We start from the raw sequence: 57,220 nt of genomic DNA, 5'->3' as shown, positions 1-57,220 counted from the left end.
GCGCCGGTGCTCCACGGGAGCAGGGTGCCGAGGGCCCGTTCCCGGTCCGCCGCGATGGTGGACTCGAGCACGCCGACCGCCACGACGCCGACGACCTCGCCGTCCGCGTCGACGACGGGCACCTTCGCACGCAGGGTCGTCCCGGTCGGGCCGGTCTCGGTGCCGACGAACTCCGCACCGCGGAGCACGGGCGCGATCGTCGTCTCGACGGGCTCACCGCGTTCCGCCGGGTCCGGGTGGGTGATCCGCACGCCGTCGTCGTCGGTGACCACGACGTACGAGACGCCGGCGGCACCCTCGACGAGCGTCGCGATCGGTTGCAGTGCCGCGGTGGCGGAGGCGAGGTCGTCGGCGTCGGCGAGCGCGCCGGGTGCGCCCCGGTCGGCGACCGACGCCACCGCGTCCCGCACCTCGGGCAGGTCGGCCAGGCTCGACGCGACGCCGGACACCTGGTCGACCACGGACGTGCGGATGGCGCGCTCCTGCACCACGGCCGCGACCCCGGTCGTGACACCCGTCGCCGCGAGCACGATGACGCTCGGCAGCGCGAGCACCGCGGTCCGCCGCAACCGCCCGAGACGAGCCCTGGTCACCGTGGCGTCCCCCTTCGGCCGCGACGCCGTGAGCGTCAATGAGCACATCTCCGCCGCCGGGTGCTCGCCCGGTCGGCGGCTGCCATCGTACTTCTCGACCTGCGGCACGACGACGTGCGCAGGAGGGAGCCAGCAATGCCAGAGCAACCAGTGCAGCCGGAGCAACCAGTGCCCGCGGAGCAACCAGTGCCGGAGCAGCCGACGACGGGGACGCCGGGTCCGCCGCGTGCCCGTCGCCCCGTCGCACGCGTGGTCGGGACAGCCGTCGCCGCGGTGTCCATCGCGGTCGCGGCCTTCGGCTCGGTGACGTCGGCAGCGGCCGGAGGTGACCCGACCCGGTCGGTGACCCTCGTGGCACCGGCGGCGGCCGGCGGCGGTTGGGACGGCGTCGCACGGTCCATGCAGCAGGCGCAGCGCGCGAACGGCATCGTCAACTCGGTCCAGGTGGTCAACATGCCGGGCGCCGGTGGCACCATCGCGCTCGGGAACGTCGCTCGGCTCGCCGGACAGACGGACACGCTGCTCGTCGGCGGGACGGGGCTCCTCGCGGCCGAGATCCAGTTCGGTTCCGCGGTCACCCACGACGACATCACGCCGCTCGCGGTCACCGTCGAGGAGTACGACGTCATCGTCGTCCCCGCCGACTCGCCGTACGAGACGCTCGACGACCTCGTCAGCGCCTGGCGCGAGCGCCCCGGCTCGGTGCCGTGGACGGGCGGCGGCTCGTTCGACCAGCTCGTCGTCACCGACCTCGCCGTCTCGGCCGGGATCGACCCGAAGGACACGAACTACATCCCGTCGGACGGCGGTGGCGAGGCCATCCAGGCGCTCCTCAACGGCACGGCGGCGGCGGCCTCGGGCGGGTACCCGGACAACATCGACCAGATCGAGTCCGGTCGTCTGCGCGCACTCGCGCTCGTCGCGGCGGAGCCGGTCGAGGGCATCGACATCCCCACCGCGGTCGAGCAGGGGCACGACGTCACGCTGACGAACTGGCGCGAGATCGCTGCACCGGGCGGACTCGACGACGAGCAGCGGGCGCAGCTGACCGACATCGTGCTGGACACGCTCGACACCCCCGAGTGGGCGGACGCCGTGGAGCGGTACCACTGGACCGAGCGGATCATCACGGGTGACGAGCTCGACGCGTTCATCGACGAGGAGCGCGAGCGCATCACCGGGCTGTACGAGGAGCTGGGCCGATGACCCGTCCGAGCAACCCCACGTCGTCCTCCGCGGTCGTCGGACAGCGGCTCACGCTGCGGGCCGACCCCGGCCGCGTCGCCGCGGTGGCGAAGGAGCTGACCACTCCGGCGCTCTTCACCGCCTTCGCGGTCTACCTCGTCGTCGGCATCGTCGCGATGGAGGTCCCCGACGGAACCGCGTTCCCCGGGCCCGCGGTGTTCCCCGGCATCGTCGCCGCCGCACTCCTGCTGCTGGCCGCCCTGCTGGTCGTCCGGTCCGTCCGGGCTGCGCGCGGCCGACGGGTCGGGTCCGACGGCACACCGTCGGAGGCCCGCACCGACACCGCCGTCCGCGCCGACGCGCACACCGCCGCCGACACCGACACGACCGGCACCTCGGTCGAGCAGCGCTCGGTCCGCGTCGACTGGCGCTCCCTGGCCTGGGTGGTCCTGTCCTTCGCCGCCTTCGCCCTGCTGCTCGGCGTGCTCGGGTGGATCGTCGGTGCCGGACTGCTCTTCCTCGGTGTCGCGAAGGGGCTCGGCGCCCCGGGGTGGCTGCGTCCGCTCGTCGTCGGTCTGACGGTGAGCGCGATCAGCTACATCGCCTTCGACATGCTGCTCGACCTGTCGCTGCCCTCGGGCATCGTCGGATGGGAGTTCTGACGTGGACGTGCTCGGTCTCCTCGGTGACGGCTTCGCCGGCGCCCTGACCCCCGCCAACCTGCTCTGGGTCGTCGTCGGGTGCCTCCTCGGCACCGCGGTCGGCGTCCTCCCCGGCCTCGGCTCGTCGATGGCGGTGGCGCTGCTGCTGCCCGTGACGTTCTCGCTCGACCCGACCGCGGCGTTCATCATGTTCGCCGGCGTCTACTTCGGCGGGCTCTTCGGTGACTCCACCATGGGCATCCTGATGAACACGCCGGGCCAGGCCTCGGCCATCGCCTCGACGTTCGAGGGCCACAAGATGGCGCTGAACGGACGAGCGGCCCAGGCGCTCGCGACGGCCGCGATCGGCGCGTTCGTCGGCGGCATGATCGCCTCGGTCCTGGTCGTGTTCCTCGCACCGGCGCTCGCGTCGTTCTCGTCGAGCTTCGGACCGGCGGAGTTCTTCGCCCTGGCACTGTTCGCGTTCGTCACGACGTCGTCGGTCGTCACCGACGACGCGCTGAAGGGCCTCGGCTCGCTGTGCCTCGGCCTCGGCATCGCGGTGATCGGCGTCGACGGCATCTCGGGTGCGCCGCGCTTCACGATGGGCGTGCCCGAGCTCTTCGACGGCATCTCGCTCGTCACGGTGACGGTCGCGGTCCTCGCGCTCGGCGAGGTCATCTACGTCGCGTGCCTGGCCCGACACCTGAAGGACGGCCGGATGGTGCAGGCGACCGGACGCCCGTGGCTCTCGAAGCGGGAACTGCGCGAGGCGGCGCCCGCCTGGCTGCGGGGCACCGCGATCGGGCTGCCCTTCGGCGTCGTGCCCGCCGGCGGGTCGGAGATCCCGACCTTCCTGGCGTTCGGGCTCGAGAAGCGTCTCGACGCCCGCCGGAAGGACCCGCAGTTCGGCACGGGTGCGATCCGCGGGCTGGCGGCACCCGAGGCAGCCGGCAACTCCACGACCGGCATGGCGATGGGTGCGCTGCTGTCCCTCGGTCTGCCGGTGTCGGCGACCGCCGCGATCATGCTCGCCGCGTTCCGCCAGTACGGCCTGCAGCCGGGTCCGCTGCTCTTCGACCGGTCCCCCGACCTGGTCTGGGCGCTGCTGGCGTCGTTCTTCATCGCGATGGTGGTGCTGCTCGTCATCAACCTCCCGTTCGCGATGCTGTGGGCGAAGCTGCTGCGGATCCCGCGCGCGTACCTCTACGCGGGCATCGCCGTCTTCTGCGGGCTCGGCATCTACGCGACGAGCGGTTCGGTCTTCGACCTGCTCATGCTGCTCGGCATCGGTCTCGTCGGGTTCCTCATGCGGGCCCTCGACATCCCGCTCGCACCGCTCATCATCGGGATGGTGCTCGGTCCGCTCGCCGAGACGAGCCTGCGGGACGCGGCGCTGAGCGCCGACGGGGACTTCTCGGTGCTGGTGGCCGGCCCCATCCCGATCGTGCTCTACGCGGTGCTGGCGGTCGTGGTCGCGGTCACGGTGACCGGCCGCGTCCGCGCCCGCCGAGCGGCACGGCGCGAGCTGGTCGACGCGTAGCCACGACCCAGCGTCGCCGGCGCGCGGTCCGGGTCGGACCCGCCCCGTGTCGGACGGGAGGCACGGGGCGGTCCTGCACCGCACCTCCCGTCCGACACCGCGACGGACGGGAGGCACGTGGCGGCACCGCACCGCGCCTCCCGTCCGCCGGGTGGCGCGCTACGCTCGTCCCGATGCGCGCGACCGTGCGGGACGTGGCGGCCCTCGCCGGGGTCTCCCCGAAGACCGTCTCCAACGTGGTGAACGGCGGCGTGCCCGTGCGGCCGGCGACACGGGAGCGGGTCGAGCGCGCGGTCGCCGAGCTCGGCTACGTGCCGAACCTGTCCGCGCGCGGCCTGCGCAACGGACGCTCCGGCGCGATCGCCCTGACGCTGCCCGAGCTCGGCAGCGCCTACTCGGCCGAACTCGCCCAGTGGTTCGTCGAACTCGCCCGCGAGCGCGGCTGGACGGTGCAGCTCGACCAGACCGGACACGACCCCGGACGTGAACGGGACCTCGTCTCCCGGGCCCGGGCCCACCTGGTGGACGGCCTCGTGCTCAACCCGGTGTCGCTCAGCGCGAGCGTCCTGGCCGAGACCGAGGGGCTCCCGCCGACCGTCGTCATCGGCGAGGTCGAACCGGAGCACGTCGACCAGGTGCACGTGGACAGCCGCCGCGCCGCACGCGAGGTCACGACCCACCTGCTCGACCGCGGGCACCGTCGGATCGCGGTCGTCGGGGCCGCCCGCCCGACGGACGCCACCGCCACGAGCGAGCTGCGCGACCAGGGCCACGCGGATGCGCTCGGCGCGGTCGGCCTCGACGTCGACCCCGCCCTGCGCGTGCCGCTGCCGACTTGGTCGACGAGTGCGGCGGCGGCGGGGTTCGCGACCTGGCTGGACGCGCACCCGCTGCCGGACGCGGTGTTCGCGTACACGGACTCGATCGCCTTCGGCGTGCTGCACGTCCTGGCGGCACGGGGTGTCCACGTGCCGGAGCAGGTCAGCGTCGTGGGGTTCGACGACGTCGACGCCGCAGCCTTCGCGATCCCGGCGCTGACGACGGTGTCGTTCGACCGGCGGGCCTTCGCCACGGCGGCGCTCGACCTGCTCACCCGACGCATCGCCGACCCGACGGCCGCTCCGGAGACCGTCGTCGTGCCGCACCGGATCGTCGAGCGCGCGAGCGTCGCCGCCCGCTGACCAGCCGGCAGCCGTCGCGCGCCCGTCGCGCGGCCGTCGCGGTGCTGGACCGTCCTGTCGACAGGCCCGGGTACCGTGCGCCGCATGAGTGCCGACGACCCCGCGATGCCCGTGCTGACCGCGACCGTCCTGCAGTCCCCCGACCCGGTGCGCCTCGCGCGGTTCTGGGGTGCGCTGACCGGGTGGACCGTGCACGAGGACGGTCCGACCTGGCTGCGGGTGCGCCCGGCCGACGGCGGGGTCGGGCTCTCGGTGCAGTACGACGACGCCTACGAGGCACCGACCTGGCCCCCGGTCACGGGGACGCAGGGCATGCAGCTGCACCTCGACCTGCAGGTGGAGGACCTCCACGCCGCGACCGCCCGCGCGCTCGAGCTCGGTGCGACCGAGGCGGACTTCCAGCCCCAGGACGACGTGCGGGTGCTCCTCGACCCCGACGGGCACCCCTTCTGCCTGTTCCTGCCCGGCGCCTGACCGCGGCGGCAGCGGCGCGGCACAGCACGGCCCCGAGACTCGGCCAGGCGGACGAGACTCGCGGGCCCCGGGGACGAAAGTGTCCGTCAGCGCGAGTCTCGCGCACGGCCGCCGCACGGCCTCTCGCGGCTCAGCCCGCTGAGCCCGGGCCCGCGGCCGCGTCGAGCACGACCTCGCGGGTCTGCTGCGCGCCGAGGATCCGGAAGTGCCCGCCGACGGGCACGCGCACGTTCGTGGCCCCGGCGAGCTCGCTGCCTCCCGGGATGAGCGTGTCGAAGACCCCGTAGACGGACGTGATCCGGGCGTTCACGGCGAGGTCGCGTCCGAGCGCTGCGAGCACCGGGTCCGCCGCACGGAAGGCCCGCAGGTGCGGCACGGGCGCCAGCCGGGCGTACACGGACCCGCCGAACGGCGTCGACACCGCCACCATCCGGTCGATGCGCTCCCCCTCGGGCAGGGTCATCGCGTACTTGCCGATCAGACCGCCCTTGCTGTGCGCGACGACCAGCACCCCGCGGAGGTCGTGCTCGTCGAGGTACGCCAGGACCTCGCGCGCCGACTCCGGCACGGGACGCAGGTTGTGCCGCAGGACGGGCAGCACGTGCACCGGGTGCCCGGCGTCGTGCAGGGCGTCCATCAGCGGGCGCATGAAGTGCCAGGTCTCGTAGACGCCGGGCACGACGACGACCGGCTGGCCGTCACCGGTCCGGTAGTCATCGGCGGTCGTCGGTCCGGTGCTCCGCAGCTGCCACCGCGCGGCGTACCACCAGTCGAGGGCGGCCCACCAGGCGCGACGCAGCAGCGGCACACGGCCGGGAGGCACGGCCGCCGTCCCCGACGCCGCTCCCGTCCCCGGGGTGGTCCGGTCCGTCACCGTGCCGGCCCCGTCGTGGTGTCACCGGTCGACGGGCCACCGGCCGCGAGGTCCTCGACGGTCTGCACCCGCCGGAGCTCGTCGACCAGCCGCGCGAACGCGACGGGCTGCCGGTCCTGCACGTGGTGACCGCCGGGGAGCTCGACCAGGACACCCCGACGCGCTGCGACCGCGAGCGCAGCAGCCCAGTCCCGTCGCCCGATCGGGTCGCGGTCGCCGCGCACGACGAGCACCGGCTGCGGGAGCTCCGGGACGGTGTCCTCGAGCCGGTAACGGAGCATCGGTCGGAGCTGCCGGACGTACTGTCGCAGGCTCCGCAGGTAGTCGGTGAGCACGACGAGGTTCATCCGCGGGTCCTCGACGAGGCAGTCGCGTCCGAGGTCCGTCGCCTGCTGCAGCAGCGTCCGCCGCGCCGGGTCCACGACGGGGCCGACCAGGACGACCGCGGTCACCGTCTCGGCGTGCCGACGGGCTGCCTCGACGACGACCTGGGTGCCCATCGACTGGCCGACGAGCACGAGGTCCCCGACGCCGCGGGACCGGACGGCTCCGACCACCAGGTCGCCGAGCTCCTGCAGGTCGAGCGGGCGGCCTGCCGGGGGGAGCCCGCCGAAACCCGGCAGGTCGACCGCGACCGTGCGGTGGGTGCGGGCGAGGTGGCGCTGCGTCCGGTCGAAGGAGCGGTGCGACATGCCGATGCCGTGCACGAGGACGACCGTCGGCGCGAGCGTGTCGTGCAACCGCCCGGCCGGCGCGAGGGTCCGGAGCCGCACGGACAGCCCACCGACCTCGAAGGACTCCACCCGTGCGCGCACGGTGCGAACCTACCCGGCGCTCCCCGGCGCGGGATCAGCCTGATCGGCACGCACCTCTCGACGCGGGGTCGCGGCGGCCCTGTGCTCCGCAGCATGCGCAAGGTGACCTCGGGGCTGTTCGCATCGATCGACGGTGTGGTGCAGGACCCGTACGAGTTCCAGTACGACTCGTTCGACGCCGAGCTCGGGACCGCCATGACGGCGTGGATGGAGCGGACCGAGACTGTGCTGCTCGGCAAGCAGAGCTACCTGGAGTGGTCCGAGTGGTGGCCCCGGCACGAGGACGACCCGTTCGGCCGGTGGATCAACCCGATCGAGAAGCACGTCGCGTCGACCACCCTCGGTGACGACCTGACGTGGCAGAACGCGCACCGGATCCAGGGCGACGTCGACGCCTTCGTCCGCGACCTCAAGGCCGGCGAGGGCGGCGACATCGCGGTCACCGGCAGCGTCACGCTGGTGCGCCACCTGCTGTTCGCCGGACTCCTCGACGAGCTGCAGCTCATGGTGCACCCGGCGATCGCCGGAGCCGGGCGGCGGCTCTTCGAACCGACGGACCCGCCCACCCGCCTGCGCCTGGTGCAGAGCGTGGTGACCAGCAAGGGGAACGTGCTGAGCACCTACGCGCCGTTCGACGCCTGACGGCGGCGGGGCGTGCCTCCAGGCCGGACCGCGGGACCGCTCCATCGGCAGCCGGACGGGCAGGTGGACGGACGGGTGCCGAGACCGGCGTACCCTTCTGGGTGGCCGTCGACCGCACCACCCTGGAGAACACCATGTCCGAGGACACCCGCCCGCACGTCGTCATCGTCGGGGGTGGCTTCGCGGGGATCGCGGCCATGCGTGAACTCGCCGACGCGGACGTCCGGGTGACGCTCGTCGACCGCCACGTCTACAACATGTTCCAGCCGCTCATGTACCAGGTCGCCACCGGCGGCCTGAACGCGGGCGACGTGACGTACTTCCTGCGGAGCCTGCGGGCGAAGCAGTCGAACGCCGACTTCCGGCACGGACTGCTCACCGGCATCGACACCGAGCACCGCATCGCGGAGATGTCGGACGGCGAGCACCTGCACTACGACTGGCTGATCCTGGCGAACGGCGTCAACACGAGCTACTTCGGCACCCCCGGTGCGTACGAGTACGCCTACTCGATGTACTCCCGCTCGCAGGCACTCCGCATCCGCGACGAGCTGTTCACCCGCCTCGAGCAGGCCGCGGCCCAGCAGGGCCCCGACGAGATCCGCGTGGTGATCGTCGGCGGCGGCGCGACCGGCGTGGAGATGGCCGGCGCCCTCGCGGAACTCCGCGACCAGGCGCTCGTCGGCGCCTACCCGGAGATCGAGCGCGGCAACATCTCCATCACGCTGGTGCACCGCAGCGGCGAGCTGCTCAAGCCGTTCGCCCCGCGCCTCCGTCGGTACGCGGCCAAGGTCCTCCGGAAGCGAGGGGTCGTGCTCCGCCTGGACACAGGCGTCGCCGAGGTCAAGGAGGACGGGGTCGTCACCGCCTCGGGCGAGTTCATCCCCGCGTCGCAGGTCATCTGGGCCACCGGGGTCGCGGCGCACAAGGAGGTCTCCGGCTGGGGCCTGCCGCAGACCCACGGCGGTCGCATCCAGGTGAACGACGACCTGAGCGTGAAGGGCGTGGAGCGGATCTTCTCGGCCGGCGACATCGCGGCGCAGGACGACGCGCTCGCGCAGCTCGCCCAGCCCGCACTGCAGGGCGGCAAGCACGTCGCGCGCCAGGTGGTGCGGCTGCTCGACGGGAAGCCGACCGAGCACTTCAAGTACTTCGACAAGGGCACGATGGCGACCATCGGGACGAACGCCGCGGTGGCGCAGCTGCGCGGCGGCATCACGATGGTCGGCCCCGTGGCGTGGCTGGCGTGGGTCGCGGTGCACATCGCCTCGCTGCTCGGCAACGGCAACCGGCTGTCGACGCTCTCGCACTTCTTCGTCCGCTACCTGTGGTTCATGCGGAAGCGCTCGATCCCGATCGTCGGGGACGTCCGGCCGGTGCGCCCGAACGGCGACCGCGAGCCCGAGCCCTGGCAGATGCAGAAGGCCGAGTAGGCCGGCCGGCCGGGCCGGCCGGCGGCCCGGCGCCGGGCCGGCCCGGCCCGGCCGCCGGCCGCCGGCCCGGCGCCGGCCCGAGCCGAGACTCGACCATGCGGACAGATTCGCGGCGGTTGCGTCGCGAAACTGTCCGCTGTGCCGAGTCTCGCCACCGTGGTGACGAGCGCGGCGGGCGCGGCCGTCAGCGCGCGGCGGCGTGTGCGTACGCCCCCGCGGCGATGTCCTCGAGCAGGGACGGCCCGACGGGCTCCCACCCGAGCAGCTCCTGCGTCGCGGTCGACGACGCCGACATCTCCGCGCCGAAGAACCCGCCGATGAACCCGAAGTGCGCCGACGCGTCCGACGGGTCGATGCTCGTGACCGGCAGCCCGAGCGCGTCGCCGATCGCTGCGGCGATGTCCCGCGTGGGGATCCCCTCCTCGGCGACGGCGTGCAACCGTGCGCCCGCGGGGGCCTGCTCGAGACCGAGTCGCACCATGCGGGCGGCGTCGTCCACGTGCACGGCCGCCCAGCGGTTGCTGCCGTCACCGACGTGGCCGGACATCCCGCGCTCGAGCGCGACCCCGGCCAGGTACGCGACGAAGCCGTGGTCGCCGACGCCGTGCGTGGTCGGGCTGAACCGCGCAGCGATCGCGCGGACCCCCTGTTCCACGAAGTCGAGCGCCCGGTTCTCGCTGCCACCGCGGGGGCTGTCCACGCCCGTGAAGGGAGACGGGTCCCGCTCCTCGGCGGGACGACCCGGAGCCAGGGCGGCGACCCCGGATGCCACCACGAACGGGCGGTCCGTGCCGACGAGGGCGTTCGCGAGGGTCTCGACGGCGGCGCGCTCGGTGGCGTTCGTCGCAGCCTGGTCGGACCAGTCGTGCTTGTTCGCGAGGTGCAGGACCCCCTCGGCACCGGCCGCACCCCGGGCGAGCGCCCCGAGGTCGTCGAGGTCGCCGCGCAGGACCGTGACGCCCTTCGTCTCGAGCGCCGCCGCCGCCGCGTCGGAGCGCGCGAGGCCGGTGACGTCGTGCCCGGCGGCGAGCAGGTCGTCGACGGTGTGGGAGCCGATCCATCCGGAGGCTCCGGTGACGAACACGTGCATGAGTGGTCCCTTCGTGGGGTGTCCGCGGCTTGATGTCACGGACTGACATCACCGTAGCACTCGATGTCAGCGACTGTCATCAGTAGGATCGTCCCATGGCACGATGGCGATCGGGCACCCGGGAACGACTGCAGGCGACCGCACTGCAGCGCTTCGCCGAGCACGGCTACGACGAGACGACCGTCGCCGAGATCGCCGCGGCAGCCGAGGTCACCGAGCGCACCTTCTACCGGCACTTCGCCGACAAGCGCGAGGTGCTGTTCGCCGGGCAGGACGACTTCACCGGCATGTTCACCGACCCGATCGCCCAGGCCCCCGGGGGGACACCCGCCCTGGCCCTGGTCGGTCGCGCGCTCGACTCCGCGGCCGCGTTCTTCCCCGACGACCGTCGCGCGTGGTCCAGGGCCCGACAGCAGGTCATCGACGCCGTGCCCGCACTGGGCGAGCGGGAGCTCGGCAAGCTCGCGACCCTGAAGGTCCACCTGGGCAGCGCACTGCGCGCACACGGGATCGACGAGCCGGCGGCCACGATCGCCGCAGAGACGGCGGTCACGGTGTTCCACCTGTCCTTCACGCAGTGGATCGCGGACGGCGAGGACCGCGACTTCGCGGCGATCGTGCGCGAGCGGCTGGACGCACTGACCCGGATCCTGCACCCCGGATCTTGAGCGTCCTCTTACCCGGACAGGGCAAGCTCGTCGTCATCCGTTCGAACGATCCTCACAGGGAGGAACCGTGGCGACGAACACCCTCGCCCCCGAGCACGCTCACGCGGTCGACCGCAGCACACCGGTCGGCCGTGGGATCCGTGCTGCCCGGCCGACGCCGCCACCGCCGCTGACCCGCCGCGCTCCGGCCCTCGACGGGCTCCGGACGATCGCCATCGCCATGGTGATCCTGTACCACCTGCACGTGCCGCAGTTCGAGGGCGGCTTCATCGGCGTCACCGTGTTCTTCGCCCTGTCCGGGTTCCTCATCACGACGCTGCTGCTCGGCGAGCACCGGAAGACCGGACGCATCCGTCTCGGGACCTTCTGGCTGAAGCGTCTGCTCCGGCTCTACCCGGCCCTCGTCGCTCTCGTCGTGGTCGGGCTGCTCCTGTGGAACTGGGTCGGTGACTACAAGGGCGCCTCGTTCAGCCCCGGCGAGGCCGCGTTCATCGCACTGACCTACACCGGCAACCTCTTCCGCTCCTTCTGGGACACCACGCAGGGCGTCTTCGCGCACACGTGGTCGCTGTCGATGGAGGAGCAGTTCTACCTGGTGTGGCCGCCCGTCCTGGTGCTCCTCTTCCTGGTCCGCTCCCGTCGACGCTGGCTCGTCGTCGGGCTCGGCGCGGTGATCGTGGCGTGCTCGGTCGTCGCCGGCCTGGTCTACGCGAAGCCGAACAGCGGCGCGACGCCCGACGTCTACTTCTCCCCCGTGCTCGGGGTCGTCCCGCTGGCGACCGGCTGCCTGCTCGCGCTGCTGCTCGACGACGAGCGCATCCGCACGTGGGCCGCCGGGATCGCCGGGCACGTCGCGACCTGGGCCGGGATCGTCCTGCTCGCCGGGACCATGCTGTGGATCGGCGACGACTGGGCGCAGCACGCCTGGACCTTCAGCGTCGTGCTGCCGCTCACGGGCGTCGTCTCCGCGGTGCTCATCGGCGGGCTCGTGTCGGTGCGGTCGCCGCTGTCGGCCGCACTCGCCTGGTCGCCGGTCTCGTGGTTCGGTCGGCGCGTGTCGTACGCCGCGTACCTCTGGCACCCGCTCGTCATCGCGCTCCTCGACCCCTTCGCCGTCGGGCCGTGGGGCAAGGTGCTCATGATCGCGGTCGCCGTCGTCGTGGCGGTCGGCGCCGCGTACGCCGTCGAGGTCCCCGTCGAGAAGGCACAGAAGCGCTTCCGCGAGGCCCGTCGACTCGCCGCCGAGGACCGCGCCGAACGCGCACGCGTCACCACCTGACGACGTCGGCGAGCGTCCGCCGACGTGACGCACCGTCGGACGGGAGGCCCGTGGCGCGCCCGCCACGCGCCTCCCGTCCGACGCCGCCTGGGTGGGTCGCCGCGACGGGTCCGTAGGCTCGCCTCCGTGACCACGGAACGCGTCGACGTGCTCGTCGTCGGGGGCGGGCCCGTCGGCCTGTTCACCGCTGCGCTCCTCGAGCGGGCGGGCGTCACGGTCGCCGTCTGGGAGCGGCGCGACACCGAGCCGACGGGCTCGCGCGCGATCGGGATCCACCCGCCGTCGCTCGACGCCTTCGCCGCGATCGGCCTGGACACCGCGGTGCTCGCCGAGGCGGTGCTCGTCCGCACGGGCGTGGCCCGGAGTCGCGGACGGGAACTCGGGACGCTGTCGTTCGACCGTGCCTCCGCGACGCACCCGTACGTCGCGACGCTCGACCAGCACCGCACCGAGGCGCTGCTGCGCGACCGGCTCGCGTCCGGGACGCTGCGGACGGGCACGACGGTGACCGCCCTGTCCCGCCGCGTCGGGGACGTCGTGGCGCACGGTGTCGGACCCGACGGTGCCCCGGTCGTCGTCGAGGCGGCCTTCATCGTCGGCGCGGACGGCGCCCGGAGCGCGGTGCGGGACCTGGTCGGCATCGCGACCTCGGGCCGCGACTACCGCGACCGGTACGTGATGGGCGACTTCGCCGACCCCGAACCCGAGCAGGCCCGGTCGTCAGCACTGGTCGACGTCGGACCGGAGGGGGTCGTCGAGTCGTTCCCGCTGCCGGGTGGCAGGCGGCGGTACGTCGCCCTCGTGCCGGACGACCGCACTGCACCGGCCGGTGGCGAACCGGACCCGGACGCTGCCGCCCGCCTCGCCGCGATCGTCGCGGGACGCACCGGCGCCCGGCCCGACCCGGCGACGTGCACGATGACGAGCGGCTTCCGGGTGCGGCGGCGGGAGGCGTCGCACGTCGGTGTCGGACGGGTGGTGCTCGTCGGGGACGCCGCGCACGAGATCAGTCCGATCGGCGGCCAGGGCATGAACCTCGGCTGGCTCGACGCCGCCGCGCTCGCGCCACTGCTCGCCGAGGCCGTCCGTTCAGGCACGGACGGACCGTGGCAGGAGTCCGCGAACGGGTACGCCGTCGGGCGGCAGGCCGCGGCGCGGCGGGCTGCTCGGCAGGCGGAACTGAACATGGCGCTCGGGCGTCCCACGGGCGTGCTCGGGTCGGTGGGGCGGGAGGCGCTGCTCCGCACCGTGCTCGCGCTGCCGAGCGCCGACGGGCTCGCCGGGGTCTACGCGATGCGGTGGGCCTGAGTCAGCCGGTGCCGATGCCGTTTCCGGTGCCAGTGCCGGTGCCTGTGCCTGTGCCTGTGCCTGTGCCTGTGCCGGTCCCGGTGCCGCTTCCGGTGCCGTCAGGCGATCAGTCGGGCGCCGGCGACGCTGAGCTCGACGACGAGGACGAGCGAGGACGCGATGACCAGGCGGAACAGTGCCCGCGTCGGACGACCGGCGAACACGAGGCGGATCCCGACCACCGCGAGCACGACGACCACGAGGGCTCCGACGACCGCCAGGACCGTCCCGGCCGTGCCGACGCCTCCGCCGGCGACCTGGCCGCCGAGCACCAGCGCCGCCGCGACGACGAGCGACCCGAACGCCAGCGTCCCCGCGCCCCGGAGCCCCAGCCGGTGGGGGAACCCACGGACGCCGGTCGCCTCGTCGTCGAGCAGGTCCGGCAGCACGTTGGTGCAGTGGATCGCGACACCGAAGACCGCTCCGGTGGCGATCGCCCACCACGCCGGCCACGAACCGTCGCCCCCGGCAGCGACGGACACGACCGGCAGCAGACCGAACGCCACCACGAACGGCACGACGGACCAGACCGTCCGCTTCAGTCCGGCGTCGTAGGCCCAGCCGGCCGCGACGAGGACGACGTGGGCCACCGCGGCGACCGAGCCCAGGGCGAGCGACAGGAGCACGGCGACACCCGCGGTCGTCACGGCCGCGGTCCGGACGGTCCCGACGGGGATCAGTCCGCGGGCGACGGGCTTGTCACTGCGGCCGACGGCCCGGTCGCGGTCGGCGTCGATCCAGTCGTTGGCGAGGCCGATCGACAGCTGCCCGGCCACGACGGCGAGCGCCACGAGCACGACGAGCCACCACGGGTGCCCGACGGCCGCGGCGATCACCGCGGCGAGGACCGTCACCGTGACCGTCGGTCCGGGGTGTGACGACGCGAACAGCAGGCGGACGGTCGAGGGCCGGCGGGTGTCGCTCACACCGGCGAGCGTACGGACCGGTGGCTGCGCGAGTGCGACGACGGCCACGGCCCGCGCCGCACCGGGTGTCGATGCGACGCGGACCGTGCGGCGGTCAGGCCGCCGGGATCAGGCCGTTCGGGTTCAGCACGTACTTCGTCGCGGCACCCTTGTCGAACTCCTCGTACCCGCGAGGGGCCTCGTCGAGTCCGATCGGCTTCGCGTTGACGTTCTTCGCGATGCTCGTGCGGTCGTGCAGGATCGCCATCATCAGCTGCCGGTTGTACTTCATCACCGGGCACTGCCCCGTGGTGAAGGACAGCGACTTGGCCCACCCGGTGCCGAGGCTGAGCGACAGGGCGCCCTTCTTCGCGGCCTCGTCGACGCCGCCCGGGTCACCCGTGACGTAGAGCCCGGGGATGCCGAGTGCGCCGCCGGCGGCCGTGACGTCCATCAGGGAGTTGAGCACGGTGGCCGGGGCCTCGTGTCCGGCACCGGAGCCGTGCCCCTTCGCCTCGAAGCCCACGGCGTCGATGCCGCAGTCCACGAGGGGTTCACCGAGGATCTGGTCGATCTGGTCGGCCGGGTCGCCCTTCGTCAGGTCGACCGTCTCGCACCCGAAGCTGCGCGCCTGCGCCAGCCGGTCGGCGTTCATGTCCCCGACGATCACCACGCTCGCTCCGAGCAGGAACGCGCCCGTCGCGGCGGCGAGACCCACGGGCCCGGCGCCGGCGACGTAGACCGTCGAGCCGACCTCGACCCCGGCGGTCACCGCACCGTGGAAGCCGGTCGGGAAGATGTCGGAGAGCATCGCGAGGTCGAGGACCTTCTCGAGGGCCTGGTCGCGGTCCGGGAACTTCAGCAGGTTCCAGTCGGCGTAGGGCACGAGCACGTACTCGGCCTGGCCGCCGACCCAGCCGCCCATGTCGACGTAGCCGTAGGCGCTGCCCGGGCGGTCCGGGTTCACGTTGAGGCAGATGCCGGTCTTCCGCTCCTTGCAGTTCCGGCACCGCCCGCAGGCGATGTTGAACGGCACGGAGACGATGTCCCCCACCTTGATGAACTCGACGTCCGGACCGACCTCGACGACCTCGCCGGTGATCTCGTGCCCGAGCACGAGGTCCGTCGGAGCGGTCGTGCGGCCGCGGACCATGTGCTGGTCGCTGCCGCAGATGTTCGTCGCCACGGTGCGCAGGATCGCGCCGTGGTTCACCTTGCGTCCGACGTTCGCCGGGTTCACCCCGGGTCCGTCCTTGAGCTCGAACGTCGGGTAGTCGGTGTCGATGACCTCGACCTTCCCGGGTCCCTTGTACGCGACTGCGTGGTTGCTCGCCATGTGATCCTCCTCGATCGGTCGGCGGCGGCACGTGCGGGGAGCGCGCAGCACTGCGGTGCGCTCCTCGTCCCGTCGAGGGGCCGTCTCCGTCGACGGGTGATCCGGACTGTACCGCCCGTGTCCGAGGGCGACAAGGACGGTGCGCGACTACCGGATGACCACTCGTCGCGCACGTGCCAGGATGGCGCCGTGGGGTGGGACGACAGCGGGCTGAGCCCGGCGCAGGCGGCGTTCGTCGCGCAGGTGCTCCCCGGGGCGTCGATGGTGGCGGACGAGTCGTGGGGCCTCCTCGACACCCGGGTGCTCCACGTCCGGAACGGTGCCGGGGAGCACACCGTGAAGGCGTCCGGACCGGAGAACACGCACTTCCCACGTGAGCTGACGGCGCACCGGCAGTGGACCGGGGCGCTCCTCCGTGGTGACGACACGGGCCGTCTGGTCGCCGCGGACGCCGAGAGCCGTGTGCTCGTGCTGGAGCGGGTCCCCGGGCACCTCGCGCTCGGCACCCCCGACGAGACCGCTGCGACCGTGCACCGACAGGCGGGCACGATCCTCCGACGGCTCCACGACCAGGCGGCCCGCACCGATGCGGAGTACCTGACGGCCGAGACCGCGAAGGCACTCCGCTCCCTCGACGCCCCGCACCGCATCGATCCGCAGCTCGAGGACCGCGCGCGGACGCTGCTCCGGTCGTCGACCCCGCACGCCGCGACCCTGGTGCCGACGCACGGCGACTGGCACCCCCGGAACTGGATCGTGCAGGACGGCCGACTGCGTGCGATCGACTTCGGTCGCTTCGGGTTCCGCCCGGCCGCAGCGGACCTCACCCGCCTGGCGGTCCTGCACTGGGAGGACTCCCCCGAGCTCGAGCACGCGTTCTTCGCGGGCTACGGGTCCGACCCTCGTGACACCGACGACTGGCGCTGGCTCCAGCTGCGTGAGGCGGTCGGGACGGCCGTGTGGGCCTTCGCGGTGCACGACGAGCGCTTCGAACGACAGGGGCACCGGATGCTCGAGAACGCCCTCGCCGCCTTCTGACCTGCCCGAGGTCAGGCGGACGTTCCGGTGAGGGACCTCCGGTACCAGCGGTCGGAGTACGGCTCGTCGTTGAACGGCTCGACCCGCCGGTAGCCGAGCCGCTCGTACAAGGCGCAGGCCTCGGCGAGCTCCCCGCGGGTGTCGAGCTGGACCGTGCCGACACCCCGCTCCGCGCACGCCCGCTCGACGGCGCGCACCATGCGTCTCCCGATGCCCCGTCCGCGGGCCTCGCCCAGCGTGAACACCTTGGTCAGTTCGGCGACGTCCCCGCGGAAGCGCGCGCCGGCACACGCGACCGGTACCCCGTCGTCGAGGCCGACGAGGAGCACGCCGGTCGTGCCCGTGAGGTCGTCGGAGGGCTCGTCGTGGAGTGCCTGGTCGACCTCGTCCTCCGTCGCGGGGCGGCCGTACCACCGCGAGGCGACCTCGGAGGTGTACCGGCGGAGGATGCGCGCGGCGGCGGGCGCACCGGGGAGCACGGTCTCGATCGTCAGCACCGGGCGAGCGTACTGCCGCGGGTGAGCGCGCCGAGTCCTCCCGGGCGTACCCGGCCGTTCCGGGCGTACCTGGTCGATCCGGGCGTACCTGGTCGATCCGGGCGTACCTGGTCGTCCGTTCCCACCAGGTACGCCCGGTTCCACCTTCCATCGCAGCCGCTGTGGGAAAGAACGGGCAGCGCCCCGCAGCCAGCCCCGCCCCGCCCCGCCCGAGCGACGTCAGGCGGCGGCTGCAGCCCGCGGGGCGCTCCGCCGCCTGCCGCCCAGGACCCCGGACGCCAGCGCGATCCCGAGCAGCACGACGAGCCCACCCACGGGCTCGTTCCACCGCAGCGGCTCGCCGAGCACGAGGACCCCGAGTCCCACCCCGACGACCGGCGTCAGGTACGTCACCGTCGAGGCCCGCCCGGCGCCCCACGCCCCGACCAACCGCGTGTTCCACGCGTACGCCAGCCCCGTGCCCACCGCACCGAGCGCCACCATCGCGGCCACGATCCTCCAGTCCAGGTCCACCGGCCCGGTCGCGATGACCGGCGCGACGAGCAGCATGAGCAGCGCCGCCAGGGTGAGCTGCACCGTCGCGACCGTCGTCGGGTCCTGCCCGCTGCCGACGCCGAAGCGCCGGAGCCACGCCAGTCCGATGCCGTAGGACGCGGTCATGCCGAGCAGTGCGACCTGGCCGGGGACGGTGGCGAGCACGGCGGGGTCGCCGACCAGGTCCCACGGACCGACGAGCACGAGGACACCCACGATCCCCAGCACGACGCCGCCGAGCTGGCGACGGCTGAGCCGTTCCGACGGCACCAGCACCGCGAGTGCGAGGAGCGTCATGATCGGCGTCGTGGCGTTGTAGATGCTCGCCAGACCCGACGGCACCGTCTGCTCGGCCCACGCCATGAGCGACGAGGGCACCGCGTTCAGGAACACCGCGACGACGAGCAGGTGCCCCCAGACGCGCGGCTCGCGCGGCCACCGCCGTCGGGTGACGAGCAGCACGACGACGAGCGTGACCGCCCCGAGCACGGTGCGGACGGTGGCGACCTGCTGCGGGGCGAGCCCCTCGAGCCCGATCTTCGCGAAGAAGAAGCTCGAACCCCAGGTGAGGGCGACCAGGACGTAGAGGAGGGCGTTCACGAGCGCTAGCATCGGCCACGTCCGGCACATGTGTCGAACGACTGACCTGCATGACGGCATGAAGGACACGCATGACCCTCTCGATCCCGCAGCTCCGCGCCTTCGTCGCCACCGTGGACGCCGGCTCCTTCACGGGCGCGGCCACCACCCTCGGCGTCGGTCAGTCCGCCGTCTCGCACGCCGTCGCAGGGCTCGAGCGCGAGGTCGGCGGGCCCGTCGTCCGGCGCGGCGGCGCCGCGGTCGCCACCCCGCTCGGCGACCGCATGCTGGCCCACGCCCGCAGCGTGCTCGCCTCGGTCGACGCCCTGGAGGCCGTGGTGCGGCCCGCCACGATCCGCGGCACCGTGCGCCTCGCCGCCGTCCCGACGGTCTGCCAGGGCCTGCTGCCGCGGCTCCGCGAGCTGTGGGCGGTGACGCTGCCGGACGTCGACGTGCAGGTCTACGAGGGTGACGACGACGAGATGGCCGAGTGGCTCGAGGGCGGCACCGTGGACGCCGCCGTGCTCGTCGACCCGGTGCCGGCACCCGACGGGAGCGTGGTCGTCGCGCGGGACGAGATGGGCGCGGTCGTCCGGCGCGACCACCCGCTCGCGTCGAGTGCCGCGCTGACGCTCGACGACCTGCACGAGGACGGGCTGGTCGCCGGTGGCGGAGGCTGCGAGCACCAGATCCAGCGGATGCACGAGCTCGCCGGGCAACCGTTCCGCTGGGCACACCGCGTGCGGGAGATGAGCACGATGTTCGGGATGATCCAGCGGGGCGAGGGGGTGTCGATCGTCCCGACGCTCGGGCGGGTGATGCTGCCGGACGACCTGGTGATGCTGCCCGTGGAACCGCGGTACGTGCGGACACTCGTGCTCAGCGGACCGGACTCGCGGCCGTGGCACCCGCTGGCCCGGGCCCTCGTCGACGCAGTGTGACCCCGGCCGCCGCCGTTTCTCCGACCTTCGGCCGATCCGGCGCGGGTGCCGGGGTTCCTAGGCTCGGAGCCGTGACCTCGACCGTGCTCCGTCCCGTGCCCCTCGGCCGACGCGTGTGGGCGCAGTCGTGGCGACTCGTGCTCGCGGCACTCGTCGGGCTCACCGCGTTCAGCGCGATCTGGTCGACCCTCGACACCACACGGTGGAGCGAGGCCCGGCTCGGTGCGGCGTTGCTCGTCGACCTCGCGGTCGGGCTCACCGCGCTCGTCCTGGTCCCCTTCCGGCACCGGGCACCACTGCTCGTCGGCGTGCTCGTCATCGCCGGCAGCACCGTGTCCACCTTCGCGGTCGGCGCGGCCGTCCTCGCGCTGGTCTCGCTCGTCACCCGGCGGCGCCCGGCCGAGATCGCGATCGGGAGTGCGGCGTTCGTGGCCGCCTCGATGTTCGGTGAGGGGCTGTACCCGGTCGAGGACGCCACGCCCCTGTGGCAGGTGCTCGTCGCGGCCGTCGTGCTCACCGCCCTGCTCGTCGCGATCGGCATCGCGATCGGGCAGCGGCGGGCCCTGCTCGACGGGTTGCGCGAACGGGCCGCCCTGCTCGAACGCGACCAGCAGCTCCGCGAGGACCGCGCCCGGGAGCAGGAGCGGGCGCACCTGGCCCGCGAGATGCACGACGTGCTGGGACACCGGCTGTCGCTCGTCGCCCTGCACGCCGGGGCGCTCGAGTACCGCGGCCGGTCGCTGTCACCCGACGAGACGGTCGAGGCCGCCGGGGTCGTCCGGGCCGAGGCGCACGCCGCACTCACCGAGCTCCGCGACGTGCTCGGCGTGCTGCGGGACCCCGGGGACACCGCCACGCTCGCCGGAACCGCTCCCCCGCAGCCGACCCTGCGCGACCTCCCCGCGCTGCTCGACGAGGCGCGGTCCTCGGGCGCCGTGGTGTCGGCGACCGTCGACGAGGCCGTCACCGCCGCGCCGGACACCGTCGGGCGGCACGCCTACCGGGTGGTGCAGGAAGCGCTGACGAACGCCCGCCGACATGCTCCGGGGCAGCCCGTCACCGTCACGGTCGACGTGCTCCACGGTCCGGCGCTGCGCGTGCGGGTGGGCAACCCGACGGTGGGACCCGCGAGCACCGGCGACGGCGCTCCCGGCGGTCACGGCCTGCGGGGCCTGGCGGAACGGGCCCGGCTCGTCGGTGGGACCTTCACGGCCGGTCGCGACGACGACGGGACCCACGTGGTCGAGGCGGTGCTCCCGTGGACGGCGTGAGCGCACCGATCCGGGTCGTCCTCGTCGACGACGACCACCTCGTCCGGGCCGGGCTCCGACTGCTCCTGAGCGGCGACGACGGCATCGAGGTCGTCGGCGAGGCCGGCGACGGACTCGAGGCCGAGGGCGTGATCGCCTCCGCAGCACCCGACGTCGTGCTCATGGACATCCGGATGCCCCGCTGCGACGGCCTCGTCGCCACCGAACGGGAGCTCCGGAAGCAGCCGGAGCTGGCCGTGCTCGTCCTGACCACCTTCCAGGACGACGACCTCGTGCTCGGGGCGCTGCAGCGGGGCGCCCGGGGCTTCCTGCTCAAGGACACCCCGCCGCACGACCTCGTCCACGCGGTCCGGACGGTCGCCGCCGGGCGGTCGATCCTGTCGCCGTCGGTGCTCGACCGCGTCATCGCCGTCGCGGCGAGCGCCCCGACCGGGACGGGACGTGGGACGGCCGCCGTCGCGACCGCCGCGGCCGACGGGGCCGCCGAGCGCGCGCTCCTGGCGAGCCTGACCGACCGCGAGACCGAGGTCGCCCTCGCCGTGGCCGCCGGGGCCTCGAACGCACAGGTCGCCGCGGACCTGTTCGTGAGCCTGGCCACCGTGAAGACCCACGTGGGGCACGTGTACGAGAAGTTCGGCGTCGACAACCGGGTGCAGCTCGCCCTGGTCGTGCACGCCGCCCGTCGCGGAGCCTGAACACCCGTCGAGCACCGTCGGCAGGATGGACCGGTGCCCGAGATCCACGTGAAGACGTTCCGCGACCCCGACGAGGCGACCGCCGAGGCCGCCGGACTGGCCTGGCTCGCCGAGGCCGAGGAGACGGGCGGCACCCGGATCGCGCGCGTGCTCGACCACCCGGAGCCGACCGTGCTCCACCTCGAACAGATCCGCGACGGCAGCCCGACGCGTGCACAGGCCGAGCGCTTCGGTCGCTCGCTCGCACGCACCCACGCCGCCGGTGCCGACCACTGGGGTGCACCCTCGCCCGGGTTCCCGACCCGCGGCGGCCTGCGGATGGGTCGGTCGCGGACGCCGTTCACGAGCGCCGCCGACGCGCCGGCCACCTGGGCCGCGTTCTTCGCCGAGTACCGCATCCGGGACTTCGTGCAGCGCATCGTCGACCGCGGTGGCTTCGACGCTGCCGAGGCCGCGGTGTTCGACCGCGTGGCCGACCGGCTCGAGGACGGCACGCTCGGCTCCCCGCAGCCCCGGCTCGTCGGCGACGCTCCGGCGCGCATCCACGGCGACCTCTGGGCGGGGAACGTCCTGTGGCCCACGGACTCCTCGGAACCGACCGGTGCGGTCCTCATCGACGCAACGCCGCACGGCGGGCACGCGGAGACCGACCTGGCACTGCTGGCGCTGTTCGGACTCCCCCGACTCGAGACGGTGCTCGCCGGGTACGACGCCGAGTCCCGCTTGGCGGACGGCTGGCAGGAGCGCGTCGAGCTCCACCAGCTCGCGCCGCTGCTCCTGCACGTGTACCTGTTCGGCGGCTCGTACACCGACCACGCCCTGCGCGCCGCCCGCCGCTACGCCTGACGCCGCGGGGCGTCCACAGCGGCGGGGACGCAGGTGTGTCACCTACGCTGGCGCGATGGCGGTGGAGCAGACGGGTGGCCCGGTCCTCGCGTTGTTCGACGTGGACAACACGCTCGTGCACGGCGCGAGCGCCTTCCACCTGGTCCGTGGCCTCCGGGCCGCCGGACTGATCACCCTGCGCGACATCGTCAGCGCCGGGTGGAAGCACGCGCGGTTCAAGGTGCGCGGGGAGGACGACCGGCACCTCGCCGCGGCGCAGACCCGCGGGCTCGAGGTCATCACCGGCATCACCGTCACCGACATGGCCCGGTTGGCCGACGACGTGTGGGAGCGCCACACGGAACCGAGCGTCTGGCCGGAGACCGCCGCGCTCGCGCGGGAGCACCTCGCGAAGGGCCACCAGGTCTGGCTCGTCACCGCGACGCCGACGTTCCTCGCCGACGTGATCGCGCGGAGCCTCGGCCTGACCGGTGCCCTGGGCAGCGTGTTCGAGGTGCAGGACGGCGTGTACACGGGCCGCCTCGACGGCGCGTTCCTGCACGGCGAGCAGAAGGCCGTCGCCGCCCGGGCGCTCCTGGCGAGGACCGGTGCCGACCCCGCGATCTGCTGGGCCTACTCGGACTCGCGGCACGACATCCCGCTCCTCTCGCTCGTCGGGAACCCCGTCGTGGTGAACCCGGACCAACAGCTCGCGACACACGCGCGCACCGCTGGGTGGCCGTCGATGCGGCTGCAGCGCGCGAGCATCCGCCAGGCCCGCCGACGGGTCCGCCGCGAGGCCGCCTCCGGCACCGGTACCGCTACCGGCACCGGCACCGGCACCGGCACCGGCACCGGCACCGGCACCGTGCAGCGCTCTTAGGGAGCACCGAGGGAACACATCGGATCGGCCGACCCGGACCGGCGATCGTCGTCGACATGACCACCTACCCGACCCCCGCGACCGACCGTCCGGGCCGCGCCCACCCCGGTGGGAGCACCGCCGCCCGGGTCCGTCGACGCCAGCCCCTCGTCCGCCTGTTCGCCGGCGAGCGCGAGGACGCCCGCTGGCTCCGCCCGGCGTTCTGGGCGCTCCTCGTCCTGACCGCCGTCGTGTACCTGTGGGACCTCAGCATCTCCGGGTACGCGAACAGCTTCTACGCTGCCGCCGTGCAGGCCGGCACGAAGTCCTGGGAGGCGTTCTTCTTCGGCTCCCTCGACTCGTCGAACTTCATCACCGTCGACAAGCCCCCGGCCTCGCTGTGGGTGATGGTGCTGTCCGCCCGGGTGTTCGGCTTCTCGTCGACCAGCCTGCTGCTCCCCCAGGCGCTCATGGCCGTCGGCTCCGTCGCCCTGGTGTGGGGCACGGTCCGGCGGACCCTCGCCCGCCTCGGTGCGACGACCGCGAACGTCGGTGCGCTGCTCGCCGGCTTCGTCGTCGCCGCGACCCCGGCCGCCGCGCTGATGTTCCGCTTCGACAACCCGGACGCGCTCCTCGTCCTGCTCATGACCGCGGGCGCGTACTGCACCGTCCGGGCGCTCCCGAGGGGCAGCTGGCGGTGGATCGCCCTCGCCGGTGTCGCCCTCGGCTTCGCGTTCCTGACGAAGATGCTGCAGGGCCTGCTCGTCCTGCCGGCGTTCGGCCTCGTGTACCTGTTCGCCGCACGCACGAGCTGGGGCCGGCGCGCGATCGGCCTCGGCATCGCCGCGGTCTCGCTCGTCGTGTCCGCGGGCTGGTGGGTGGTCGCCGTGGCGCTCTGGCCCGCGGAGTCGCGCCCGTACATCGGTGGGTCGACGGACAACACGGTCCTCGACCTGGTGTTCGGCTACAACGGCCTCGGCCGCATCTTCGGCGGCTCGGGCAACGGCGGCGGCGGGGGCGGCACGGGCGGAGGCGGCACCGCGGGCTCGTCGTTCGGCGGTGCGACCGGGTTGAACCGCCTGTTCTCGTCCGAGATGGGCCTCGAGATCTCCTGGCTCCTGCCCGCCGCGCTCGTCGCGCTCGTCCTCGGCCTGGTGGTCGTCGGTCGTCGGCACCTCGCCGATCCGGCACGCGCCGGTCTGGTGCTGTGGGGCGGCTGGCTGATCGTCACCGGTCTGGTCTTCTCGTTCATGTCCGGCACGATCCACCCGTACTACACGGTCGCGCTCGCCCCGGCGATCGCCGGCCTGGTCGGCACCGGTGGTGCGCTCCTCTGGCACGCCCGCGAGCGTGTCACCGGTCGCCTCGGCCTCGCCGCGATGGTCGGCGGGACGGCGTTCTGGAGCTGGTGCCTGCTGAACGAGGACCCGACCTGGCTGCCCTGGCTCCGATGGGTGGTGCTCGCCGGTGGGCTCCTGTCCGCCGCGGCGATCGTCGTCGGCAGCGTGCCCACCCTCCGGAAGGCCGTCACCGTCGGCGTCCTCGCGGGCACCCTGTTCGGGCTGACCGGCACGACCGCGTACGCGCTCGCCACGACGACCGTCGCGCACTCCGGGTCCATCCCGAACGTCGGCCCGGCGGGCAGCGGCTCCGGTGGGACGGGCGGCGCAGCAGGATTCCCCGGCGGCGGTGGCGGTGGACAGCCGGGAGGCGCGGGAGGCCCCGGCGGGTCGACTGACGGCACGCAGACGGACGGCTCCCAGGACGGTGGCGGCCCGGGCGGGCAGGGCACGCAGCAGGACGGGACGGACGGCTCCCGGCAGGGCCCGGACAGCGGCGGGCAAGCGGCGACCGGCTCGGCTCATGCGGGGACGGGCGACGGCGTCCCGACGATGCCGGGCAGTTCCGGCTCCGGCTCCGGCTCCGCGACCTCGGAGGACGGTGCCCCGACCGGCGGCGGCGGGATGGGTGGTGGCGGTGTGACGACGTCGTCGGCACTGACGAAGCTGCTCGCCGCCTCGGACGCGAAGTGGTCGGCGGCGGTGAACGGCTCGCAGTCGGCCGCGCAGCTCGAGCTCGACACCGACACCGCCGTGATGGCCATCGGCGGCTGGTCGAGCGACCCCGCGCCGACCCTGGCCGAGTTCCAGGCCTGGGTCGCGGCCGGTGACGTCGGCTACTACGTGTCCTCGGGCTCCGGCGGCGGGATGGGTGGCGGCTCGTCGACCGCGAGCGCGATCCAGGAGTGGGTCGCCGCGCACTACGAGGCGACCACGGTCGGCGGCCAGACCGTCTACGACCTGAGCGCGTCGAAGTGACGGCATCGACGTGACCGACGACGAGGACACGGCGGTGGCTAGGCTCCGGTGCATGGCGGACCGACCACTCCGACGCACCGACGGCAGCCCCGTCCGGGTCCTCGTCGTCGACGACGAGCACGCCTTGGCCGATGCCGTCGCCCTCGCGTTCGAGGGCGACGGCTGGGCCGTACGGGCGGTGCACCGCGGACGGGACGTGCTCTTCGCGGCGCGGGAGTTCCTGCCCGACGTGGTCGTGCTCGACGTGATGCTGCCGGACATCGACGGCTTCGAGGTGCTCGAGCGGCTCCGGGACGCCCGGGACCCCGTGCGGGTGCTGTTCCTCACCGCCCGGGACGCCCCCGAGGACCGGCTCGCCGGACTCACCGGCGGCGGCGACGACTACCTGACGAAGCCCTTCGGCATCGACGAGCTGCTCGTCCGTGCCCGCATCCTGGCCCGGACCGCACCGCAGGTGGTCGCGGCACCGGGGTCGTCCGCGGTCGTGGTCGGCGACCTCCGGCTCGACGAGGAGGACCGCTCGGTGCTGCGCGACGGCGAGCCGATCGAGCTCACGCCGACCGAGTACGAGCTCCTCCGCCACCTCGCCCGGAACGCGAACCGGGTGCTGTCCCGCGAGCAGATCCTGGCGAGCGTGTGGGGCATGGACTTCGGCACGTCGTCGAACCTCGTCGACATGTACGTCTCGTACCTGCGGCGGAAGCTCGACGCCGGACGCGAGCCGATGCTGCAGACGGTCCGGGGTGCCGGTTACGTGCTGCGGCCGACGACGTGAGCCGTCCGGACGGGGCGGGGCGTGCCTCCCGGCCGGTGCGCACTCCGTCGCTGCGCTGGCGGATCGTCGGAGCCGTGGCGCTGCTGCTCGTCGCGACGAACGTCGTCGTCGGCGCGGTGACCGTGATCGCGTACCGCGAGTACCTGGTCGGGCGGCTCGACGCGGAGCTGGCGACGGCGGCGGGACGGACCCCGGGCGGGCAGCCGCCGTCCGGACCGCCCCCGGAGTCCTCCGGCGGTCAGCAGGACCCGGACAACCGGTTCATCGGGGCGCCGGGGCAGGCGGCCGACACCGTCGTGGCGGTCCTGCGCGACGGTGCAGCCGTGCTCGCCGGGTACACGGACGGTGCCGGCGAGCAGCACGGTCTCAGCCGAGCGCAGGAGACCGTGCTCGCGGACGTCGCACCGGATGCGACCCCCACGACGGTCTCGCTGGGGTCGCTCGGGGCGTACCGGGCGCAGGCGGTCACCCGCGGCGGCGACGTCTTCGTGACGGCGCTGCCCCTCGGGGACCTGCGCGCGTCGGTCGTCCGACTCGTCGTCGTCATCGGGAGCACCACGCTGCTCGCACTCCTCGTCGCGGCGTGGGCGCTGACCCTGGCCGTCCGACGATCGCTGCGTCCGCTCGAGCGGGTCGCCTCCGTCGCGTCGAGCGTCACCGCGCTGGACCTCGAACGCGGAGACGCCGACATCGCCGCCCGGGTGCCCTCCGCGGACCTCGTGGTCAGCCGCGAGGTCGGACAGGTGGGCACCGCGCTCAACCGGCTGCTCGGCCACGTCGGCCGCGCGCTGACCGTCCGACGGGACGCCGAGCGGGGCATGCGCACCTTCGTCGCCGACGCCTCGCACGAGCTGCGCACGCCGATCGCGACCGTCCGCGCCTACGCCGAGCTGTCGGCCGGTTCGCAGGACGTCGCAGCGCTGCAGCGGAACGCCGAACGGATCGGCCGCGAGGCGGTGCGGATGGGCGACCTGGTCGAGGAGCTCCTGCTGCTCGCCCGGCTCGACGCCGCGACACACGACGGCGCGGCGCCCGACGCCGCGGCCCTCACCGCCCGGCCCGGGACGGTGCACGAGGAGGTCGACCTCACCGCCACGGTGGTCGAGGCCGTGATGGACGCACGAGCCACCGCACCCGACCACCGGTGGATGCTGCAGCTCGCCGACGACCGCCCGCTGACGGTGTCCGGCGACCCGGGGCAGCTGCGGCGCGCCGTCACGAACCTGCTCGCGAACGCGCGGACGCACACCCCGGCGGGGACGACCGTCGTGGTGTCGCTGCAACGGGTCCCGCGCACCGGGGGCGACGAGGCCGCGACGGGTGGGCTCGCACGGCTGGTCGTGGCGAACGACGGACCCCCGATCGACGCCGAGGTCCTGCCGGTGCTGTTCGACCGCTTCACCCGGGGCTCGTCGTCCCGCTCGCGGGAGCACGGGACGAGCGGCCTCGGACTGGCGATCGTCCGCGCGGTCGTGACCGCACACGGTGGGAGCGTCCGGGTCGTGTCGGAGCCGGGACGGACCGCGTTCACGGTCGACCTGCCGGAGGTCGGCGACCGATCCGACGCATGACGATCCCGGTGCACGATCCCCGCGGACCGCGAACCAGGATCGTCACGCCTACCCGCTCCCGCTTCCTCGTCTGCCACGGGTACGCTGCGGGCACCGGCGGAAGGGGAACGCGATGGACCAGCGACACGGCGACCTGCGGGACGGCGACCTGCGCAGCGGCGACCTGCGGGACGGCGACCTGCGCAGCGGCGACCTGCGGGACGGTGACCCGCGCGGGACGGACCAGCGGTTCACCCGCCTGCCGGAGCGTGCCCGACCCGAGGACCTGGTCGTCGAGGTCCCGGCGTTCGAGGACGACCGACCCCAGCCCGAACCCGAGCCGCCGGCCGCCGCCCCCGAGCTCGTCGCCGCGACCCGCTTCGCGCAGACCTCGCACGCGATGCCGACGATCCGGCGGACGCAGACGCGCGCGGGGCTCTGGATCGCGGGCGTGCCGATCGCGGCGCTCGCCGTCGTCGCGATCGTGCAGATCGTGCTCGGCGTCACCGGCTGAGCCCTCCGACCGCTTCTTAGGGGCACCACAGGGTGCTGCTGCGGTCCGCATCGACGCGCTGCCGAGCCTGGGCGGCATGACGGAAGCAGCCACCCCCCACGACCGCAGCACCCCGCTCGACAGCAGCACCGCGCTCGACATCGACATCGTCGTGCCCTGCCACGACGAGCAGGGCACGCTCGCCGCCCACGTCCGACGTCTGCACCACTTCTGCCGGACGTCGTTGCCGCACACCTGGCGCATCACGATCGCCGACAACGCCTCGACCGACGACACCGGGCGCATCGCCGACGACCTCGCCGCGATGCTGCCCGAGGTGCACGCCGTCCACCTGCCGCTCAAGGGTCGCGGCCGCGCCCTCAAGGCGGTCTGGGCAGCGTCCCCGGCCGCCGTGCTCGTCTACGTGGACGAGGACCTGTCGACCGACCTCGCGGCGCTCGAACCGCTCGTCGCACCGCTGCTCTCCGGCCACTCCGACGTGGCGATCGGCACGCGGCTCGCGGGGTCCTCCCGGGTCGTGCGCGGCGGCAAGCGCGAGTTCATCTCCCGCTCGTACAACCTGCTCCTCCGCAGCACGATGGGCGTGTCGTTCTCCGACGCCCAGTGCGGGTTCAAGGCGATCACCCGCCAGGCCGCCGACCACCTGCTGCCCCTCTGCGAGGACGACGCGTGGTTCTTCGACACCGAGCTCCTGGTGCTCGCCGAGCACGCGGGGCTGCGCGTCCACGAGGTCCCGGTCGACTGGGTCGACGACGTGGACTCCTCGGTGCACATCGCGTCGACCGCAGCCGAGGACCTCAAGGGCATGTGGCGGGTCTCCCGGGGGCTCGCGACCGGGCGCATCCCGATCGACCCGGTGTACGACGCCATCGGCCGGCAGCCCTTCACGACACCGCACGTGGGGATCATCGGTCAGCTCCTGCGCTTCGGGACCATCGGCGTGCTGTCCACGGTCGCCTTCGCGCTGCTCTACGCACTGTTCCGTCCCGCGATCGGAGCGCAGACGGCGGACTTCCTCGCGCTGCTCATCACGGCGATCGGCAACACCGCACTGAACCGCCGCTTCACCTTCGGAGTCCGAGGGCGGGCGGGGGCCGGTGTCCACCACGTGCAGGGACTCGTCGTGTTCGGCATCGCCTGGGCGATCACCGCCGGGTCGCTCGTCCTGCTGCACACGACCGTGCCCGGGGCGTCGCACGGCGCCGAGGTCCTGGTGCTCACCGGCGCGAACCTCGTCGCGACCCTGGTGCGCTTCGTCCTCTTCAAGGCGTGGGTGTTCCGCACGCGTCGGCGTCCCGTGCTCGTGCGCCCCGGCGGCCCCACCGCTCCCACGGCCGACGCTGCCGGCCCGATCGCGACGACGGCGACCGCCGCGTCGGCGGCCCGGCGGGTCGACGAGCCGGCGGCCTGACCCGCCGCAGCAGGCGGCGCGCCGCGAAGCCCGCGGCGCGGCGCTCGCGGCACGGCGCTCGCGGCACAACCGGAAGCACGTCTCGCCACGGGATCCCGTGGCGCGAGGTGCTTCCGGTTGTGCCCGAGCAGACACAACCGCGGGAGCAGAACGGCACCGGCACCGAGACCGGCACCGGCACCGGCACCCGCACCGGAACCGGCCGCACACCGGACGGGAGGCGCGTGGCCGGACCGCCCCGCGCCTCCCGTCCGGCCGGTCTGTTGCACCCGCGGTATACCAAGCCGTAGCATCGGCTCACCGCACCACCCCCACACAGGGCCACGACCGCCACCACCGGTCCGCCCGCGGCGAGCGCTCCACCGATGCAGCCCTGGCCGTCCGCTGCCGGCTGAGCCCCACTGGACCCGCACGTGAACCCCTCCCCCTTCGGTCTGTACGACCCTGCCCGCGAGTCGAGCGACTGCGGCGTCGGCTTCATCACCCGCCTCGACGGGGTGCCGACCCACGACGTCATCGTCCGCGGTGACGAAGCGCTCTGCTCGATCCCGCACCGGGGCGGCAAGTCCGCCGAGGGCGTCGGTGACGGCGCCGGCGTGAGCATCGACCTGTCGGTGGAGTTCTTCAGCGCGATCACCGGCGAGGAGCTCGTCGCCGGGCACTTCGGCGTCGCGAACTGCTTCGTGCCGGCCGACCCCGACGAGCGTGCCGCCGCCGTGCAGACCGTGACCGACGCGATCGAGCACGAGGGCTTCACGCTGCTGCTCGTCCGCGACGTCCCCGTCGACCACTCGGTCGCCCGTCCCGAGGCCGAGCAGTACCAGCTGCCGATCGTGCAGTGGGTGTTCCGCGCGCCCGAGGGGTGGTCCCGCACCGACGTCGACGCCGCGGCGAACCGCGCCCTGCTCGCCGTCGAGCGCGTGTCCTACACGCAGGCGGCCGAGGCCCGTGCCCCGCACGCCGCGCTCTACCCGCTGTCGCTCAGTGCCCGCACGCAGATCCTCAAGGGCCGACTGAACTCGGGCGAGGTGATCTCGTACTTCCGCGACCTCACGGACCCGCGGCACTCGGTGCGCACGCTCTACTTCCACACGCGGTTCTCGACGAACACCGAGCCGCACCCGACCATGGCGCAGCCGTTCCGGTTGATGGCGCACAACGGTGAGCTCAACACCGACCGGAAGAACCGGCTGTCGGACGAGGCACTCGCCGCCGCCCGCACCCGCAGCATCGTCCGGCCTCCCGGACAGTCGGACTCGAGCCGGCTCGACCAGACCCTGCAGAGCCGCGTGTTCGACGACGGGCTCGAGATCGTCGAGGCCGTCGTCACGCTCATGCCGCCGGCGTGGGAGAACGACCGCACCCTGACGGCCGACGTCCGGGACATGCTCGAGTACTTCTCGCTGTACGAGGAGAAGAACGACGGCCCGGCCGCGGTGATCTTCAGCGACGGCGACGTCGTCGGCGCACGGCTCGACCGACTGGGGCTCCGTCCCCTGCGGACCGTGCAGACGGACGAGTACCTCATGGTGGCGTCCGAGTCCGGCCAGGTGACGTTCCGGGCCGACGAGGTCGTGCACCGCGGTCGCATCGAGGCCGGCGGCATGCTCGTCGTCGACCACCGCACCGGGTCGGTGATGCGCACGGACGAGGTCCTGCGGATGCTCGCCGCCCGTCGCGACTACGGGACGCTGCTCGACGCCGCCCGCGTGCACCTCGACGACCTGCCGGCGCCGGCCTACGACCGCGGCACCAGCACGCTCGGCTACGACGGCGACCTGTCGCTCGCGGGCCGCTACGTGGCGTACTCGCTGAACCAGGAGAGCTTCCGGTTCATGCTCGACCCGATGCTCGCCACCGGCTCGGAGCGCATCTCGGCGATGGGCTACGGCAACGCCATCAACGCGCTGAGCGACACCGAGGGCGGCATGGCGAAGTACTTCTCGCAGCGCTTCGCCCAGGTGACGAACCCGCCGCTCGACTCGATCCGCGAGGCCGACGGCATGTCGATGCGGGTCGCCCTCGGCAGCAAGCCGGACGGTACGGGCAGCGCGTCCGGCACGTCGAGCCGGCAGATCGTCGTGGACTCCCCCGTCCTCGGGCACCTCGACATGGTCCGCCTGCGCGACCAGACGATCGTGCCGCTCGAACGGTTCGACATGCTCTACGTGCCGGTCGTCGACGACGAGCAGGCGAACGCGGACGCCGTCCGTACCGCGACCGAACGGCTCGCCGGTGCCGTCGTGGCCTTCGCCGAGCGCCAGGGCGGGATCGCGGTCCTGACCGACCGCTCGGTGTCGTCGACGCACGCACCCCTCCCCGTGATCCTCGCCGTCGCCGCCGTCAACCAGCGGCTCATCGAGACCGGTCTGCGCCTGCGGGTGTCCGTGGTCGCCGAGTCCGGCCAGCTGCCGTCCTCGCACCACGTGGCCACCGCCCTGGGCTTCGGGGCCTCGGCCGTGTACAGCCTGTCCGCGCGGCTCCGCGCGGAGGAGAAGTACCCCGCCGCCCCCGCACCCGCCGGCCAGCTCACCGAGACGGATGCCGCCCTCAAGCGCTTCCGCAAGGCGGCCGAGAAGGCGCTGGCGAAGACGATGGGCCGCGTCGGCCTGTGCACCGCCGAGAGCTACATCGGCGGCGAGTTCTTCGAGCCGAACTACCTCGACACCGGCGACGACCTGTTCGCCCGGGTCTTCCCGCACATGGCCGCTCCGGTCGGCGGTGTCGGCTTCGCCCGCATCGCCCAGGCGTCCACCGAGTGGCACGAGCGCGCGCGCTCGGTCGCCACCGAGGGCCAGGTCCCCCTGCTCGGCCTGTTCAAGGAGCGGTCGGACGGCGCCGGACACTCGTTCGGCGTCGCGAGCGTCCGCGGCTTCGGCGGCATGACCGAGGAGCGCCCGGCCTTCGAGCGCTCCGGTGACTCCGACGCGCTGCGGCTGCTCACGCTCCGGCAGCTCGACGACTCGTTCGGCATCTCGGACACGGCGTACCGGAACACCGGCTACGACCGGCTGAGCGACGCCGAGATCGACGCGCACCGCGTCACGCCGGGCTACGTCACGTTCCTGCAGACCACGCACGACGAGCGTTCCCGCCGCCCGGCGGCCCTGCGCGACGTGCTCGCCCTGCCCGCGGACGTCACCGGCATCGACGAGGCCTCGGACTTCGCGCGCGAGCTCGGCCGCTTCTCGACCACCGGGAACACGAGCATCACGGTGCGCGGGCTGTCCGGCTCGCGGTCTTCCTCGGAGGACGCCCTGCCGGGAGGCACGACCCGCTTCACCCTGCGGCTCACCTCGACGGGGCCCACGGGCGCACTGCGCCACCGGGCCCTCGCGGACGGGCTCGCCCTGCTGCACCCCGGCACGGTCGACGTCGACGTCGTCGCCGGCGACCGGGTGACGCTGCGCGCCACCGGCGCGGCCGCCGACCTGCTCGGCCTGCTGCAGCAGGCACCGGCGAGCGTCGACGTGGCCGAGGTCCAGCCCGCGCACGAGATCACCCGGACCCTGGCGTCCGGTGCGATGAGCCACGGCGCCCTCGTCGCGACCGCACACGAGGCCGTCGCCCACGGCACGAACATGGTCGGCGGCATGTCGAACTCGGGCGAGGGCGGCGAGCACCACTCCCGCTACGGCACGATCCGCGGCTCGCGCATCAAGCAGTTCGCCTCGGGTCGGTTCGGCATCTGGGCGGGCTACCTGGCCGACCCGATGCTCGAGGAGCTCGAGATCAAGATCGGCCAGGGCGCGAAGCCCGGCGAGGGCGGGCAGCTCCCCGCACCCAAGGTCACGGTGGACATCGCCGCGGCCCGGGGTGGAACGCCCGGCGTCGAGCTCATCTCGCCGCCGCCGCACCACGACACGTACTCGATCGAGGACCTCGCGCAGCTCATCCACGACTGCAAGGCCGCCCGGGTCCGCGTGGTCGTGAAGCTCGTGTCCTCCGAGGGCATCGGCACGATCGCGGTCGGCGTCGCGAAGGCCGGCGCGGACGTCATCAACGTCGCGGGCAACACCGGCGGCACCGGCGCCGCGGCCGTCACGAGCCTGAAGTACGCCGGACGCTCCGCGGAGATCGGTGTGGCCGAGGTGCACCAGGCCCTCGTCGCGAACGGCCTGCGCCAGAAGGTCACGCTCCGCTGCTCCGGTGCGCACCAGACCGGCTCGGACGTCGTCACGAGTGCGCTGCTCGGCGGGGACTCGTTCGAGTTCGGCACGACCGCGCTCATGATGCTCGGCTGCGTGATGGCGAAGAACTGCAACGTGAAGTGCCCGGCGGGCCTGACCACGAACGCCGAGGCCTTCGAGGGCGACCCCCGAGCGCTCGCGCAGTACCTGCTCAACATCGCGCACGACGTCCGGCAGATCCTCGCGCGACTCGGCCTGCAGTCCCTCCGCGAGGCCCGGGGTCGCACCGACCTGCTGCAGCTCCTCGACCACCCGGCGTCCGTCGGCCGGCTGGACGTGCGGAACCTGCTCGCGCAGGTGCCCGAGAAGGTCGTCACCGACCCCGAGTACCTCGAGAAGGACTACCGCACCGACGACGCCCTGATCGACCAGGTGCGGGCCGCGCTCGTCGACGGGCACGAGCACGCGCTGACCGTGGACGGCATCGGCCTGGGCAACGCCGACAAGTCGGTCGGCGGGCAGCTCGGGATCGACGTCGAGCGCCTCCTCAACCACGAGCTGCGCGGCGTCGACCTGTCGGGCCACCCGGCGGTCACCACCGACGACCGCGGTCGTCGTCGCCTGGTCGACGGCGCGGTGACGGTCCGCACCCACGGCGCTGCCGGGCAGTCGTACGGCGTCTTCACGAACGACGGCACGACGCTCGAGCACACCGGCACGGCGAACGACGGTGTCGGCAAGAGCCAGTCCGGCGGACGCATCGTCGTCCGTGCCCCGGGCGGCGGGAGCGCCGAGCGCGGCGGCAACGTCCTCGTCGGCAACTTCGCGCTGTTCGGCGCCACCGGCGGACGCACGTTCGTCGAGGGCGAGGCCGGCGACCGGTTCGCCGTCCGGAACTCGGGCGCGACGGCGGTGGTGGAGGGCCTCGGCGACTTCGGCTGCGAGTACATGACCGGCGGCGCCGTGCTCAACCTCGGCGGCTACGGCAAGGGCCTCGGCAACGGCATGTCCGGCGGGTTCCTGTACCAGTACGACCCGTCGGGAGCGGTGGCCGAGCGCGCGAGCACCGACTCGCTCCTCGTCTTCCCCGTCACGGAGACCGAGCGCGGTGCGTTCCACGAGGCCGCGGCGAAGCTGCTGCTCGAGTGGCACCTCGAGGCCACCGGGTCCGCCCTCGCCGAGCGGCTGCTCGCGGACTGGGCGACCACTCGCGAGCACGTGTTCGTCGGGATGCCGCGCGCGCTCCTGCTCAGCCAGGACGCCGACGAGATCCTCGCCGCCGCGACGCGGAACGAGCTCCTCGACGAGCTCGCGACCTCGGTGGCGACGGACAAGCTCCGGGCGTTCAAGGTGGACTACCGCGACCAGCGGACGGTGCTCGACGGCCGCGCTCCGGCGCTGGGTGACCAGGGCGAGGACACGTTCTCGCTGCTGTCGTCGTACACGGTGCTCGGGGTGGCGCAGGACGTCGCGCAGGAACGTGTGCCCGGTGCCGCGCCGAGCGACCCCCGGGTGACCGAGGCGGTGCGGAACCTCGTCCTGACCGAGGACTTCCAGGTGAAGCAGCGCGTCGTGAAGTACCTCCGCGGCACGTTCGACCGGTTCGCCGACGACGAGCTCGCGACCCTCATCGCCGTCAAGCGGCTCGACGACGCCAAGCGTGCCCTCGCACAGCGGAACAACCGCAGCGCGGACATGCCCGGCACCACGGGGTGGATCATGCACCAGAACGCCAAGAACGCCGGCCGTGTCCGCGCCGCCCGCTTCGACGAGCTGCTCGCGACCGCGGCGCTCGAGGACATCGCCGCCCGCGCCCCGCAGGCCCCCGTCGAGGCGGTGTCGGCATGAGCACGCTTCCCCCCACCGGGCAGCTGATCCCGGTCGACGCCCCGTTCTCGGCAGCGCAGGAGTCGTGGCTCGCCGGGTTCATCGCCGGCATCGCGGCCGCGGGCAAGCGTGCCACCGGCGGTGCCCCGACCACGACGGTGGACGTGCTCTTCGGGACGCAGACCGGCAACGCCGAGTTCCTCGCCGACGAGCTCGTCGCCGGCGCGAAGGCGCGCGGGCTCGGCGGACGGGCGACACCGCTCGACGCCGTGACGCCGGAGCAGCTCGCCGGCATGTCGCACGTGCTCGTCGTCACCTCGACGTACGGCGAGGGCGAGATGCCCGACAACGCCGGCCTGTTCTGGGACGCGGTCCAGGCCTCGACGGTCCCCCGGCTCGAGGGGCTGCAGTACGCGGTGCTCGGGCTCGGCGACACGAGCTACGACGAGTTCTGCCAGGCCGGGAAGCTCCTCGACCTGCGGTTCGAGCAGCTCGGCGCGACCCGCATCCACGACCGCGTCGACTGCGACGTCGACTTCGAGGACCCCGCGGCGCTCTGGAGCGCGGCGGTCCTCGACCGGCTGGCGGCCGAGGCCGGAGCGCAGCCCGGGGCGGACGGCCCCGCCGCAGCCGCGTCCACGTCGTCCGCCGCAGCGGGCGCGTCGGAGGCGGGCCGCGCCTCCCGGCCGGGGTCGCAGTGGAACAAGCGCAACCCGTACCGAGCCCCGCTCGTCGTGAACCGGCTGCTCTCCTCGCCGCGCAGCGCGAAGGAGATCCGGCACGTCGAGTTCGACCTCGGCACCTCGGGCATCGAGTACCGCGCGGGCGACGCCCTCGCGGTGGTGCCGCACAACGACCCCGCGCTCGTCGACCAGCTGCTCGAACACCTCGGGGCCGACGGGGCCGCCGCGTTCGACGGACGGCCGCTCGCCGAGGTCCTGCGCACCGAGCGCGAGATCCGGACGCCGTCGAAGGACCTCGTGGCCGACCTCGTGCAGCGCGCACCGGCGTCGGAGCTCGCGGCGGTCGTGTCGCACGGGGACAAGCACGAGCTCGACCGGTGGCTCTGGGGCCGCGACGTCCTCGACCTGCTCCGGGACGCCGGTACCGCGGCGCCGTCGATGGAGGAGCTGCTCCCGAACCTCCGCGGGCTGCAGGCGCGGCAGTACTCGATCTCGTCGAGCCCGCTGGCGCACCCGGACCGCATCCACCTGACGATCGCGTCCGTCCGCTACGGCGACGCGCACCGGTCCCACGCCGGCGTCGCGTCGACGTACCTGGCCGACCGGGTGCAGGCCGACGGTGAGGTCGATGTGTACCTCCAGCCGAACGCCGCGTTCGGGGTCCCCGCCGACGGCGACGCCCCGATGGTGATGATCGGCCCCGGCACCGGCATCGCCCCGTTCCGCGGGTTCCTGCACGAGCGGGCAGCGGCCGGTGCGACCGGGCGGAACTGGCTGTTCTTCGGCGACCAGCACCGCGAGACCGACTTCGTGTACGAGGACGAGCTCACCGCGATGCAGGCGTCGGGCGTGCTCACCCGGCTCGACCTGGCGTTCTCGCGCGACCAGGCCGAGAAGGTCTACGTGCAGACGCGGATGCGCGAGCAGGCGGCGGAGCTCTTCCGGTGGCTCGAGGACGGGGCGCACGTGTACGTGTGCGGCGATGCCTCGCGCATGGCGAAGGACGTCGAGCAGGCGCTCCTGGAGGTCATCGCGACCGGTCGGGGCCGCGGGGACGACGACGCGCAGGCGTACCTGGCGGACCTGCGGCGCGCGAAGCGCTACGTCCGCGACGTGTACTGAGCGGCGCCGCCGCCGAGGCGTGCCCCGGCCGCCGAGGGACCGACGGCCGGGGCACCCGAGGGACGGTCACCCGGTGACGGCGACCGACTCCGCATCCCGCACGACGAAGAAGTCCGAGTACAGCGCGCACCCGTCCGGCTCGACCAGGAGACCCCTGATCCAGATCTCGTGTCGACACTCCACCTCGACGACCGTCCCGGCGCGGTCGTCGACCGTGTCCTCCGTCGCGGACATGCGGTTCCCTCCGTCCGCGGTCGCAGCCGGCCGGCTCCCTGACGCCGGCCGTGGGGACTGTGCGTCCCGCGGCACCCGTACCCTACGGAGGCGCCTGCGACGGCCGGAACCCGTTGACCCGGCTCCGCCGCTGTGCTACTCCGTGTCGCCGGCGGACGCGGACTCCGCCGCCCCCGGGACGACCGCCCGGGACCACGCGGAGTCCGCCGCGGTGCTCGTGTCCGGTGGCTCGGGCACGAGCACGAGCCCGGCACCGGAGGTCGCCGCCGCGTAGAGCTCCTCGAGCCAGCTGCGGTTGATCGCGGGCACCCGGCTGCCCGCGAAGGTGAACCGCAGGCTGACGTTCGGGTGCAGCCAGACGGAGCTGCGCCCGTCGCCGTGGAGCACGTCGTCCTTCCACGAGAACACGAAGCGGTGGTCGCGCCGCAGCATGTTCACGATGACGATCTGCAGGTGCGTGAGCGCGCGGTCGTCGACCCGCAGGTCGAGCACCTCACCGTCGTAGACGATCTGACCCATGAGGATCCTTCTACACCGTGCCGGCGAGCGAGGGACGGGTGCGGGACGGACGGGAGGCGCGGTGCCGGCCGGCACCGAGCCTCCCGTCCGTCGTGGGGTCGCGTCAGTCCTGCGCGGTCGCCTCGTAGTGCCGCGCACCGCCGCGCACACCCGCGAAGCGGTACGGCGCAGCCGTGACGCGGGGCCGCTCGACGTCCTCGCTCGTGGCGGCACCGGCAGCGTGCAGCTCCCGGTACGCGTCGACCGTCAGCGGGGTGCGCGCCGCGAGCAGTGCGCGGACCCGGCCCTCGCGGCGGTGGGAGCGGTAGTCGGGCCGGACGATCCCGGTGATGAGCTCCCCGACGCTGCCCGAGCCGTAGCTGAACAGGGCGATCCGCTCGCCGCCCAGGTCGTCGTCGAGGTCGAGCAGCGCCGCGAGCCCGATCCAGAGCGACGCCGTGTAGGTGTTGCCGGTCTGCTTGTTGTAGGTGAAGCCGATCGCGAGCTCGGACTCGTCGAAGGGCACCCCGACGTGCTGCGTGAGCTTCCGGTGCGCCTTGAGCGCCATCTTCGTGAACGGCTGGTGGTGGACGAAGCGCACGATGTCCTCGTACGCCGGGCCGCCCTGCGACGCCAGGTCGTCCCACGCCCCGACGAACGCGTCGACGTACGCGCTGACCGACAGTCGGCCGTCGACGAGCGCCGTCGAGCGGTCGTTCGGTCGCCAGAAGTCGTCGACGTCGGCGGTGAAGACCCCCGCGGCGGGCTCGATCTCGATGAGGTCGGGGTCCGCGGACACCAGGATCGCGGCGGCCCCGGCGCCCTGGGTGGGCTCGGCGGCGGTGTCGACGTCGTACCGGGCGACGTCGGCGGCGATGACGAGGACCCGCTCGTGGGGTGCGCGCGCGATGATGCCGAGGGCGAGCTGCACGGCGGCGGTCCCGCCGTAGCAGGCCTGCTTCAGCTCGACCACGCGGACGTTCTGCGGGAGGCCGAGGAGCCCGTGCACGTAGACACCGGCGGCCTTGGACTGGTCGACGCCCGACTCGGTCGCGAACAGCACCGTGCGGATGCCCTCGACGCCGTGTCGGTCGATGACCTCCTTCGCGGCGGCGGCACCCATGGTGACGATGTCCTCGTCGGGCGCGGGCACGCTGAACGCGTCCTGCCCGATGCCGACGTGGTACTTCGCCGGGTCGACGCCGAGCCGTTCGGCCAGGTCGTCGAGCTCGAGCACGTGGTGGCCGGTCGCGATCGCGATGTCGTGGATGCCGACGGACAGCGGCTGCCGTGCGTCGCGCTGCTGGGCGCTCATGCTGCACCTCCTGCGGGCTTCGACCCGCGACGTTCCATGGCGACGTGCGCCGCCATCAGCTCGCCCGGGTTGGTCTGGGCGGCGAGCAGGGACAGCTCCCCGCAGAGCACCGTCGCCGCGCACAGGGCGGCCAGGCGGCGGGCGTTGGCACCGGGCTCCCGGTCCTCGCGGCAGCCGAGGCGCACCAGGGCGTCCTCGACGACGGGCAGGTCCCCGCCCTTGCCGTTGCCGACCGTGCCGACGATGAGGTGCGGCAGCGCCGTGGAGAAGTAGAGGTCGTCACCGCGGGCTTCGGCGTAGGTGATGCCCTGCGAGCCCTCGACGATGTTGGCGGCGTCCTGCCCGGTGGCCAGGTAGAAGCCGAGGAGCATGTTCGCGTAGTGCGCGTTCGCGGAGCGCAGGGCCCCGGCGATGGTCGAGCCGACCAGGTTCTTCGCCACGTTGAGCTCCGCGATCCGCGCAGCGCTCGACCGCAGCCGCTTCTCGACGATCTCCCCCGGGATCACGATCTCGGCGATCGTGTTCCGGCCGCGACCGCGGATGCCGTTCACCGCGGTGGCCTTCTTGTCCGTGCAGAAGTTGCCCGAGACGCTGACGTAGCGCAGGCCCGGCTCCCACGCGAGGATCGCGGGCAGCAGCTTGTCCGCCGCCTGCGTCACCATGTTGTGGCCGGAGGCGTCACCCGTGGTGAACGCGAAGCGCAGGAACAGCAGGTCGCCGACGATCTCGGGGTGCACCTCGATGAGCTTCGCGAAGCGGCTCTGCCCGGCGACGATCTGCTCGAGTTCGTCCTGGCGCGCGAGGATGCGGCCCGCCGCGATGTGCGCAGCGGCGGCGCTGTCGGCCTTCACGACGACCGAGCGGGTCATGCGCTCGTCGACGACGGTCGCGACGATGCCGCCCTCGACCATGCGCGAGATGCGGGCACCGCGACCGACGGACGGCCACAGCGGCGACTCGTACGTGGCGAGGGGCACCTCGTGCTCGCCCTCGACGGCGTTGCCGCTCACGCGGATCGGCCCCACCCACTTCGTGGGGATCGGGGTCAGCAGGTCGGTCATTCGACGCTCCCTTCGGGCGCTTGCACCGCGACGCTGAGGTGTCTGATGTCGTGCGCCTCCCAGGCGCGGTGAATGCCGGCGAGGTCGGTGTCCGCCGGGACGAGCGCGATACCGCAGTCGCCGCCGCCGGCACCGGACGGCTTCGCCGCCCCGCCGGCCGACTCGACGACGTCGCACAGGGTCGCGAGCCGCTCGGTCTCGATCTGCGAGCCGACGGACGCGCCGAGGCGCTGCATGAGCACGCGGGCGCGACGCAGGGCGTCGAGCGTCATCGCCGCGTCGCCGGTCCGGAGGCCCGTGGTCAGGTCGTCGACGCAGGCGCGGCTGTCGTCGAGGAACGCCTGGTACCCGCCGTTGCGGTGCTTCCGGACCACGCTGACGAGCTTCGTCGTCGACGCCGGCGAGCCCGTCCAGCCGACCAGGAGTTCGAGGTCCGCCGGCGCGGGCAGGCGCTGCACGTCGAAGCCGGTCCAGGCGTCGGTGTCGTCGAGGATCGCGGTCACGGAGCGGCTGTCGAGCATGGCCACCAGGCGCTCGCGGTCCGGTGCGCTGTAGCGGAGCCAGCCGCCGAACGTGCTCGCGGCGAGGTCGCCGCCGGACGCGCGCGGGTTGACCCGGACGGTCGCGAGCAGCGCGACCCGGAAGCGGTCCCGCTGGGAGAGGCCGATGCCGTAGAACCGGTCGAGTGCGCCGACCGTGGCCACGGTGACCGCGGCCGAGGATCCGAGTCCGAACTTCCGACCGCTGGCGTCGTCGAGCTGGCTCTCGATGCGCAGGTCGTGGAACCGTGGTGCGATCCCACGCTCGGCCCGGAGCTTCTCGACCAGGTCGATCGTCGCCATGACGTAGTCGTAGGGGTGGTGCTCGCGGTCCAGCGCCAGGCCGTCCTCGTCGCGGGTCCACGTCAGCGGGAGGTGTCCGTACTCCTCGGAGTGCACGCTCCCGGAACCGTGGCCCTCGCGCACCCGGGCGGTGATGGCCCGGTCGAGGGCGATGAGCACGGACGGCTGCCCGGGCTCGACGACGGCGTACTCGCCCGCGACGAACAGCTTGCCGTGGGCGCGGAACTCGATCACTCGGCGGTCTCCTCCGGTCGGACGGCACCCACTCCGGGTGCCTCCGTCCCTTCGGAGCGGACGACCCGTGCGCCTGGTCCGGTGCCCGACTCGATGACGTCTCCGAGACCGGCGAGCGCGGTGGCGACGGCACCGCGGTCCTCGGGCTTCGTGAGCACCACGACGTTCGGGCCGGCGTCGGCGGTGGCGTACGCCTCGGTCCCGGCGGCACGGAGCTCGGCGACGGCGTCGAACACGGCGACGCTGCGGGCGTTCAGGTACCGGATGGGCGGGAAGGCGCCCTCGATCGTCGCGTGCATGCGGAGCGCGTTGCTCTCGGTGAGCTCCCCGATCCGGGTGAAGTCACCGGCGGCGCAGGCGTCGAGCATCTCCCCCACGGTCTCGGTCGTCGACGTCACCCACGCCGGGTAGAACGGCGAGGTCGCGATCGTCCGGCGCATCGCCTCGCGCGAGCCGATCGCCTTCTCGCCGGCGGAGATCGTCACCACGACCATGGCCATCGGCGGGGCGGGGACGCGCTCGGCGTAGGAGTCCTGGTCGTCGCCGGCGTGCCAGACCGCGACGCCGCCGGGGATCGAGCGCGTGGCGGACCCCGAACCGCGTCGGGCGAGCCGGGAGAGGTCGCGCTCGGACAGGTCGAGCCCGTAGGCCGCCGACGCGGCGGTCGCGAGGGCCGCGAAGCCGGACGCGCTGGAGGCCAGCCCGGCGCCGGTCGGCACGGTGTTCTCGGAGACGACGGCCGCGCGGTCCGACGACCCGGCGAGCTCGCGCACGAGGTCGAGGAACTGCTGCACGCGGAGCAGCGCACCCTCGGGGGCCGCGCCGCCGTTGAGCACGAGCGAGTCGGCGTCCGCCGCGGCGTCGAGCGTCACGGTCGTCGTGGTCGGGAAGACGTCGAGGCCCATCGACACGCTGCCGGTGGCGGGCAGGGCGAGCTGCGCGTCGGCCTTGCCCCAGTACTTCACGAGCGCGATGTTGGGGTGCGCGACGGCGGTGGCGGTCATCAAGCGCGGGCTCCGATCGTGGTGGTCCAGGTCTCCGTCGCGCCCGCGGCACGGAGTGCGGCGGACACGCGGTCGGCGTGCTCCCCGTCCGCGACGAGCGCGAGGACGCATCCGCCGCGCCCACCGCCGGTGAGCTTCGCGCCGAGGGCGTCCGCACGGCGTGCGGCGTCGACGAGCCGGTCGAGGTCCGCGCTCGACACGTCGAGTTCGGTGAGCAGTTCGTGCGCGGCGTCCATCGTGGCACCGAGGGCCTGGGCATCGCCATCCTCGAGTGTCCCCCGTGCGCGTCGCGCGAGGGCGCCGATGGCATCGACGACGCCGTCGACCGTGGCGGGGTCGGCGTCGTGCCGTTCCCGGACGGCCGCGACTGCCTCGCGCGTGTGCCCCGGGACACCGGTGTCCGCGACGACGAAGGTGAACACCGCGCCGAGCGGGACGGGCTCGACCACGCCGCCCTCGAACCACACGGGCACCTCGGCGACGACCCCTCGGGCGTCGAGTCCGGAGGGGCGGCCGTGGGCGACGCGCTCGCACTCCTGCACGAGTTCGTGGTGCTCCTCGGGGTCGAGGGTCCGACCGAAGACGTCGGCCACGGCGGCGGTCACGGCGGCGGCGACGGCGGCGCTCGAACCCATGCCCCGGGCGGTCGGCACGGCACTGTCGACCCGGACGTGCACGTGCTGCTCCTCGGCGCCGAGGTGCCGGAGCGTCGCGGTCACGGCGGTCACCGTCGGCAGCACGGCCGCCGGTGCGGTGTCGAGGGGGCCGGTGTGCACGGTCGACTCGAGCCGGCTGCCGTCGCCGGGTGCCACCGGGGTCACCGTCGCGGTCACCCGCACGTCGAGCACGGGGAGCACGAGCGCGGGTACGCCGTACACCACGGCGTGCTCGCCGATCAGGATCGTCTTGCCGTGGGACGACGCTGACCCGGTGCGGAGGCTGGGTCCTGCTCCCGGGGTCGCGGTGCTGTCGGTGTCGTTGCTGGTCATCGTGGCTCAGGTCAGCCTAACCGGCCGTGCGCGCGACCGCCCGGTGCCCGGCTGTGAACAACTTGGTTGTGCACAACCGAGTTGCGTGCCACACTGGTGGGCATGCCGGTGACCGACGAGATGGTGTGCTTCTCGCTCTACGCGGCGTCCCGGGCGACCACCCAGGCGTACCGCGCACTGCTGGAGCCCTGGGGACTGACGTACCCCCAGTACCTCGTCCTCGTGACCCTGTGGATCGAGGGCGACCAGACCGTCTCCACGCTCGGCGAGCACCTGCAGCTCGACTCGGGCACCCTGTCGCCGCTGCTCCGGCGCATGGAGCGGGCCGACCTGGTCCGCCGCGAGCGCCGCAGCACCGACGAGCGCGTCGTGACCGTCACGCTCGGCGACCGCGGTCGCTCGATCCGCCCGGAGCTCGCGCACGTCCCCGCGCGCATCGCCGCCGGGATGGGCCTGTCCGACGAGCAGGCCGCCCTCGAGCTCATCGCGACGCTCCAGCGCCTGACGGCGACCATGCACGCCGCGGCCGACGACACCGGCACCACGACCCCCGACGCCCCCACAGCGTCGGACGACTGACCCCACGAAGGAAGGAAGGACCCCCATGGACGTCCTCTACACCGCCGAGGCGCTCGCCACCGGCGAGGGCCGCAACGGCCACGTCGCCACCAGCGACGGCCGCGTCGAGCACGACCTCGCCATCCCGAAGGAGATGGGTGGCTCCGGCAACGGCGCCAACCCCGAGCAGCTCTTCGCAGCCGGCTACGCCGCGTGCTTCCACTCCGCGCTGCAGGGCGTCGCCCGCGCGCAGAAGGTGAAGATCACCGACTCGACCGTCGGTGGCCGCGTCTCCATCGGCCCGAACGGCCAGGGCGGCTACCAGCTCGCCGTCATGCTCGAGGTCGTCATCCCCGGCCTGGAGCACGACCAGGCCCAGGCCCTCGCGGACGCCGCGCACCAGGTCTGCCCGTACTCGAACGCCACCCGCGGCAACATCGACGTCACCATCGTCGTCTCGGAGGACTGACCCATGACCGACACCACCCCCACCACCATGCGTGCCGTCGTCCACGAGACCTTCGGTGAGCCGGCCGACGTCCTGACCGTCGCCGAGCGCCCCGTCCCGCAGCCCGGCCCGGGCCAGGTGCTCGTCCGCACGGTGCTCTCCCCGATCCACAACCACGACCTGTGGACGATCCGCGGCACCTACGGGTTCAAGCCCGAGCTCCCCGCGGCCAGCGGCACCGAGGCGCTCGGCGTCGTCGAGGCCCTGGGCGAGGGCGTCGACCGCCTGCAGGTCGGCCAGCGCGTCGCGGGCGGCACCTTCGGCGTCTGGGCCGAGTACTACGTCGCCGACGCCGCCGGGCTCGTCCCCGTGCCGGACGCCATGCCCGACGAGTCCGCCGCGCAGCTCGTCTCGATGCCGTTCAGCGCGATCAGCCTGCTGCACTCGCTCGACCTGCACGAGGGCGACTGGATCATCCAGAACGCCGCGAACGGCGCCGTCGGCCGCATGGTCGCGCAGCTCGGCAAGGCCCGCGGCATCAACGTGATCGGTCTGGTCCGTCGCGCCGAGGGCGTCGAGGAACTGCGGGAGCAGGGCATCGACCGCATCGTCGCCACGGACTCCGAGGGCTGGCAGGACCAGGTCCGCGAGCTCACCGGCGGTGCCCCGATCATCGCGGGCGTCGAGTCCGTCGGCGGGAAGGCCGCGGGCGACATCGCCTCGGTCATGGGCGAGAACGGCACGCTCGTCGTCTTCGGCGCCATGGCGTCGCCGACGCTCGAGATCCCGTCCGGCAAGGTCATCTTCGGCCAGCTCACCGTCAAGGGGTTCTGGGGCGCCGTCGTCAGCAGGACCATGCCGGCCGAGCTCAAGGGCCAGCTCTTCGGCGAGCTCATCACCCGCGTGCTCGACGGATCGCTGACGCTCCCCGTCTCCGAGACCTTCGTGTTCGAGGACGCCCGCGACGCGGCGCGTGCCAGCGACACCGCCGGCCGTGTCGGCAAGGTGCTGCTGCGCCCGTAGCAGTGCAGCACCCCGGGACGGACGGGAGGCGCGGTGCCAGCTGGCACCGCGCCTCCCGTCCGTCGCGGTGTGCGCCGCAGGTCACATCGCCTCCTTCAACCCCTTCCGCACCAGGAGCGCGTTCATCGGGTACGAGCAGACGAACCCGGCGACCATCGCGACCTGCATCGCGACCCAGAACTCGGGTGTCAGCACGCCGACGCGGCCACCGAGCACCGCCGGCAGCAGCGCGAACTGCAGCACCGCCATCGCGCCGTACATGCCGACCTGCCAGGCGGTGATGCTGAGGGTGTCGGCCTTCAGCGCGGCGACGAGCCCGTCCCGCCAGCCGAGCCCGCGCATCGGCGCGATCGCCGCGTACTGGAACGCGATGCCGACGACGAACGCGATGACGAAGTCGATGATCCACCCGGCGAACATGCGGTCCTGGTAGAGCGTACCGAGCCCGACGAGGGTGCCGAGGGCCGGGAAGGCGACGAGCCCGAACTCGCCGACGAGGTCACCGAGCGCACACCCGGCGCCGCAGTGGCTCGTGTCGATCGCGGTGCCCGCCCACCGGCCGTGACCGCCCACCGTCGCACGGCCCCGGCGGAGGTAGAAGACCAGCCACACCACGCTGCCGAAGAGCATCGTCAGCGGCCAGACGAGCGCCATCACCCGCATGTGCGGTGGGTGCCGGACGACGTCGACCGCGACGACGAGCGCGCAGCCGACCGCCACCACGAGGAGCACCGCGCAGACCGCGGTCAGCGTCGTCGGCAGGTCGCCCACCTGCAGTTCGGTCATCGCGTGCGCCTCCCGTGATCGTTGTCGCCCGACAACGGTGCACCGTACACACCCGTGCCGGAGCCCCGGTCGAGCAGGCGCCCCCCGGCATCGGTCCGCGTGGCAGCGCGGGCTACCGCTGCGCCTGCTCCGTGGCGACGGCGGAGACGTCACGGGTGGGGAGCCCCTGCTCGACCTCCTCCAGGGTGCGGCCCCGGCTCTCCGGCACGAACCTCCGGATGAAGAGCAGGGCCAGGACGCCGACCACGGCGAACCCGAAGAAGGTGCCGGTGATGCCGGTCGCCGCGACGATCGTGGGGAAGGTCAGCCCGAGGAACGCGTTCGCGGTCCAGAGGCAGAACACGGCGATGCCCATGCCGAGCGCGCGGATCTGCGTGGGGAAGATCTCCGACAGGATCACCCACGTCGCGATGTTGAGGAACGTCTGCATCGAGCCGACGAACGCGACGACGAGGACCAGGATCACCCAGGGTCGAGCGGGGTCGCCCTCGACCAGGGTCATCGACGCGATGCCGATCAGGAAGTGGCACACGGTCGTCAGCGAGTACCCGATGACGAGCGTCGTGCGTCGGTCGATGCGCTCCATGTTGGTGAGGGCGACCACCCCGCCGACCACCGCGATGACCCCGGGAGCGATGTTCGCGATGAGGGCCGCCGACTCCTGGAAGCCGGACTCGACCAGGACGGTCTGCCCGTAGTACATGATCGAGTTGATGCCGGTGAGCTGCTGCGCGACACCGATGCCGGACCCGACGAGCACGGTCCGGACCAGCCACCCGCTGCCGAGCAGCGTGCGCCACCCGCCGCCGTGCCGGGCCTCCGCCTCGCGCTCGTTCGCGCGCTCGATCTCCTCGAGTTCGGCGGTGGCGCGCTCCTCGGAGCGGACCTGCACGAGCACCGCACGGGCCTCGCCGTACCGGCCCTTCGACGCGAGCCACCGCGGCGACTCCGGCACGCGCAGCATGCCGACGAAGAGCGCCACCGCAGGCAGGGCGCAGACGGCGAGCATGACGCGCCAGACGCCGTCGCCCTCGCCCCAGAGGGTGCCGATGACGGCGTTCACCACGAAGGCGGCGAGCTGGCCGATCACGATCATGAGCTCGTTGCGGCCCGACAGCGATCCACGGATCTCGTACGGTGCGAGCTCGGCGAGGAAGACGGGCACGACGGTCGACGCCCCACCGACCGCGAGCCCGAGCAGGACCCGGCCGACGACCATGACCCCGAACGTCGGGGCGAGGACGCAGGTCAGCGTGCCGACGAAGAAGGCCACGGCGAGCAGGACGATCGTCCTCCGACGTCCCCAGCCGTCCGCGATCCGACCGCCGAGCACCGCACCGACCGCAGCGCCGAAGAGCAGCGAGCTCGTGACGACGCCCACGGTCAGGTCCGTCAGGCCGAGCTCCTGCTGCATCGGGAGCAGCGCCCCGTTGATCACACCGGTGTCGTAGCCGAAGAGGAGGCCGCCGAGGGTCGCGACGAGGGCCAGGACACCGAGACGGCGGCGGTGGGGGCCCTCCCCCACCGGGGGGAGAGCGACCTTCGGTGCTGTCGGCGCGGTGTCGACCATTGCGTGGCTCCTTCGTCGGGGGACCTCGCGACGGTGCGCGCGGCGATCGTGTCCCGTTCCGTGTCCCGTCGACCGGACCGCTCACCCGTGCGGCCGGCCGATCCTCCGACCGGTCGGCGGAGGCCGGTGCTGCTCAGTCGGAGTCGGCCGGACCGTCGCCGAGCACGTCGCCGAGCGAGGCCATGCCGGCCCCGTGGTCGGTGTAGCGGCGGACGGTCCGTCGGGCCGCTGCACTCGCGGCCCCGCCGAGCGCCGGGTTGCGCCGAGCCGCGTCCGCCACCCGACCCGCGTGCCCGGCGGTGGACAGCAGGACGTTCGCCAGTGCGCGTGCGGCGCCGGACTCCGGGACCCCGGTGACCGTCCAGGCGCTCCGGAGCTGCTCGTCCGGTGTGACCCCGCGACGGGTGCCCATCCGGTGCCAGTCGGAGAGGGCACCCTCGGTGCGCTCAGCGGCCCGCTCGACCTCTCCTGCACGCCGGCGCTGGACCGCGCGGACGGCGTCGGCCGAAGCATCGTCCGTCCCGTGCTCGCGCCCCTCGACGGCGGCGACACGCTGCCGGGCGGCCGTGTCGTCACCGCCCGCCTCGGCGATGCGAGCGGCGTGGGCGGCGGCTGCGGCGGCGAGGATGTCGTGGCGGTCCATGCCTCGACGGTAGCCGCTCGCGCCGACAGCTACGTCCCTCGACACATCCGCTCGCCGCCGCTCCCTGCCGCGCCGGGTCCGCCGGTAGCATCTCGAACCGAGGGGGAATCATGAACCGAACCGTTGCGACCGGTGCCACCGCTCTGGTCGTCGCCGTCGCGCTGTCCGGTTGCTCGCTGCTCGGCGGGTCCGACGGAGCGCTCCCGGCGCCCTCGGCCCCGCCGACGGCGAGCCGGACGTCCACCCCGTCGCCGACGGCGACCGAGGACCCGGACGCCGCCCGGCTCGAGGCCTCGGCGACCCCGCGCGCGCCCAGCCCGGTCGCGTCCGAGGCCGCCGTCCCCGACCCCGTGCTCACCCCGATCCCGGCCGGGACGGTGCTGGCCGAGGGCGACGTCGCCTCACCGAAGGGCAGCATCCACTTCCACTACCGCGTCGTGGCGGACGGCGACGACACCTTCACCGCACAGTTCAGCGGCGTGACCTCGTCGCTGCCCGTCCCGATCGGGGCCGGGTTCTTCGAACGCGAGCGGACGGTGGGCGACGGACTGACCTACGCCGGCGTGGGCGACACCGTGCTCGGCGGTCCGACCTCCGCGCCGGTCGCGAAGGACGTGCCGCTCGACGGCTCGGGTGTCGACCCGTCGGGGCTCGTGACGCTCGTGGTGTCCTCGGCGGCCGACCCCGGCCAGGCCGACCTGCCCATCGAGATCGCGGCCGGCAAGGTGCTCGCGGTCGCGCCGGTGCGCTGGTCGGTGCCCGAGCGGCAGACGAACGTGCACCCGGTCGACGGCGGAGCACGGTCGAACGCCTCCGGTCCGGTCACGGCGACGACGGCGTCCGGTGCGCCGCGCTCCTACACGGTCGCGCCGGACGACCTGATCGGCGACGTCGCGGCACGCTTCGGCATCAGCGTGAAGGCGCTCGTCTGGTTGAACGCCGACGTGCAGGTGTTCGGCGACGACCAGTACCTGTACGAGGGGACGACCCTCAACCTCGACCCGCTCGCGCGCTGACGCCGGCTGGTCGCACGCCCGCCGAGTCTCGCGCAGGCGGACGTGTTCGCGGCTCGCGAGCCGCGAAGGTGTCCGCGGGGCCGAGTCTCGGGGCCGAGGCCGCCCCGCGGCAAGCGCGACCACGCACCGGACGGGAGGCGCGGTGCCAGCTGGCACCGCGCCTCCCGTCCGTCGTCAGGTGCGTGGGCTACTCGCCGCGCAGCTCCAGGTACTTGGCGATGAGCGCCTTCGTCGAGGAGTCCTGCGACGCGAGCGCGTCCTGGTCGCCGTCGACCGCCGGGGCGATCTGCAGCGCGAGCTGCTTGCCGAGCTCGACACCCCACTGGTCGAACGAGTCGATGCCCCAGATGGTGCCCTCGGTGAACACGATGTGCTCGTAGAGGGCGATGAGCTGACCGAGCACGCTCGGGGTGAGCTCCGGCGCGAGGATCGACGTCGACGGCTTGTTGCCCGTGAAGGTGCGGGCCGCGACGATGCCCTCGTCGGTGGTGCCCTCGGCGCGGACCTCGTCGGCGGTCTTGCCGAACGCGAGCGCCTTGGTCTGCGCGAAGAAGTTCGCCAGGAACAGCGCGTGGACGTCCTGGCCCGGCTGCACGGCCTTGCCGTCGCCCGACTCGTCCTTGAGCGGACGCGCCGGCTTCGCGACGGTGATGAAGTCCGCCGGGATCAGGCGGGTGCCCTGGTGGATGAGCTGGTAGAACGCGTGCTGGCCGTTGGTGCCCGGCTCGCCCCAGAAGACCTCGCCGGTGTCCGTCGTGACGGGCGAGCCGTCCCAGCGGACGCGCTTGCCGTTCGACTCCATCGTGAGCTGCTGCAGGTACGCGGCGAAGCGGTGCAGGTACTGCGTGTACGGCAGGACCGCGTGGCTCTGCGCACCGAGGAAGTTCGTGTACCAGACGTTGAGCAGGCCCATCAGGACGGGGACGTTCTGCTCGAGCGGCGTGGTGCGGACGTGCTCGTCGACGGCGTGGAACCCGGCGAGGAACTGCTCCCAGTTCTCCTTGCCGATCGCGATGACGACCGAGGTGCCGATGGCCGAGTCGACCGAGTAGCGGCCGCCCACCCAGTCCCAGAAGCCGAAGGCGTTCTCGGGGTCGATGCCGAACGCGGCGACCTTGTCGAGCGCGGTCGAGACGGCGACGAAGTGCTTGGCGACGGCGTTCGACTTCTCGTCGTCCGACGCGTCGGTCAGGCCGAGGCGCTCCCACAGCCACTGGCGGGCGAGACGGGCGTTGGTCAGGGTCTCGAGCGTGCCGAAGGTCTTCGACGCGACGATGAAGAGCGTGGTCTCCGGGTCGAGGTCGACGGTCTTCTCGTAGATGTCGGCGGGGTCGATGTTCGAGACGAAGCGCGCCTCGAGGCCCTCCTGCACGTACGGCTTGAGCGCCTCGTAGACCATGACCGGGCCGAGGTCGGAGCCGCCGATGCCGATGTTGACGACGGTCTCGATGCGCTTGCCGGTGACACCGGTCCACGAGCCGTCGCGCACCTGCTCGGCGAAGGCGTAGACCTTGTCGAGCGTGGCGTGCACGTCGGCGTCGACGTCCTGGCCGTCGACCACGAGCGCCGGCTCGATGCCCCGCGGACGGCGGAGCGCCGTGTGCAGGACGGCGCGGTCCTCGGTCACGTTGATGTGCTCGCCGGCGAGCATCGCCTCGAAGCGCTCGGCGACGCCGGTGTCCTTCGCGACCTGGAGCAGGGCGGCGAGGATCTCGTCGTCGACGAGGCCCTTCGACAGGTCGACGGTCAGGTCGGCGGCCTGGAACGTGTAGCGCTCGGCGCGACCGGGGTCGCTGTCGAACCAACCGCGCAGGTCGGGGGTGAATCCGTCGGCGATGCCGGCGAGCTTCTTCCAGCCGTCGGTCGATGTGGGGTCGACGGGAGCGGATTCGGTCACTTCGGTCCTCCTGGGTACCTTCTGGACGTACTGGACCGCGGGTCACCGCAGCGCTGCGTCGCGGACCACGTCCGAGCGTAGTGCCGCAGCAGTGCGGTTGCGCACAGCTCGGTGGGGCGAAGCGGCGTAACAACTCGTCGTTCTGAGATTTCACACTTCAGAATCGACGTTCCGACCCCTACGGTCAGGAGTCCGGGGAGCACTCAGCTCTCGGACCCCAGAGGAAGGAATCGCATGTCGAAGGTCAGGACGTCGCTCGCCATCAGCGCGACCAGCGTCGCACTCGTCGCCGCAGGGCTGATCGCTGCCCCTGCAGCCAACGCCGCAGACACCACCGCGGGCGCGCAGGGCGCTGCTGCCAGCGCCGACGCGTTGCAGCACTTCACACCCGCTCAGATCGACGATGCGATCGAAGAAGCCCGAGCTGGCGGCTACGTCGAGCGGCAGACGGTCGACGACGACGGGAGCATCCGCACGACCCTGGACCTCGGGCAGGGAATGACCTTCGATCTCGTCCAGAAGGGTCCGACATCGCGTCTGAGCGCCGGTCGGGACAGCAGGGGCACGTACGTGGCGTTCAACAGCACCGACCAGAACCTGATCATCAGCGGAGCAGCATTCGGGCTCGGTGCCGGACTCTGCGCCATCAGTGCGGGAACGTTCTGCGTCGTCGCCGGCGCGATCCTGACCGCCGCGGCCGTTGCGATCACCTCGAACGGAGGAGTGCGGTGCAGCGGCGGCAAGGCTCTCCGGGTCTACCCGTTCGCTGGCGGCAAGGTCAAGCCGCGCTGCGCCTGATGAGCAAGCGCGCAGTCTGCGGGGTTGCCTCGAGCGTCCCGTTCGCCGTCGCCGTCAGTCTCGTCCTCGTGGGCGTCGGGTCCGTACTCGCCAGCTCCGACTCCTGGCTCGGGAAGCTCGCCCTGGGGGCCGCTCTCTTCGTCGGGATCGTCCTCACCGGGTTCGCGGTGCGGAGGCACCAGCGACGCAGATGACCGACGGACCACCGTGATCGGCTGTCCCCGCGCCCCCGGAAGGGCGCGGGGACACTCGTCGGGCGTCAGCCGAGGGCCCGGAAGCGACGCAGGCGCAGGCTGTTCGTCACCACGAAGACGGACGAGAACGCCATCGCCGCACCCGCGAGCACCGGGTTCAGCAGGCCCGCCATCGCGAGCGGGATCGCCGCGACGTTGTAGGCGAAGGCCCAGAACAGGTTGCCGCGGATCGTGCGGAGCGTCGCCCGGGACAGCCGGACCGCGTCCGCCACGACGGTGAGCCGACCGCTCACGACGGTGATGTCGCTCGCGGCGATCGCCGCGTCGGTGCCGGCCCCCATCGCGATGCCGAGGTCCGCCGCCGCGAGCGCCGCCGCGTCGTTGACCCCGTCGCCGACCATCGCGACCGTCCGCCCCTCGGCCTGCAGTCGCCGGACGGTCTCGAGCTTCGAGGCCGGGGTCGCACGGGCGTGCACCTCGTCGATGCCGACGCGCGCCGCGACGGCGCGCGCGGCGCCCTCGTTGTCCCCGGTGAGCAGCACCGGGCGCAGGCCGAGCGCGACGAACCGCCGGACGGCCTCCGGCGCCTCGGGCTTCACCGTGTCGCCGACGACGACGGCGCCGAGCACCGAGCCGCCCCGGCCGACGAGGACCGCAGTCCCGCCGTCCGACTCGGCAGCGGCGACCCGCGCGGCCAGCGCCTCGTCCACCGGCAGTGCCCAGGCCTCCGCCAGCCACCGGGCGGTGCCGACGACGACCACCTCGCCGTCGACCACGGCCTGCACGCCCGCGCCCGGCGTCGCGGCGAACTGCTCCGCGACCGGGACGTCGAGTGCGCGGTCCCGCGCGGCCCGGACGACCGCACGCGCCACCGGGTGCTCGGAACCGTCCTCGACCGCCGCCGCCACCGCGAGCAGCGATCCGTCGGCGTCCGGTGCGCCGTCGACCGGCAGGACCGCCGTCAGGCGCATCTCCCCGGTCGTCACGGTGCCGGTCTTGTCGAGCACGATCGTGTCCACGGCGCGGGTGCGTTCGAGCGCCTGGGGGCCGCCGATCAGGATGCCGAGCTGCGAGCCACGACCCGTGCCGACGAGCAGCGCGGTGGGCGTCGCGAGCCCGAGGGCGCACGGGCAGGCGATGACGAGCGTCGCGACCGCGGCGGTGACGGCAGCGGTCAGGGACCCGCCGGCGACGAGCCACCCGACGAACGCGACCACGGCGAGGCCGATCACGACGGGTACGAACACGGCGGAGACCCGGTCGGCGAGTCGCTGCACCGCGGCCTTGCCGGTCTGGGCGTCCTCGACGAGGCGTCCCATCCGGGCGAGCTCGGTGTCGGCACCGACGGCGGTGACCTCGACCACGAGCCGACCACCGACGTCGATGGTCGCGCCGGTCACACGGTCGCCGGGTCGCACCTCGACCGGGACCGACTCACCGGTGAGCATGCTGAGGTCGACGGCTGACGAGCCCTCGCGCACGATGCCGTCGCTCGGGATCCGCTCCCCCGGTCGGACGACGACGACGTCACCGACGACGAGCGACGTGGCGGACACACGGGTCTCGACGGGACCGGACGGCCCGTCGCGGAGCACCGACGCGTCCTTCGCGCCGAGCTCGAGCAGCGCGCGCAGCGCCGCCCCGGACCGCTGCTTCGCCCGGGCCTCCATGTACCGGCCGGCCAGGATGAAGACCGTCACGGCCGCGGCCACCTCGAGGTAGAGGTCGCTCGCCTCGGGGTCCGTGGCGAACCACGAGAAGGTCATGTGCATGCCGGGGGCACCGGCGTCGCCGAGGAACAGTGCGTACAGCGACCAGCCGAACGCGGCGACGACGCCGAGGCTGACCAGGGTGTCCATGGTCGCGGCGCCGTGTCGGGCGTTCACCCACGCGGCACGGTGGAACGGCAGCGCTCCCCAGACGGCGACCGGTGCCGCCAGTGCCAGGGCAGCCCACTGCCAGTTCGGGAACTGCAGGACCGGCACCATCGAGAGCAGGACCACGGGCAGCGCCAGGACGGCGGAGACGACGAGCCGCTGCCGCAGGGGCGCGGTCGCGGCGTCGGGACCGGTGGCGTCGTCGACGTCGTCGGCAGAGCCCGGAGTCGGCTGCCGCACGTGGACGGTCGCCCCGTACCCGGCGGCCTCGACCGCCGCGACGAGCGCCGCGGTGTCGACCGTGTCCGGGTCGGTCACCGACACCTGCGCCTGCTCGGTCGCGTAGTTCACGGTCGCGGAGACGCCCGGCAGCTTGCCGAGCTTCCGCTCGACGCGGTTCGCGCACGAGGCGCAGGTCATCCCCGTGATGTCGAGCTCGACGACGCCCTCGCTCACCGGGACACGACCTCGTACCCCGCCTCCGCGATCGCGCCGCGGAGGGCCTGGTCGTCGATCCGGTGGTCGGACGTGACGGTGACGGACGACGACCCGCCGGGCACGAGGTCCACGGTGACGTCGGTCACGCCGGCGAGCTCGGAGACCTCCTCGGTCACGCTCGCCACGCAGTGCTCGCAGGTCATCCCGGTCACGGCGACGGTCTCGGTGGTCATGGGTCCTCCTCGGTGTGTGGTGCGGTGGGGTCAGGAACGGACGAGTCGGGCGATGGCGTCGCTCGCCTCGCGGACCTTCGCGTCGGCGGCGTCGCCGCCCTCGGCCACGGCCTCGGCGACGCAGTGGCGCAGGTGGTCCTCGAGCAACGACAGGGCGACCCGTTCGAGCGCCCGGTTCGCCGCGGAGATCTGGGTCAGCACGTCGATGCAGTACGTCTCGTCCTCGACCATGCGCGCGATCCCGCGGACCTGCCCCTCCGCGCGGCGCAGCCGCTTGAGCAGGTCGTCCTTGTCCTCGATGTACCCGACGTGTGCGTGCGGTGCTGCTGGCATCCTGACCTCCATCCCCCCCAACAGGGTACCCCCCTGGGGTATTTCGTGCTCGTCGATCCCTCGGGAGGCGCAGAGTTGTCTGAGAATTCGTCATTGAGGGGCGGGATCGCTCGTCGCTGCGGGCGAGGGTCGGCGCGCGCCGACGGATCCCCGCCGTGGCGCGGATCGAGCCGGTACCCACCGGACGGGAGGCGCGTGTCGCGGCCGCCACGGGCCTCCCGTCCGGCAGCGCCCACCCGGGACGCGGAAGCGCGCATCCCGGACAGTGCTGGCATGATGCGCGGGTGAGCACCTCGTCGACGAACGGTTACCGCCGCCTGCGGTTCACCGAGAGCGACGGCACCGACTACGGCCGGATCTTCTCGGCCGAGTACAACGGCCGCGACCTCGGTACCGAGACCTACGTCGCCGAGGGCACCCGGTACGAGTACACGATCGTCGGCGACGACGACGTCACGCTCCGCACCATGCGCGCCGAGGGTGGACGGCGCGGTGGCGTGATCGGCCCGCGCAACGACCACGTCGTGTTCTGGCTCACCCGCGGACGCCTCGAGATGCACTTCGCGGACCGGACGCGGGTGATCGAACCGGGGAGCCCCTACATCGCCTCGGCGTCCGAGGCGTACCGGTTCGAGTCCGCCGACACCGTCTACAACGGCCTGCACGTGTCGGACCCGTTCCTCCGGTCGGTCGGCGCGGAGCTCGGCTACCGTCTGCCGGACGGCCCCCTGCTGTTCGACCAGCAGGACGAGGCGATCGCCCGGCGCGAGCCGCTCCGCCGCCTGGTGCAGGACCTCGCGCCGGCGCTGCTCGACGACCGCGTGGTCGGTCCGATGCGCACGGCCCTGAACCGGCGGCTCGCGGTGGTCGTCCTCGACACCTTCCCGATCCGCAACCGGGGCCACGACGTCCCGGTCGCGAACCGGCTGCGCGACGCGGTCCGCCACATCGAGGCACACGCACAGGACCGACCGTCCGTCCCCGAGATCGCGGCCGCGTGCGGACTGAGCCAGCGCGGCCTGCAGGACGTCTTCGCGCGGACGCTCGGCACCACACCGAACCGGTTCATGCGCGACCACCGGCTCGACTGCGTCCGTCGTGAACTGCTGCGCGCCGCCGGCGACGAGGGCGTGACACCGGTCGCCCGACGATGGGGCTTCACCAACCCCGGCCGTTTCGCCGCGGCCTACCGGGAGCGCTTCGGTGAGGACCCCGCGGCGACCCTGCGCGGCTCACGGGCCGCGCGACCCGACTCCGGCCGGACGTCCTGGCGGGTCCGACGTGCCGTCGCGCACATCGTCGAGCACGCCGACGGCGAACTGACCGTCGACGAGATCGCGGACGCTGCGGGGGTGCGTCCCCGCCGGTTGCAGCAGCTCTTCCGACAGGAGTGCGGACTGTCGCCCATGGCGTACGTGCGCTCCGTGCGGGACGCTGCGTCGCGCAACACCGGGGCCGGTATCGGCGGCACCGGCTGACCCTCCGCCGTCGGGGTACACAGAGAACCGGCGTTCTGGCGCTTTCCCTGAAGGAGCGCTGAATCCCACCGGACCCGTGTGACGAATCTCGGTGTCAGCCCGTCTCATCCGTGAACAGCAACCGCTGGGAACGAGTCCCGGCGGGTCCTCGAAGGGAGACACCAATGGCTGAC

52 protein-coding genes (1 of these 52 cut by a window edge) are annotated in these 57,220 nt (G+C 73.3%); 30 read left to right on the top strand and 22 right to left on the bottom strand.

What is annotated here, in order from left to right; translation table 11 throughout:
* A protein-coding gene (locus ACIP6W_RS12060) for an ATP-binding protein (protein ID WP_400429770.1) crosses the window boundary here: on the bottom strand, positions 1-593 show its beginning. Its footprint begins 685 nt before the window's first position; the window shows 593 of its 1,278 coding nt (coding positions 1-593); its start codon is at positions 591-593; the stop codon falls past the left edge of the window.
* 249 nt (positions 594-842) lie between these two features.
* On the opposite strand from ACIP6W_RS12060, the gene ACIP6W_RS12055 reads away from it, so the two are divergent.
* The 5 genes from ACIP6W_RS12055 (at position 843) to ACIP6W_RS12035 (ending at position 5,617) form a co-directional block, all read left to right on the top strand.
* Positions 843-1,799: a tripartite tricarboxylate transporter substrate binding protein gene (locus ACIP6W_RS12055; protein WP_271826661.1), complete on the top strand. Its 957-nt coding sequence runs from the start codon at positions 843-845 to the stop codon at positions 1,797-1,799.
* The gene (locus ACIP6W_RS12050; RefSeq protein WP_400429767.1) at positions 1,796-2,440 is read left to right on the top strand and encodes a tripartite tricarboxylate transporter TctB family protein; all 645 of its coding nucleotides are present in this window, start codon (positions 1,796-1,798) and stop codon (positions 2,438-2,440) included. The genes ACIP6W_RS12055 and ACIP6W_RS12050 overlap by 4 nt, the downstream gene beginning before the upstream one ends.
* 1 nt (position 2,441) lies before the next feature.
* Positions 2,442-3,962, top strand: a complete 1,521-nt coding sequence (locus ACIP6W_RS12045) for a tripartite tricarboxylate transporter permease (protein WP_209685533.1) — start codon at positions 2,442-2,444, stop codon at positions 3,960-3,962.
* A 173-nt stretch (positions 3,963-4,135) separates the two neighbouring features.
* Entirely contained in the window at positions 4,136-5,143 is a 1,008-nt protein-coding gene (locus ACIP6W_RS12040; protein WP_400429765.1) for a LacI family DNA-binding transcriptional regulator, read from the top strand.
* An 84-nt stretch (positions 5,144-5,227) separates the two neighbouring features.
* Positions 5,228-5,617, top strand: a complete 390-nt coding sequence (locus tag ACIP6W_RS12035) for a VOC family protein (RefSeq protein ID WP_235426366.1) — start codon at positions 5,228-5,230, stop codon at positions 5,615-5,617.
* A 130-nt stretch (positions 5,618-5,747) separates the two neighbouring features.
* Here the strand turns inward: ACIP6W_RS12035 and ACIP6W_RS12030 are convergent, their stop codons facing one another.
* Positions 5,748-6,491 (bottom strand): triacylglycerol lipase, encoded by a 744-nt coding sequence (locus ACIP6W_RS12030; protein ID WP_235426367.1) that lies wholly within the window; start codon positions 6,489-6,491, stop codon positions 5,748-5,750.
* A complete protein-coding gene (locus ACIP6W_RS12025) occupies positions 6,488-7,306 on the bottom strand; it encodes an alpha/beta hydrolase (RefSeq protein ID WP_311206528.1) in 819 nt (272 codons plus the stop codon). The genes ACIP6W_RS12030 and ACIP6W_RS12025 overlap by 4 nt, the downstream gene beginning before the upstream one ends.
* Before the next feature lie 93 nt (positions 7,307-7,399).
* On the opposite strand from ACIP6W_RS12025, the gene ACIP6W_RS12020 reads away from it, so the two are divergent.
* Both ACIP6W_RS12020 and ACIP6W_RS12015 read left to right on the top strand, forming a co-directional pair.
* A complete protein-coding gene (locus ACIP6W_RS12020; RefSeq protein WP_400429761.1) occupies positions 7,400-7,948 on the top strand; it encodes a dihydrofolate reductase family protein in 549 nt (182 codons plus the stop codon).
* Between the two features lie 101 nt (positions 7,949-8,049).
* Positions 8,050-9,381, top strand: a complete 1,332-nt coding sequence (locus ACIP6W_RS12015) for an NAD(P)/FAD-dependent oxidoreductase (RefSeq protein ID WP_235426368.1) — start codon at positions 8,050-8,052, stop codon at positions 9,379-9,381.
* 184 nt (positions 9,382-9,565) lie between these two features.
* Here the strand turns inward: ACIP6W_RS12015 and ACIP6W_RS12010 are convergent, their stop codons facing one another.
* A complete protein-coding gene (locus tag ACIP6W_RS12010; RefSeq protein WP_400429758.1) occupies positions 9,566-10,471 on the bottom strand; it encodes an NAD-dependent epimerase/dehydratase family protein in 906 nt (301 codons plus the stop codon).
* 95 nt (positions 10,472-10,566) lie between these two features.
* Between ACIP6W_RS12010 and ACIP6W_RS12005 the strand changes: the two genes are divergently transcribed.
* The 3 genes from ACIP6W_RS12005 to ACIP6W_RS11995 all read left to right on the top strand — a co-directional run bounded on the left by ACIP6W_RS12005 (position 10,567) and on the right by ACIP6W_RS11995 (position 13,726).
* Positions 10,567-11,139: a TetR/AcrR family transcriptional regulator gene (locus tag ACIP6W_RS12005; RefSeq protein ID WP_400429756.1), complete on the top strand. Its 573-nt coding sequence runs from the start codon at positions 10,567-10,569 to the stop codon at positions 11,137-11,139.
* A gap of 67 nt (positions 11,140-11,206) precedes the next feature.
* Positions 11,207-12,418, top strand: coding sequence for an acyltransferase family protein (locus ACIP6W_RS12000; RefSeq protein ID WP_400429753.1), 1,212 nt, complete (start codon positions 11,207-11,209; stop codon positions 12,416-12,418).
* A 126-nt stretch (positions 12,419-12,544) separates the two neighbouring features.
* Complete coding sequence (locus ACIP6W_RS11995) at positions 12,545-13,726, top strand: FAD-dependent oxidoreductase (protein WP_400429750.1); 1,182 nt, start codon at positions 12,545-12,547, stop codon at positions 13,724-13,726.
* A gap of 98 nt (positions 13,727-13,824) precedes the next feature.
* Here the strand turns inward: ACIP6W_RS11995 and ACIP6W_RS11990 are convergent, their stop codons facing one another.
* Positions 13,825-14,691 (bottom strand): UbiA family prenyltransferase, encoded by an 867-nt coding sequence (locus ACIP6W_RS11990; RefSeq protein ID WP_400429748.1) that lies wholly within the window; start codon positions 14,689-14,691, stop codon positions 13,825-13,827.
* 94 nt (positions 14,692-14,785) lie between these two features.
* On the bottom strand, positions 14,786-16,006 hold the full coding sequence (gene fdhA, locus ACIP6W_RS11985; RefSeq protein WP_251154445.1) for a formaldehyde dehydrogenase, glutathione-independent: 1,221 nt from the start codon (positions 16,004-16,006) through the stop codon (positions 14,786-14,788).
* A 189-nt stretch (positions 16,007-16,195) separates the two neighbouring features.
* On the opposite strand from fdhA, the gene ACIP6W_RS11980 reads away from it, so the two are divergent.
* Positions 16,196-17,044, top strand: coding sequence for an aminoglycoside phosphotransferase family protein (locus ACIP6W_RS11980; protein WP_251154444.1), 849 nt, complete (start codon positions 16,196-16,198; stop codon positions 17,042-17,044).
* An 11-nt stretch (positions 17,045-17,055) separates the two neighbouring features.
* Here the strand turns inward: ACIP6W_RS11980 and ACIP6W_RS11975 are convergent, their stop codons facing one another.
* Together ACIP6W_RS11975 and ACIP6W_RS11970 are read right to left on the bottom strand one after the other, a co-directional pair.
* Positions 17,056-17,541, bottom strand: a complete 486-nt coding sequence (locus ACIP6W_RS11975) for a GNAT family N-acetyltransferase (protein ID WP_400429744.1) — start codon at positions 17,539-17,541, stop codon at positions 17,056-17,058.
* A 219-nt stretch (positions 17,542-17,760) separates the two neighbouring features.
* The gene (locus tag ACIP6W_RS11970; RefSeq protein WP_400429742.1) at positions 17,761-18,675 is read right to left on the bottom strand and encodes a DMT family transporter; all 915 of its coding nucleotides are present in this window, start codon (positions 18,673-18,675) and stop codon (positions 17,761-17,763) included.
* 71 nt (positions 18,676-18,746) lie between these two features.
* On the opposite strand from ACIP6W_RS11970, the gene ACIP6W_RS11965 reads away from it, so the two are divergent.
* The 12 genes from ACIP6W_RS11965 to ACIP6W_RS11910 all read left to right on the top strand — a co-directional run bounded on the left by ACIP6W_RS11965 (position 18,747) and on the right by ACIP6W_RS11910 (position 37,578).
* The gene (locus ACIP6W_RS11965; RefSeq protein ID WP_209685751.1) at positions 18,747-19,595 is read left to right on the top strand and encodes a LysR family transcriptional regulator; all 849 of its coding nucleotides are present in this window, start codon (positions 18,747-18,749) and stop codon (positions 19,593-19,595) included.
* 71 nt (positions 19,596-19,666) lie between these two features.
* Positions 19,667-20,866: a sensor histidine kinase gene (locus ACIP6W_RS11960; RefSeq protein WP_209685753.1), complete on the top strand. Its 1,200-nt coding sequence runs from the start codon at positions 19,667-19,669 to the stop codon at positions 20,864-20,866.
* Positions 20,854-21,561, top strand: a complete 708-nt coding sequence (locus ACIP6W_RS11955) for a response regulator transcription factor (RefSeq protein ID WP_209685755.1) — start codon at positions 20,854-20,856, stop codon at positions 21,559-21,561. Before ACIP6W_RS11960 ends, ACIP6W_RS11955 begins: the two co-directional genes overlap by 13 nt.
* Positions 21,562-21,594: 33 nt before the next feature.
* Positions 21,595-22,407 (top strand): fructosamine kinase family protein, encoded by an 813-nt coding sequence (locus ACIP6W_RS11950; RefSeq protein ID WP_400429738.1) that lies wholly within the window; start codon positions 21,595-21,597, stop codon positions 22,405-22,407.
* Between the two features lie 55 nt (positions 22,408-22,462).
* Positions 22,463-23,269: an HAD family hydrolase gene (locus ACIP6W_RS11945; protein ID WP_400429736.1), complete on the top strand. Its 807-nt coding sequence runs from the start codon at positions 22,463-22,465 to the stop codon at positions 23,267-23,269.
* A gap of 56 nt (positions 23,270-23,325) precedes the next feature.
* On the top strand, positions 23,326-25,566 hold the full coding sequence (locus ACIP6W_RS11940; RefSeq protein WP_400429734.1) for an ArnT family glycosyltransferase: 2,241 nt from the start codon (positions 23,326-23,328) through the stop codon (positions 25,564-25,566).
* A 52-nt stretch (positions 25,567-25,618) separates the two neighbouring features.
* Positions 25,619-26,341, top strand: a complete 723-nt coding sequence (locus ACIP6W_RS11935; RefSeq protein ID WP_400429732.1) for a response regulator transcription factor — start codon at positions 25,619-25,621, stop codon at positions 26,339-26,341.
* 74 nt (positions 26,342-26,415) lie between these two features.
* Positions 26,416-27,912, top strand: a complete 1,497-nt coding sequence (locus ACIP6W_RS11930) for a sensor histidine kinase (protein WP_400429730.1) — start codon at positions 26,416-26,418, stop codon at positions 27,910-27,912.
* Between the two features lie 112 nt (positions 27,913-28,024).
* Positions 28,025-28,405: a hypothetical protein gene (locus ACIP6W_RS11925; protein ID WP_251160425.1), complete on the top strand. Its 381-nt coding sequence runs from the start codon at positions 28,025-28,027 to the stop codon at positions 28,403-28,405.
* A 76-nt stretch (positions 28,406-28,481) separates the two neighbouring features.
* On the top strand, positions 28,482-29,816 hold the full coding sequence (locus tag ACIP6W_RS11920) for a glycosyltransferase (RefSeq protein WP_400429727.1): 1,335 nt from the start codon (positions 28,482-28,484) through the stop codon (positions 29,814-29,816).
* A gap of 413 nt (positions 29,817-30,229) precedes the next feature.
* Positions 30,230-35,794: a glutamate synthase-related protein gene (locus tag ACIP6W_RS11915; protein ID WP_400429724.1), complete on the top strand. Its 5,565-nt coding sequence runs from the start codon at positions 30,230-30,232 to the stop codon at positions 35,792-35,794.
* Entirely contained in the window at positions 35,791-37,578 is a 1,788-nt protein-coding gene (locus ACIP6W_RS11910) for a sulfite reductase subunit alpha (RefSeq protein WP_400429721.1), read from the top strand. The genes ACIP6W_RS11915 and ACIP6W_RS11910 overlap by 4 nt, the downstream gene beginning before the upstream one ends.
* 66 nt (positions 37,579-37,644) lie before the next feature.
* On the opposite strand, the gene ACIP6W_RS11905 is transcribed toward ACIP6W_RS11910, so the two are convergent.
* From ACIP6W_RS11905 to mvk, 7 genes are all read right to left on the bottom strand, one after another.
* A complete protein-coding gene (locus tag ACIP6W_RS11905; protein ID WP_209685778.1) occupies positions 37,645-37,812 on the bottom strand; it encodes a hypothetical protein in 168 nt (55 codons plus the stop codon).
* A gap of 135 nt (positions 37,813-37,947) precedes the next feature.
* A complete protein-coding gene (locus ACIP6W_RS11900; RefSeq protein ID WP_066656011.1) occupies positions 37,948-38,331 on the bottom strand; it encodes an ATP-dependent DNA ligase in 384 nt (127 codons plus the stop codon).
* A 103-nt stretch (positions 38,332-38,434) separates the two neighbouring features.
* Positions 38,435-39,625, bottom strand: coding sequence for a hydroxymethylglutaryl-CoA synthase (locus ACIP6W_RS11895; RefSeq protein ID WP_209685780.1), 1,191 nt, complete (start codon positions 39,623-39,625; stop codon positions 38,435-38,437).
* Complete coding sequence (locus ACIP6W_RS11890) at positions 39,622-40,686, bottom strand: hydroxymethylglutaryl-CoA reductase (protein ID WP_066656017.1); 1,065 nt, start codon at positions 40,684-40,686, stop codon at positions 39,622-39,624. The genes ACIP6W_RS11895 and ACIP6W_RS11890 overlap by 4 nt, the downstream gene beginning before the upstream one ends.
* Positions 40,683-41,762: a phosphomevalonate kinase gene (locus tag ACIP6W_RS11885; RefSeq protein ID WP_066656020.1), complete on the bottom strand. Its 1,080-nt coding sequence runs from the start codon at positions 41,760-41,762 to the stop codon at positions 40,683-40,685. Before ACIP6W_RS11885 ends, ACIP6W_RS11890 begins: the two co-directional genes overlap by 4 nt.
* Complete coding sequence (gene mvaD / locus ACIP6W_RS11880) at positions 41,759-42,766, bottom strand: diphosphomevalonate decarboxylase (RefSeq protein ID WP_400429718.1); 1,008 nt, start codon at positions 42,764-42,766, stop codon at positions 41,759-41,761. Before mvaD ends, ACIP6W_RS11885 begins: the two co-directional genes overlap by 4 nt.
* Positions 42,766-43,755, bottom strand: coding sequence for a mevalonate kinase (mvk, locus tag ACIP6W_RS11875; protein ID WP_400429715.1), 990 nt, complete (start codon positions 43,753-43,755; stop codon positions 42,766-42,768). The genes mvaD and mvk overlap by 1 nt, the downstream gene beginning before the upstream one ends.
* Before the next feature lie 102 nt (positions 43,756-43,857).
* Here mvk and ACIP6W_RS11870 point away from each other — a divergent pair, with 102 nt between their 5' ends.
* The 3 genes from ACIP6W_RS11870 to ACIP6W_RS11860 are packed head-to-tail and all read left to right on the top strand — an operon-like array spanning position 43,858 to position 45,784.
* Positions 43,858-44,334 (top strand): MarR family winged helix-turn-helix transcriptional regulator, encoded by a 477-nt coding sequence (locus ACIP6W_RS11870; RefSeq protein ID WP_400429712.1) that lies wholly within the window; start codon positions 43,858-43,860, stop codon positions 44,332-44,334.
* Positions 44,335-44,359: 25 nt separating this feature from the next.
* Complete coding sequence (locus ACIP6W_RS11865) at positions 44,360-44,782, top strand: organic hydroperoxide resistance protein (protein WP_066656027.1); 423 nt, start codon at positions 44,360-44,362, stop codon at positions 44,780-44,782.
* A 27-nt stretch (positions 44,783-44,809) separates the two neighbouring features.
* Positions 44,810-45,784, top strand: coding sequence for a zinc-binding dehydrogenase (locus ACIP6W_RS11860; protein ID WP_209685960.1), 975 nt, complete (start codon positions 44,810-44,812; stop codon positions 45,782-45,784).
* Between the two features lie 81 nt (positions 45,785-45,865).
* On the opposite strand, the gene ACIP6W_RS11855 is transcribed toward ACIP6W_RS11860, so the two are convergent.
* The 3 genes from ACIP6W_RS11855 to ACIP6W_RS11845 form a co-directional block, all read right to left on the bottom strand.
* On the bottom strand, positions 45,866-46,570 hold the full coding sequence (locus ACIP6W_RS11855; protein ID WP_209685788.1) for a DUF4396 domain-containing protein: 705 nt from the start codon (positions 46,568-46,570) through the stop codon (positions 45,866-45,868).
* Between the two features lie 112 nt (positions 46,571-46,682).
* Entirely contained in the window at positions 46,683-48,140 is a 1,458-nt protein-coding gene (locus ACIP6W_RS11850) for a sugar porter family MFS transporter (protein ID WP_400429710.1), read from the bottom strand.
* 133 nt (positions 48,141-48,273) lie between these two features.
* Positions 48,274-48,783: a hypothetical protein gene (locus tag ACIP6W_RS11845; RefSeq protein WP_400429708.1), complete on the bottom strand. Its 510-nt coding sequence runs from the start codon at positions 48,781-48,783 to the stop codon at positions 48,274-48,276.
* Between the two features lie 110 nt (positions 48,784-48,893).
* Between ACIP6W_RS11845 and ACIP6W_RS11840 the strand changes: the two genes are divergently transcribed.
* A complete protein-coding gene (locus tag ACIP6W_RS11840) occupies positions 48,894-49,799 on the top strand; it encodes a LysM domain-containing protein (protein WP_400429705.1) in 906 nt (301 codons plus the stop codon).
* 187 nt (positions 49,800-49,986) lie between these two features.
* Here the strand turns inward: ACIP6W_RS11840 and pgi are convergent, their stop codons facing one another.
* The gene (gene pgi, locus ACIP6W_RS11835; protein WP_066656051.1) at positions 49,987-51,696 is read right to left on the bottom strand and encodes a glucose-6-phosphate isomerase; all 1,710 of its coding nucleotides are present in this window, start codon (positions 51,694-51,696) and stop codon (positions 49,987-49,989) included.
* Positions 51,697-51,930: 234 nt separating this feature from the next.
* Between pgi and ACIP6W_RS11830 the strand changes: the two genes are divergently transcribed.
* Together ACIP6W_RS11830 and ACIP6W_RS11825 are read left to right on the top strand one after the other, a co-directional pair.
* Positions 51,931-52,494, top strand: coding sequence for a hypothetical protein (locus tag ACIP6W_RS11830; RefSeq protein WP_311206504.1), 564 nt, complete (start codon positions 51,931-51,933; stop codon positions 52,492-52,494).
* Positions 52,494-52,688: a hypothetical protein gene (locus tag ACIP6W_RS11825; protein ID WP_251154424.1), complete on the top strand. Its 195-nt coding sequence runs from the start codon at positions 52,494-52,496 to the stop codon at positions 52,686-52,688. The genes ACIP6W_RS11830 and ACIP6W_RS11825 overlap by 1 nt, the downstream gene beginning before the upstream one ends.
* 65 nt (positions 52,689-52,753) lie before the next feature.
* On the opposite strand, the gene ACIP6W_RS11820 is transcribed toward ACIP6W_RS11825, so the two are convergent.
* The 3 genes from ACIP6W_RS11820 to ACIP6W_RS11810 are packed head-to-tail and all read right to left on the bottom strand — an operon-like array spanning position 52,754 to position 55,569.
* Positions 52,754-55,021: a heavy metal translocating P-type ATPase gene (locus tag ACIP6W_RS11820; protein ID WP_400429701.1), complete on the bottom strand. Its 2,268-nt coding sequence runs from the start codon at positions 55,019-55,021 to the stop codon at positions 52,754-52,756.
* Positions 55,018-55,236, bottom strand: a complete 219-nt coding sequence (locus ACIP6W_RS11815) for a heavy-metal-associated domain-containing protein (protein WP_066656057.1) — start codon at positions 55,234-55,236, stop codon at positions 55,018-55,020. Before ACIP6W_RS11815 ends, ACIP6W_RS11820 begins: the two co-directional genes overlap by 4 nt.
* Positions 55,237-55,266: 30 nt before the next feature.
* On the bottom strand, positions 55,267-55,569 hold the full coding sequence (locus ACIP6W_RS11810; RefSeq protein WP_066656058.1) for a metal-sensitive transcriptional regulator: 303 nt from the start codon (positions 55,567-55,569) through the stop codon (positions 55,267-55,269).
* 284 nt (positions 55,570-55,853) lie between these two features.
* On the opposite strand from ACIP6W_RS11810, the gene ACIP6W_RS11805 reads away from it, so the two are divergent.
* Positions 55,854-57,047 carry a helix-turn-helix domain-containing protein gene (locus ACIP6W_RS11805; RefSeq protein WP_400429697.1) on the top strand — a complete coding sequence of 398 codons (1,194 nt, stop codon included), beginning with the start codon at positions 55,854-55,856 and terminating at the stop codon, positions 57,045-57,047.
* The last annotated feature ends 173 nt before the right edge of the window (positions 57,048-57,220 follow it).

Source organism: Curtobacterium sp. NPDC088465 (genome assembly GCF_044753165.1).
Taxonomy (GTDB): Bacteria; Actinomycetota; Actinomycetes; order Actinomycetales; family Microbacteriaceae; genus Curtobacterium.
The sequence above is the reverse complement of the archived record's forward strand: the minus strand, read 5'-3'. Positions and strand labels throughout refer to the sequence as shown.

What these genes read in the sequence shown, in the direction of transcription:
- ACIP6W_RS12050 (WP_400429767.1), top strand. Translation starts at nt 1,796, where the DNA reads ATGACCCGTCCGAGCAACCCCACGTCGTCCTCCGCGGTCGTCGGACAG.
- ACIP6W_RS12040 (WP_400429765.1), top strand. Translation starts at nt 4,136, where the DNA reads ATGCGCGCGACCGTGCGGGACGTGGCGGCCCTCGCCGGGGTCTCCCCG.
- ACIP6W_RS12035 (WP_235426366.1), top strand. Translation starts at nt 5,228, where the DNA reads ATGAGTGCCGACGACCCCGCGATGCCCGTGCTGACCGCGACCGTCCTG.
- ACIP6W_RS12020 (WP_400429761.1), top strand. Translation starts at nt 7,400, where the DNA reads ATGCGCAAGGTGACCTCGGGGCTGTTCGCATCGATCGACGGTGTGGTG.
- ACIP6W_RS12010 (WP_400429758.1), bottom strand. Translation starts at nt 10,471, where the DNA reads ATGCACGTGTTCGTCACCGGAGCCTCCGGATGGATCGGCTCCCACACC.
- ACIP6W_RS12005 (WP_400429756.1), top strand. Translation starts at nt 10,567, where the DNA reads ATGGCACGATGGCGATCGGGCACCCGGGAACGACTGCAGGCGACCGCA.
- fdhA (WP_251154445.1), bottom strand. Translation starts at nt 16,006, where the DNA reads ATGGCGAGCAACCACGCAGTCGCGTACAAGGGACCCGGGAAGGTCGAG.
- ACIP6W_RS11965 (WP_209685751.1), top strand. Translation starts at nt 18,747, where the DNA reads ATGACCCTCTCGATCCCGCAGCTCCGCGCCTTCGTCGCCACCGTGGAC.
- ACIP6W_RS11945 (WP_400429736.1), top strand. Translation starts at nt 22,463, where the DNA reads ATGGCGGTGGAGCAGACGGGTGGCCCGGTCCTCGCGTTGTTCGACGTG.
- ACIP6W_RS11940 (WP_400429734.1), top strand. Translation starts at nt 23,326, where the DNA reads ATGACCACCTACCCGACCCCCGCGACCGACCGTCCGGGCCGCGCCCAC.
- ACIP6W_RS11935 (WP_400429732.1), top strand. Translation starts at nt 25,619, where the DNA reads ATGGCGGACCGACCACTCCGACGCACCGACGGCAGCCCCGTCCGGGTC.
- ACIP6W_RS11925 (WP_251160425.1), top strand. Translation starts at nt 28,025, where the DNA reads ATGGACCAGCGACACGGCGACCTGCGGGACGGCGACCTGCGCAGCGGC.
- ACIP6W_RS11920 (WP_400429727.1), top strand. Translation starts at nt 28,482, where the DNA reads ATGACGGAAGCAGCCACCCCCCACGACCGCAGCACCCCGCTCGACAGC.
- ACIP6W_RS11910 (WP_400429721.1), top strand. Translation starts at nt 35,791, where the DNA reads ATGAGCACGCTTCCCCCCACCGGGCAGCTGATCCCGGTCGACGCCCCG.
- ACIP6W_RS11905 (WP_209685778.1), bottom strand. Translation starts at nt 37,812, where the DNA reads ATGTCCGCGACGGAGGACACGGTCGACGACCGCGCCGGGACGGTCGTC.
- ACIP6W_RS11900 (WP_066656011.1), bottom strand. Translation starts at nt 38,331, where the DNA reads ATGGGTCAGATCGTCTACGACGGTGAGGTGCTCGACCTGCGGGTCGAC.
- ACIP6W_RS11895 (WP_209685780.1), bottom strand. Translation starts at nt 39,625, where the DNA reads ATGAGCGCCCAGCAGCGCGACGCACGGCAGCCGCTGTCCGTCGGCATC.
- ACIP6W_RS11890 (WP_066656017.1), bottom strand. Translation starts at nt 40,686, where the DNA reads ATGACCGACCTGCTGACCCCGATCCCCACGAAGTGGGTGGGGCCGATC.
- mvaD (WP_400429718.1), bottom strand. Translation starts at nt 42,766, where the DNA reads ATGACCGCCACCGCCGTCGCGCACCCCAACATCGCGCTCGTGAAGTAC.
- mvk (WP_400429715.1), bottom strand. Translation starts at nt 43,755, where the DNA reads ATGACCAGCAACGACACCGACAGCACCGCGACCCCGGGAGCAGGACCC.
- ACIP6W_RS11870 (WP_400429712.1), top strand. Translation starts at nt 43,858, where the DNA reads ATGCCGGTGACCGACGAGATGGTGTGCTTCTCGCTCTACGCGGCGTCC.
- ACIP6W_RS11865 (WP_066656027.1), top strand. Translation starts at nt 44,360, where the DNA reads ATGGACGTCCTCTACACCGCCGAGGCGCTCGCCACCGGCGAGGGCCGC.
- ACIP6W_RS11860 (WP_209685960.1), top strand. Translation starts at nt 44,810, where the DNA reads ATGCGTGCCGTCGTCCACGAGACCTTCGGTGAGCCGGCCGACGTCCTG.
- ACIP6W_RS11855 (WP_209685788.1), bottom strand. Translation starts at nt 46,570, where the DNA reads ATGACCGAACTGCAGGTGGGCGACCTGCCGACGACGCTGACCGCGGTC.
- ACIP6W_RS11850 (WP_400429710.1), bottom strand. Translation starts at nt 48,140, where the DNA reads ATGGTCGACACCGCGCCGACAGCACCGAAGGTCGCTCTCCCCCCGGTG.
- ACIP6W_RS11845 (WP_400429708.1), bottom strand. Translation starts at nt 48,783, where the DNA reads ATGGACCGCCACGACATCCTCGCCGCCGCAGCCGCCGCCCACGCCGCT.
- ACIP6W_RS11840 (WP_400429705.1), top strand. Translation starts at nt 48,894, where the DNA reads ATGAACCGAACCGTTGCGACCGGTGCCACCGCTCTGGTCGTCGCCGTC.
- ACIP6W_RS11830 (WP_311206504.1), top strand. Translation starts at nt 51,931, where the DNA reads ATGTCGAAGGTCAGGACGTCGCTCGCCATCAGCGCGACCAGCGTCGCA.
- ACIP6W_RS11825 (WP_251154424.1), top strand. Translation starts at nt 52,494, where the DNA reads ATGAGCAAGCGCGCAGTCTGCGGGGTTGCCTCGAGCGTCCCGTTCGCC.
- ACIP6W_RS11815 (WP_066656057.1), bottom strand. Translation starts at nt 55,236, where the DNA reads ATGACCACCGAGACCGTCGCCGTGACCGGGATGACCTGCGAGCACTGC.
- ACIP6W_RS11810 (WP_066656058.1), bottom strand. Translation starts at nt 55,569, where the DNA reads ATGCCAGCAGCACCGCACGCACACGTCGGGTACATCGAGGACAAGGAC.